The organism is Streptosporangium nanhuense (genome assembly GCF_059358815.1).
The window spans coordinates 57,077-113,694 of the sequence record NZ_JCADBG010000027.1 but is presented as its reverse complement, the minus strand read 5'-3'; the positions used below and the strand labels follow the sequence as shown (position 1 = coordinate 113,694).

Here is a 56,618-nt window from a genome sequence, read left to right as displayed (position 1 = left end):
CGTCCGCCATCCCGCGGGTTACGTGCTGAGGGCCGACACCGACGCGGCCGGTTTCCTGCGCCTGCTCGGCGAGGCGACCCTCGCCGGGGACCCGCCGGCCAGGGCGGCGCTGCTGGCGGACGCGCTGGCGTCGTGGCGCGGTCCCGCGTTCGCCGACTTCGGCGACGAGCCGTTCGCGCGCCCCGCGATCGCGCGGCTGGAGGAGCGGCGGCTGACCGCGCAGGAGGACCGCGCGGAGGTACGGCTGGAGCTGGGCGAGCACGTCCGGCTCGCGGGGGAACTCGGCGACCTGCTCGCGGCGCACCCCCTCAGGGAACGGCTGCGCGCCGCGCACATGCGTGCCCTGTACCGGTCCGGGCGGCAGAGCGAGGCGCTGGACAGCTACGAGGAACTGCGCGTCCTGCTCGCCGACGAGCTGGGCCTGGATCCGGGCACCGACCTGGTCGCCCTGCACCGGGCCGTCCTCACCCAGGATCCGGCGCTGGCCGCGCCCGGCGTTCTCCCGGACAGGCCTGCCGGAACCGGCAGGTCCGGCGGGCCCGGCGGGAACCTTCCGGCGCCCCTCACCGGCCTGATCGGCAGGGAGGAGGCCATCACCGGCATCCGCGCCCTGCTGGAGGCCGAGCGGCTGGTGACGCTCACCGGGCCCGGCGGCGTGGGCAAGACCCGCCTCGCGATCGAGGTCGCCAGGCACCTGACCGGCCCGGAGACGCCCGCCTCGGCCCCCTCCGGCGCCGCGCCCCTCCCTCCCACCGGCGGCTCCTCCGAAAGCGGCTCCCCCACCGGCGTCTCCTCCGAAGGCGTGCGTGACGGCGTCTGGCTGGTCGAGCTGGCCGCGCTCGACCGCCCCGGCGACGAGGACGCGGTCCACCGGCTGGCTGAGACGATCATGACGGTGCTGGACGTCCAGGACGCCGCGGGCGGCGCCGGGCCGGTGACCGCCGCCGACCGGCTCACCGAGGCGCTGCGCCCCCGGCGGCTGCTGCTGGTGCTGGACAACTGCGAGCACGTCGTCGAGCCGGTCGCCGAGCTGGCCGGGCTGCTGCTGCGCGCCGCCCCGGGGCTGCGGATCCTCGCGACCAGCCAGGAGCCGCTCGCCCTGCCCGGCGAGGTGGTCTGGAGCGTCCCGCCGCTGGAGGTCCCCGGCCGGGACGCCGACGACCTCCCCGCGCTGGAGCGGACGGGTTCCGTGCGGCTGTTCGTGGCACGCGCGTCCGCGGCGACCCGGGGAGCCCGGAGGGCGGGGGGATTCGTCCTTGACGCGGACACCGCTCCGGCGGTCGCGGCGCTGTGCCGCAGGCTGGACGGCATCCCGCTGGCGTTGGAACTGGCCGCGACGAGGGTGCCCGCACTCGGGGTGCACGGTCTCGTCGCCCGCCTGGACGACCGGTTCCGGCTGCTGGCCACCGGGCACCGGGGTGTCCCGCCGCGCCAGCAGACCCTGACGGCGATGATCGACTGGAGCTGGGAGCTGCTGACCGACGCCGAGCGCGCCGTCCTGCGCCGTCTCGCCGTACACGCCGACGGCTGCGCCATGGAGGCCGCCGAGGCCGTCTGCGCGGGGGACGACATCCCGGCCGAGGACGTGTTCGATCTGGTGGCGCGGCTGGTGAACCGCTCGCTGGTGGTCATGGTGGACGGTGCCGACGGGCCGAGATACCGGTTGCTGGAATCGGTGGCGGCGTACTGTGTCGAGCGCCTCCAGCGGGCCGGGGAGTACGAGCCGGTGCGGCGGCGGCACCTGCGCCACTACACCGGCCTCGCCGAGCGGGCCGCGCCGCGCCTCTACGAGGCGGACCAGCGGCTCTGGCTGCGGCGTCTCGACGCCGACGCCGCCAACCTCCGCGCCGCGCTGAACGCCGCCGTCAGGAACGGCGACGCGGACGGCGCGCTGCGCCTCGTCGGCGCGATGGCCTGGTACTGGTTCCTGCGCGGCCGGCTGACCGAGGCACACCGATCCCTGGCGGCGGCACTGGCCGTTCCCGGCGAACCTCCGGCCGCCGCCGTCCCCCGGGATGGCGAATCGGACACAGACGGCGGCTCCGGGGACGTCCCGTTCGCCGTCCTCCGGGCCAGGGCCCTCACCTGGAAGGCCGCGGTCGGGTTCCTTCGGGGTGAGGTGGCCGCCGACGACCGGGAGAAGCTCCGCCGGACGGCCCTGGAGGCGTACGAGGACGCGGGCGATCCCGGCGGGCGGGCCAGGGCGTGGTGGATCCTCGCCTACACGGGGGTCGACCTCGGCGACCTGTCCGCCGCCGGAGACCTGCTGGACCGGGCGCTCCCCTCCTTCGAGGCGCTCGGCGACCGGTGGGGGACGGCCGCGGCCCTCGCGCTCCGGGCCAAGCTCGCGCACGTACGCGGCGACGTCGACGGGCTCGAACGCGACGGCGAGCGCAGCGCGCGGATCTTCGGCGAGCTCGGGGAGCGCTGGGGACAGCTGGAGGCGAGCGGCTGGCTCGGCGCGCTGGCCGAGATGACCGGTGACCTCGACCGGGCCGAACGGCTGCAGCGCGACGGCATGCGCCTGGCCGAGGAGCTCGGGCTGTGGACGGAGTTCGCCGGGCGGCTGGGCTGGCTGGGCTGGATCGCGCTGCAGCGCGGCGACTACCCGCGGGCGGTGGAGTCGAGCGAGAGGTCGCTGCGGCTCACCGTGGAGCAGGGGCACCAGGCGGGGCAGACCTTCGCCCGGATGGGACTGGCCTTCGCCGCGCGCAGGGACGGCCGCCTCGACGTCGCGGAGGCCCACCTGCGCGACGTGCTGGACCGTACCCCGCCCGGCGCCGAGCAGCCGCCGCCGTACCTCCCGATGATCGTGACCGAGCTCGGCTTCGTCGCCGAGCAGCGCGGCGACGCGGCGGCGGCCCTCACCCTGCATCTGTCGGCCCTCGACCTGATGGCCAGGTTCGACGGGATCAGGGACATGCCGGTCGTCGTGTACGGCCTGGCCGGGGCCCTCTCCGCCGCCGGGCACCACGACCGCGCCGCCCGGCTCCTGGGCGCGAGCACCGCGGCCCGCGCGTCGAACTCCGTGCCCCTCGCCCCGATGGAGCGCGGCGACGTCGACCGGATCACCGCGCGGATCCGGGACGCGCTCGGCGAGGAGCGCTTCGCCGCCGAACACGGACGCGGCGCCGCGCTCACACCCGGGCAGATCAGGTCCCTGGCCGTCCTGCCGGACACCTCCGTGCCCGCACCGGGCTGAGCACGCGTCCCCACCGGGCCGAGCGGACGCGGCAAGCCGGCGGCCGTCGGCCCCGGGGCACGCCGCCCCGCACAGGCGGGGCCGGGCGGGGCCGGCGGGCGCCCGGAGCGTCTCCGCCAGGACGGAAAAATCAATTCCGTGATGGATTACCAGGTCCGGCGATCCTGGCAGACTGTCCGGCATGAGGAAGAGCGAGGAGAGCGAGGAGAGCGGGGAAGACGTCTCCACACCCCGGGCGCGCCGCAGGGGACGACCGCCCAGGGACCGCTCGGCGCCGCCGGCGCCGTCGACGCCCGACCGCATCCTCGCCGAGGCGACCGGCCTGTTCGCCCGGCACGGGGCCGACGGCGTCTCCATGCGCGACATCGCCGCCCGGGTCGGGATCGACGTCTCCAGCGTGCACCACCACTTCCCGTCGAAGGCGTCCCTGTACGACGCCTGCTTCGCCCGCGTCTTCGAGCTGGAGCGGGCCACGCTCACCCCGCCGGTGCGCGCCCTCCTCGCCGCCGTGCGCTCGGAGACCCCGGGCGACGTCGTGGGAGCCATGCACGCCCTGGTGGACGCGTTCGTCGACTTCCTCGACGAGCACCCCCAGACCACGTTCCTGTGGCTGCGGCGGTGGCTGGACCCCACCCTCCACCTGTCCCTGGACGAGGCGTACTCGCTGCCGATCTACGGCGAGATCGAGCGCGCCCTGCTGGAGGCCGCCACCCGCGGTCTCGTCGTCGAGCCGACGCCGCACGTCACCGTGCGCGGCCTGGTCTGGGCGGCCCACGGCCACGTGACCGCGCTGAGCGCCCTGAGGGCCCGCGGCGGGGACGCGGTGGCCGCCGACCGCGAGAGGCGCGAGTTCCGCGCCTACGCCCACCGCTTCGTCGACCGGCTCTACGCACCCCCTGGCGCGGGCGCCGCCGACGGCTAATATTCCATCAAGCGATGGAATATGGGAGGCGACGGATGGACGCGAGAGAACCGGGTCGTGGCGTGACCGCCGTCGTCGGCGGCGGTGCGGCGGGCATAGCCGCCGCCAAGGCCCTCATCGAGGCCGGCCTGCCCGTCCTCGGCGTCGAGCGCGCCGCCTCCCTCGGCGGCCTGTGGCGGCTGGACGCCGACACCGCCTCCTACGAGGGTCTCCGCCTCAACACGAGCAAGCCGCGCACGGAGTTCTCCGACTTCCCGATGCCCGCCGAGTGGCCCGACTACCCGACCCGCGCCCAGCTGCTCGACTACCTGCGCTCGTACGCCGACCGCTTCGGGGTCGGCGAGCACTTCAGGTTCGGCACGACGCTCGAGTCGGCCCGGCGGACCGAGGACGGCTGGGAGCTGGAGCTGACCGGTCCCGAGGGGCCGTACCGCGAGACGGTGGAGCACCTGGTGGTGGCCAACGGCCACAACCACGAGCCCCGCCTGCCCGAACCCCCGTACCCGGGGACGTTCACCGGCACCGAGTCGCACGCGCACGACTACGTCACCCCCGCCGAGCTGGCCGGGAGGCGCGTGCTCGTCGTGGGCACCGGCAACTCGGCGATGGACATCGCCGCCGAGCTGGCGGGCCACGCGTCCGCCGTGCTGCTGTCGGCCAGGCGCGGGGTCTGGGTGCTGCCCAAGCGGCTGCTGGGCCGCCCCTCCGACCAGCTCAACGGCGCCCTCGCGGCCCTGCTGCCCTGGCGGGTGCGGCAGGTGGTCTCCCAGGCGGTGCTCAAGGTCGCCGACCGCAAGCCCGCCGGGCCGCGCCTGCCCGCTCCCCGCGAGGGCGTGCTCCAGGACCACCCCACCCTGAGCGACTCCGTCCCCCGGCTGATCGCGGAGGGAAAGGTGCTCGCCCGCCGGGGCATCGCGCGCCTGGACGGCCCGAGGGTCCACTTCGCCGACGGTCAGGTGGACGAGGTCGACCACATCGTCTGGTGCACCGGCTACCGGGCCGTGACCCCCTTCCTGGACGCCGCCACGATGCCCGACCCGGCGAGCACGCTGCTCTACCGCCACGTCTTCCCCGTCGGCGACGACTCGATCAGCTACGTCGGGCTGATGCAGTCGACCGGCTCGGCGCTGCCCGTCGTCGAGGCGCAGGGCCGCCTCGTGGCCGCCGTACGCGCGGGGACCCACCGGCTGCCCGACCCCGAGGCCGCGCGGAGGATCGCCTCCGCCGAGCTCGACGCCGCCCGCGACCGCTGGGGGCGGCGCAGGCCCCACATGCGAATCGACGTCGACCAGTACCTCCGCGTCATGGACCGCGAGCTGCGCGCCTCCCCCTCGCGAGCGCTGGCCGGACGCAGGATCCTGGTCACCGGCGCCGCGGGCACCTTCGGCAGGGCGATGAGCGCGCGGTTCACCGCCCAGGGCGCGCACGTGGTCGGCCTGGACATCGTGGACACAGTGGACACAGCCCGCCCCGGCGACTCCGGCATCCCGATCATCGCGTGCGACATCACCTCCCAGGAGTCCGTCGACGCCGCGGTGGCCGAGGCCGCGGCCCTGCTCGGCGGCATCGACCTGCTGGTCAACAACGCGGGGCGCGGCGGGCCCGCCCCGGCCGAGCTCGCCCCCGGTGAGGAGGTCGAGGCGCAGCTGCGGCTGAACCTCCTCGGCGCCTGGCGCGTGACGGCGACGGTCATGCCCCATCTGGTGCGCTCGCGCGGGCGGGTGGTCTTCATCGCCTCGCGGATGGCGCTCCTGCCCCTGCCGCTGGCGGCGGCGTACGGCGTCTCCAAACGCGCGCTCGCGGCCTACGCCGACGCGCTCCGGCTGGAGGTCGGCACGCACGTCGGCGTGACGACGGTCTACCCGAGCATGGTCCGCAGCCCGATCCACGACAGCACGCGGCAGGCGGGGCTGTCCCTGGACGCGGTGTCCAGGCCCGAACCCGTCGAGGGCGTGGTCGACGCGATCGTCCGTGCCGTCACCGCCCGCCGCGCCCCGCGCGACGTGGCGACCACCCTCCGGGGGCGCGTCGAGATGATGGTCGGCAGGCACGCCCCCTCCCTGGCCGACCGCCTCGTACGCCGCACCGTCGCGGCCCGCGTGGCGGCCGGCGACTTCGCGAACGCCCCCCTCGCGGCGGGGATGGTGCGCAGGCACCGGGGGTAGGAGGGCCGGCGTCCGGCGGGCACGTTCGAGGGCACCCCGGTCGTCCCGCTCACGCCGCTCGTCCTGCCACCTCGCTCGCCCCGCTCGTCCCGCCGACCGTGACCGGCCGGGGCGTCAGAACCCGGTGAGCGAGGGCATCCGATCGGACGCCCCGCCGTGGAACACCCTGCCGAGAACGGTCCGCAGCCGCTCCGTCTCGACGGGGCTCAGGTCCAGGTCGACGGTGAGGACGGTCCCGGTCTCCATGTCGTCCGCCGCCTTGGGAGTGAGGTGCAGGACCAGCCGCCGTTCGTCGAGCACGCAGGCGGTGACGCCGCCCCCGGTGCCCCGCATGCCCTCGCGGGAGACCCAGTAGGGCTGCTCTCCCCCATCTCCCCTGCCCATGAAGAGGAGGTGGTCGCCGCCGCCACCGGCCTTCTCGTACAGCGAGACGACGGGTCCCTCGCGCTCCTCGACGAATCCGGAATCGCGGACGACCATGTGCTCGACCGGCGTGTAGGCCACCTCTCCGGAGATGACCGGCTCGGGACCGGGCGACTCCCGGACGCGGCGCCAGGGGCTCTCGGGCTCGCGGATCCCCACCGGGACCGCCGTAGGGAGTGCGTCCAGCAGCCAGCCGGGGACGGCGTCGCGGGGGAACACCGTCAGCTCCTCCAGCGACGCGATGCCGGGGATGTACGTGCCCTCGGGAAAGGGAAACCCGCCGGCGTCCACATGTCCCCGGTACGACCTGCTCTCCGGCGTGAAGCGCAGCTCGCAGGAGAACCACGTGCCCTCGCCGTCGCGGTAGGACAGCTCGCGGAGCCGCCGGATCCGCTCCTCCAGCCCCTGGACATCGGCCTCCACCCCGTCGCGGTCCACGACGACGCGGGTGAACCCTCCGACCTGGCCGCAACGGACCGTGGCCTCGCTCCAGCCGGGAGGCGCGGCGGCACGGACCAGGTCGCCGATCGCCAGCCGCAGGCGGCGCTCCTCGTCGTACTTCGAGCGCATGGTCATCCTTCCTTCGCCGTCAACAGCCCGTGCAGGCGGCGCGCCTCACGGAGCAGGCCGCTCGATCCCTTACGCGCCGCCAGGGCCTCGATCTCGGGGATCGCCCCGTGGGCGCGGCACCATGCCGCCGTGGTGGCGGCCAGCTCCACGAATCCGGCCAGCCCGTGGCGCGGCCGGTCACCGGCCCGGGGCAGGAGCGACGGCAACGCCGCGGCGGCCGCCGTCCACACCTCCTCGTGGGCGCCCTGGCCGGCCGCCGACTCCAGGGCCGCCGTCAGGTGGACGAGCTTGATCTGCTCGTACGCGACCAGCGCCGCCGCCCGCCTGCCGAGTTCGGCGGCCGGCAGGTCGCCGCGCCCCGCCATCGTCAGCAGGACGCCGACGGCCTCCGGCGTCTCCGGGGTTCCCAGCAGGCGGGCGAGGACGAGGGCCACGGCGGCTCCCGGCGGCCCGTCGAGCAGGGCGAGCTCGCGCAGGTGGCCCGGCCGTACCGCCAGGCGGTGCCACTGGTCGTACGAGAGCCGGCGTGACAGGTAGGCGGCGGCCACCTCGCGGTGGGAGGGGAACATCGACGGCCACCAGGACGGCTGGGCTCCGTCGCCGTACCGCGGGGAGGCGGCGAACACCTGGTCGACGAGGGGCAGTCCGGTGGCCGGCGCGCGCAGCGACGGGACGGGGCTGACCTCCTCGAAGTAGCCCCGGCCCCTGACGCCGCGCCCGTCCCCCGGGCGGGACCAGTCCATCTTCACCACCGGATCCGCGAGCCGGGGCCCGGCCAGCCATCGGGCGACCAGGCGACCGGCCGCCGAGGAGAGCCGGCCCGCGCGTTCGGCCGCCTCCCCGTCCCGCTCCCTCGGCAGCCGGAGAAGTGCCTGCTGCAGGTCCGCGGCGAGCGGCTTCGCCCCGGCGGCCTCGATGACCTCCAGCCTCGTCACCAGCTCGGCCGCCTCCACGTGCCCGGTCGTGAGGGAGGGGGTGGCCAGCAGCAGGGGCGGGAGGACGTCCTCCTCCGCGGCCATCTGGATCTCGGCGGCCCGGTGCAGCAGGAGCAGGTGCGGCGGGGAGAGGTAACCGATGTCGGGGAGCCTGCTCCTCCAGGCGCCGCGCTCCGCCGCCAGGCCGGCGAGGGAAGACGCGGCGCCGATCAGCCAGAAGTCGACCCTGTCCCAGTGGTGGACCCCGTACAGGTGCCTGTACCTGCCGAGCAGGTAGGGCTTGAACGCGGTGGCCGTGCCCTCCCGGTCCCGGTGCGCGAGGACGACGAAACCGGCCAGCAGCCGCTCCCACGCCTGCCAGTCGTCGGAGTCGTTCAGCAGGGGCACCATCTCCGCCACGGACCCGATCGGTCCGGGCATCCGCCGCGGGGCCTCGGGCCGCGGGAGCGCGGGCGGCGCGAACCCGTCCCGGGGGCCGGTCCCGGCCGGTTCCTCGCCGCCGAACACCGCGAAGGCACGTCGTCCGAGGGCGGGCGGGAGCACGTCGAGGGCGGCGAGGGCGGCGAGGGCGCTGCGGACGACGGCGCGGCCCTCGTCGTCCATCAGGCTCGCGTACTTGATCGCGAGTGTCAGCGCCCTCTCCCGCAGTTCGACGGAGTCGGCGGCGAACGCCGACGCCAGCGGTCCCGCGATCGAGGCCGCCAGGCCGGGCGAGCGCCGTACCCGCTGGTCCAGCCAGGTGAGCCCGGCGCGGACGAGCTTGCGCTCGGGCCGGAAGAGCACCGACTCCCACGCCTCCACCAGGTCGAGCGGATCGAGCCCGCCGCGACCGTCGAACCCGTCGCGGCCGGCGAGCCCGTCGAGCTCACGCAGGTGCCGCAGCGCCAGCTCGGCGACCGGCCCGGGGGCCGCGGGCAGCAGCCGCAGGTAGTCACGGGCCAGCGGCTCGATCTCGTGCGGCGCGGGATCCAGCGCCTCGTGCAGGCGGACGAAGAACCGCAGCTCCGTCACCGAGCCACCCAGCAGGAACCGCCTGACGCATCCCTGGAGCAGCTCCGACCGTCTCACCCCGTCCGCCGCGGCCAGCGTGCGCAGAGCACCCAGCAACGACCGGTTCGGATCGCCCTCCCCCTGCAGGGCCCGCCCGACCCCCTGGGCCTCGAAGAGGCGGGAAAGCATGACGTCGAAGAGCGGGTCCCTGTGCGGAGCGGGCAGACCGGCGACCGCGCTCGCCCATCCGGCGACCACCGGATCGTGGTCCGGAAGCTCGATCCCGGTCTCGCGGAGCAGGGCGAGCGCCAGCTCCATGCCGCGGTCCTCCGCCGTCCGGAGCCTCAGCACGAGCCGCCTCGCCAGGTCGGCCCGCCACTCCGCCGGACGGGTCGCGACAATCGTCATGATCCGCCTGGTGTCCCTGTACGGCGGGCTCCAGCGGGAGGTGAGATCCCGGCGGTTCAGCCAGGTCGCCACGGCGGCCGCCCCGGGAAGGACCCCGGCCCCGGCGGCGCGGAGCACCTCGGCGTGGTCGTCGAGCCCCTCCCAGGGCTCCCGCCCGCCGCGCAGCGTCCTCAGGTATCCGGGAAGGCTGCCGGCGACCTCCTTGCGCGCCTCCTCGTCGAGCCCGGTGACCCGGATCGCGACGGCATGGGCGTCCTGGCGGTCGATGAGCCCGCGGATCTCCTCCCAGGCGCTCATGCGACGACCTCCTCGCGGCGGGAGGTCCTGGGGGGTTCACCGGAGGCCGGGACCATCGTCCCGGCCGGCGGGGCGACGTGCTGGTGGGGGGTGGACATGCCGCGAACAGTAGTGATCCACTCCGACAGTTCGGCCGCGGATCCGTCACGAGGCCACGGCCCCGCGACGGATCCGACGGACGCGCGACCGGCGACCACGTCCTTCCGCTCACCCCTCGAACGCATGGTCAGCGACGGAGAACGGGCTTCTCGTCCGCCCTGGCGTGCGCGCGGCAGCACCTGGCCCCCGAGCGGCAGCAGTGGTGGCGGTGGTGGTGGCGGCGCGTACGGTCCTTGATCCTGATCACGTTGTCGTCGTGCTGGTGGTTCCTGATGCTCGTGCCGGGTTGACGGCCGGTGGATAACGTGCCGGCGGGTGACACCGGGAGGTCATCGGGCGCGACGACCAGGGCAACCGCCGCCGAGACGCTGGCGTCCAGCAGGGCGGTGCCGGGGAAGGCGGCCGTGAGCACATGGCTTCCCGGTGCGAGGACCACCGCCAGGACGGCGCGGCCGTTCGCGTCGAGCACGGCGGTCCCCAGGCTCACCCCGTCGTCGAAGAACTCGACCGGCCCCGTCGGCGCGTTCGGCCCGGGAGAGGTGACGGTCGCGGTGAGGGTGTACCCGCCCGCCACCCCGGGCGTGGGCGCCACGGCCAGCGCGGTCGCGCTCTGCCGTGACACCGGCGGGACCACCAGGGGCACCACCGGTGAGACGCTGGCGTCCAGCAGGGCGGTGCCGGGGAAGGCCGCCACGAGCTCGTGGGTTCCCGGTGCGAGGACCACCGCCAGGACGGCGCGGCCGTTCGCGTCGAGCACGGCGGTCCCCAGGCTCACCCCGTCGTCGAAGAACTCGACCGGCCCCGTCGGCGCGTTCGGCCCGGGAGAGGTGACGGTCGCGGTGAGGGTGTACCCGCCCGCCACCCCGGGCGTGGGCGCCACGGCCAGCGCGGTCGCGGTCTCCCGTGACACCGGCGCGGCGCAGAGCGAGCGCGTGACGGTGTTGGTGTCCAGGGTGACGGCGCCGTTGCGGGCCAGGAGGCGGCCGTCTATCACCGCGCCGGTGGTCGCGGTGATCGAGGTCAGCGCCAGGATGTTGCCGACGAAGCTGGAGCCGGTTCCCAGCGTGGCCGAGCTGCCGACCTGCCAGAAGACGTTGCAGGCCTGGGCGCCGTTGATGAGGTTGACCGTGCTGGCGGACGCGGTGATGAGGGTGGAGGAGGCCTGGAAGACGAAGACGGCGTTGGGGTCTCCCTGCCCGTCCAGGGTCAGCTCTCCGGTGATCTGGAAGGTGCCCAGGGCGGAGTTGTAGGTGCCCGGTGTCAGGGTCGCCCCGCCGAGCTCGGTGGCGATGGTGGCGTCGACGACCTGGCCGGCCGCGTTGTTGTAGGCGGTGGTCAGGTCGGCCTGGGCCTGGGCGGCGACGGCGTCGGCCGCGTGGACGGCACCGATCACGAGGCCGGGCGGGAAACCGGTGATCGCCGACCCCGGGCTCACGCCGAGGTCTCCGGTGAGGATGCTGGGGCCGGTGTTGGTGACGGCGGAGCCGCCCAGGACCGCGAAACTCCCGGCCGTGCCGAGCGGCACCGGCGTCGCCGCTCTCGCCGTGTGCGGGGTCGCGGTGACGCATCCCAGCGCGAGGACGGGCACCAGGGCTCCGATGAGCCACCGGCGTACGACACCTCGCCTGACACTTCGCTCGACAATTCGCGAATGACCAATACCTGTCATAATACTGACCTTTTCTTTTGGTATTACTCCGTTCAGACGCATTGCCGATGATGCGCCATTTTATCCGATCCTACTAATCGGCGAAGTCGCATTCCTTATACGACATGCGGGATATTTTATTGCATGACCATTTCCGCACATAAGATAGATAGAAGTATTTTTCTGCTTTCCGGACGGCCGTACGGCCACCTCGTCGCAGGTCAGAAAGGGTGGCCGCGTCCGCTCTCCAGGGACGCGCCGCCTGCCGCGAAAAAGGGCCCCGGTCCCGGCGGACCGGGATCAGGGCCCGTTTTCCTGTCGCCCGGCGGGACGAACCGTCAGGAGGCCACGGAAGTGGAACCGGCCTGCAGCCGGTTGCCCGTACGCCGCCAGCGGGCGAGCCCGCCGTCCAGCGGGCGCGCGTGGAAACCCCGCTCGCGCAGCAGCCGCACGGCCTCCGGGGAGACCGCGCAGTAGGGTCCGCCGCAGTAGGCCACGATCTCGGCGTCCCGGGGGAGCTCGCCGAGACGATCGCTCAGCTCGGCCAGGGGCACCGACAGCGCCCCCGGCACGTGGCCGCGGGCGTGGTCGGCCGCGGAGCGGACGTCGACGATCACGACGCCGGCGCCGGGGTCGGCGAGGCGCGCGGCGAGCTCGCCGGCGGTCACCGGCTCCAGCACCGCGGGGTCGCCGAGGTGCTCGGACACCGCCTCCCGCAGGTCGGCGAGCCTTTCCCCGGCGAAGTCCTGCAGCTCGCCCAGGAACCGGGAGACCCGCTCGTCGGCCAGCCGGTAGTAGACCCGCGTACCGTCCCTGCGGCTCGTCACCAGGTGGGCGGCGCGGAGCTGCTGCAGCTGGGCCGAGGTGTTCTTCAGCGGGACGCCGGCCGCCTCGGACAGCTCCTCGACGGTGCGTTCCCGCTGGTCGAGCACGTCGAGCAGCCTGAGCCGCACGGGGCTGGCCAGTGTCTTCCCGATCCGTGCCAGCTGCCGGTAGATCGGTTCCTCGCGAAACTCCGCCATGGCCGTCAGACCATGTACTGGTCGTGGCGAAGGTACAGGTCGGTCCACTCCGCGTCGCCGAGCTGCCGCCCCTCGGCCACGATCGCGCCGAGCTCCTCGAAGTACGCCTCGCGCGGCGCCCCGGGGGTGAAGAGCAGGAGCATCGACGCCGGTTCGCCGGACTCGTTGCGGAAGCTGTGTATCCCGCCCGCCGGCACGTGCAGGAAGTCTCCCTCCGTCGCGTCGATCCAGCCCTTCCCGTCGAACAGCCGCACCGCCCCGGACAGGACGAAGAAGGACTCGGAGATCGTCCGGTGGAAGTGGGGCTCCGGGCCGGACGGCTTCGGTCCCATCTCCCAGCGGTACAGCCCGAACTGCCCGTCCGTCGAGGCGCCGGTGCCCAGGTAGTGCACCGCCGTCCCGCCGACCATCAGATCCGGTCCCGCGCTCGCCGGCCGGAAGGTCCCGCTGCTCTCGCCCGCCTCGCCCAGGTAACGAGCCTTGGGGTACGACATCGCGCTCTCCGTCCTTAGGATCCAATATTCCAAAGAACCATAGAATACAGGGATAAAAGAGGAAAGACCCGACTCGTGCCGCATTTGTTGCTGTTTGAGATGGACGTCCGGAGTGCCGACGCACGATAGTGCAGGGAGTCTCGACTGGCCCACGGAGGTTCCCCCCGCTATGCGTATCACCAGGCCGCTCACCGCCTTGGCGGCCATCTCGACAGCCGTCTCGACAATCGTTTTGACGACCACCGTTCCCACGGCGTCCGCCGCTGCCGACGTCGGCAGCGCCACCGTGGTGCCGCTCCAGGTCACCGGAGCCCCGGACAAGCGGTTCAACCTGATCATCATGGGCGACGGCTACACCGAGGACGAGCAGGCCGCGTTCGCCGCCGACACCGACCAGCAGCTCAACGTGATGTGGTCCATCGAGCCCTACAAGTCCTACCGCAACTACTTCAACGTCTACCGGGTGGACATCGTCTCCGGCGAGTCCGGCATCAGCTGTGACCCCGACCTGACCTCCGGGAGGAAGAACACCCCGCTGAGCATGGGTTTCTGGGGCGGCTGCAACCCCGCCAGCGTCCAGCGGCTCATCACCATGAGCAACTCGGCGGCCAACTCGTACGCCAACCTGGTGACCGGGACCAGCGGCGCGAACCGGCAGATCCTCGCCCTGGCCAACAGCGGGACCTACGGCGGGGCGGGCGGCGCCTACGCCACCTCCTCGGGCCACAACTCGATGTCGGCCCTCATCGCGCCGCACGAGATCGGCCACTCGCTGGGCGGGCTGCAGGACGAGTACACCTACTACACGCGCGGCGTGGAAGGCGGCACCTACGCCGGGGGCGAGCCGGGCTCCGTGCACCACACCCTGCTGACCGAGCAGCAGATGAAGGACCAGCGCAAGAAGTGGTGGCGCTGGCTGGGCGAGCCGAGCGAGGCGGGCGGCGTCATCGGCCGTCACGAGGGCGGCCTGTACTTCGGCAAGGGAGTCTGGCGGCCCAGCGAGCACTCCATCATGAGGACGCTGGGCTACTACTACGACCAGGTCAGCCGTGAGGTGATGACCCAGAAGATCTCCGCCAAGGTCGGTCTCATCCAGGACGGCACGCCCGCCACCTCGCCCGTCGGCGCCGACCGGGTGCTCTGGGTGGAGCCGCTGCACCCCAACAGCCACTCGCTGACCACCACCTGGAGCGTCGACGGCACCGACCTCCCGGGCGACCGCACCGCGCTCGACCTCCGCACGCTGGACCTGCCGCCCGGCACGCACACGGTGAAGGCGACCGTCGTCGACCCGAGCGACTTCGTGCGCGACCCCGCCATCCGTTCCGGCGCCCTCACCGCGACCCGTACCTGGACGGTGGACACGACCGTGACCACCGTCCCCGCCCCGGTCGAGGCGGGCCTGCTCTCCTCCACGCCCACGAACCAGGCCGTCGGCCGCGACGAGGTCGTCCACGTCGAGACCACCCACCCCGACGACGACGTCCCCGCCGTCACCTGGACGCTGGACGGTACGCGACTCGGCGGCGACGACGGTGACCTGGACCTCGGAGAGCTCACCCTCTCCCCCGGCAACCACACCCTCACCGCCACCTCCGGCGGCGACACCCGGTCCTGGACCGTCGACAACACGTCGCCCACGACCGGCTACCAGCTCTCCGCGCCGCTGGTCGCCTCCGGCGACACCCACGTCTACAACGGCCCCTTCACCATGAGGCTCACCGGCGGCGACGACCAGGACGGGTACGTCGTGCACGAGTCCCGGGTGGACGGCGACGGCTGGTTCAACTACTTCGGCTGGCCGACCTCCGCCGACCTGCCGTGGACGTTCAGCGAGAGCGGCACCGTCATCGACAGCCTCACCTTCGGCAGGCTGCCCCGTGGCAGGCACACCGTCGAGTACCGCTCGATCGACCCCAGCGGCAACCACGGCGCGGCCAAGCGCTTCACGGTGACCACCCTCGCGCCGCCTCCCGCCTGCACCACCACGGTCACCGGCACGAGGAACGGGACGCTCGCGGTCCGCTCCGGCGTCACCTGCCTGAACGACGCCAGGATCAACGGCGGGGTGACCGTCGGCTCCGGCGCGTCCCTGGTGGTGAACGGCGGCAGCGTCAACGGGGCGATCACCTCCTCCGCCGCCGCCGAGATCCACCTGCTGAAGACCCAGGTCAACGGCGCGGTCGTCGTCTCCGGCACCACCCGTCAGCTGATCGTCGCGGGCTCGGAGTTCAGGGGCGCGGCGGTGCTGACCGGCAACACCACCGCCGACGCCCTCGTGGTGACGGGCAGCAGGATCCGCGGCGCGCTCTCCTGCGGCGGCAACACGCCCGCCCCGTCCGACGCCGGCGTGCCCAACCAGCTCACCGGCAGCGGCCGGTGCGCCGGCCTCGTCGACGACCCGCGCTCCAGGACCCGGGTCGAGCCCTACGAGGCCGTGGTCTCCAGCGACGTCCCCGAGAAGGGCCGGGACCAGCACCACCACTGACACACGCGGCGGCGGGACGCCTCCCAGGGAGGCGTCCCGCCGTCACGACAATCCCCCGGCCGTCCCTGAACGACGGCCGTCACGAAAATCCGCGGCCCGCCCCTCGGCAACGGCGGCCGACCACGGGCTCACGCCACCGCGGGCACCAGCGTGAGCCCGTGGTCGGCCGCACGGCGGGCGATCTCGAATCCGGCGCGGGTGTAGATGCCGAGGGCCCCGGTCGGGTTGTCCGCGTCCACCCCCAGCCCCGCCGTGTCGTACCCCTGCGCGCGGAACTCGCCCAGCGCGTGCGCGAGCAGCGCGCTCGCCACCCCGCGCCCGCGCCACTCGCGCGAGGTGCCGATGATCTGGATCCACGCCTCGCGGACCCCGGTCGCCTCGGTGTCGGCCTCGAAGTAGTGGGTGAGCAGGATGCCCACGCTCTCCCCCGACGCGTCCAGCGCGACGAAGGACCCCTCCGGCCGGAACACCCGCACCCCGACGATGTTGCTCCGCCAGGACTCCGGGGTGTGCTGGACGCTCCCCCAGTGGTCGGCGAAGGAGCGGTTGCGCACCTCCCGGACGGCGTCCTCCAGGTCGTCCCGGTAGGTGATGATCTCCACCCCCTCCGGCGGCGAGACCTTCGGCGGCTCGGCGCCCAGGTCGAGGGTCATCCCGTAGAACCACCTGGCCGGGCGCATGCCGGCCCTGGCGACCAGCGCCAGCAACCCCTCGTTGCGGCTGTCCACCTCGACGTGGAGTTCGAGCGGATGCCCGGGGAAGCGGCGCTCGTGCAGCGCCGGGGTGTTGGCGATCGCCCACTCCAGCAGGTGGCCCCCCAGCCCCCTGCGCCGGTGGTCAGGACGCACCCCGCCCCACAGGCTCATCCGGTGGACCGGCTCGGCCGCGGCCCGGCTCATCGTCATCCCGTACGCGACCAGCCGGCCGGACTCCCACGCCCCCAGCGTGCCCCCGACGGGGTCGAGCAGCGGGTTGGCGAGATCCTCGGCGAGGTCGTCGGCGGTCTGTCTCCCCCCGACCTGGTCCACCTCGTCGATCGCCGCCAGCAACTCCGCCCACGCCCCGACGTCGTCCTTGGTCAGCGGAACCCACTCGACGCTCATGGCCACCGAGCGTAGAAGCAGGCCACCCCGCGCGGCGACCGGTTTTCCGGCCCGCTCCACGACCGCCACCACCTGTCCGGCCGATCGGCGGCGGCGTTCTCAGAGGGCGCGCAGGCCTCGGTCGGTGAAGGCGATCATCCACTCGAAGCTCTCGTCGACGTCGGCGCTCCACTGAAAGCCGTTGTCCGCCTGCAACGTGGCGAAGCCGTGGCAGAGGCTGCGGAGCATGCGCAGGGCGTGGTCCACGTCGGGCTCCGCGATCTCGTAGCCACGCAGGACCGCCACGAACGCGTCCATCGCCCGCAGGCTCTCCGTGGCCAGCGGATCGTCCGGGCCGGACGGTTCGATACCGATCGTCGCGGCGTACCGGCCGGGGTGTTCCAGGACGAAGGCGCGGAAGGCTCGCACCGCGGCGGCCAGGGCGTCGCGGCCGGCGTATCCCTGGATCGCGCCGCCCATGGCGTCGGCGGCCTCGCCCATCGCCAGAGCCGCGATGCGCCGGATGAGGTCCTCCTGGCCGTGCACGTGCTTGTACAGGGACGGGGTGCGCACGCCCAGCCGCTCGGCCAGCATCCCCATCGTCAGGTTGGAGAGGCCGACCTCGTCGGCGAGGGCGGCCCCGGCCGCGACCACGGCCGCCGGGTCCAGGCCGGCCCTAGGCACGGGCGGCGTCCGGCCGGAGGAAGGCGAGCATGAGCGAGATCACCTGGTCAGGGTACTGGTCGTGCGGGTAGTGCCCGGCGCCCTCGATCATCGCGAGGCGGCCGAGGCCGGACGGCAGGGCGTCGACGATCGCCGACCCCTCGGCGTGCGGATCGGCCCAGTCGGGGTCGAGCGTGCCCATCACGACCAGGACCGGGCAGCGGACGTTGCCGAGCTGCGCGCCGGCGTCGGTCGGGGCGCTGCGGCCCATGCCCTGCATCGCCTTCATCCGGCCCGGCTCACGCATCAGGGAGTCGACGCGGCCGAGCCGCTCGGTCCAGTCGGCCGGCTTCACGCCCGGATAGGCCACGTCGAGGTAGGAGCGCCAGAGCGGCACGCTGCCGAACACGCCCGCGCCGAGCAGCCGCATCATGCCCTGCCGGAAGCGCTTCACCCGCAGGTCGCCGAGGCGGATCGACTGCTTGCGGGTGAACGGCCCCAGCTCGACGACCGCGCTGACCAGCGAGGGCTCCCGCGCCGCGGCGATGGTGGCGGCGCCGCCGGAGATCGAGTGGCCGACGAGCACGGCCGGGCCGCCCAGGTGGCGGATCACGGCGAGCAGGTCACCGGCGATGGCGGTACGGCTCCACTCCGGCCAGTCGACGCTGGACTCCCCGCAACCGCGCAGGTCGACCGCGGCGACCCGGTACCCCGCCGCCACCAGCGACGGGACCATGGCACGGTACGCGGCCCGGCTGTCGCCCATGCCGTGCGCGAGAACGACCAGCGGGCCGGAACCCGTCACCTCGTAAGCGATCGTGCCACCGTCGACGGCGAGGTACTCGGTCATGACATCCTCCAGGTTTGGCTAACTTCATTAGCTAAAAGCTAAAGCAATTAGCCAACCTTGTCAACGACGAGCCCCGGCCCGGTTGAAAGGAACGACGAAGCGCCCGAAGAAACAGGTCGAGCCTCTTCCGTCAGAATTCCGGCCGGAAAGTGACCGGAATTCTTCCTAGAGTCGATCTCGAAGGTCGTACCGACCGAAAGGACCAAGAAATGATCACCCGTGAGATCCAGCCGGCCGCGCGGGTCGCCGGCCGTCACCTCGGTCAGGGGCCGACCGCCTGCCACGGGACGCCCGCCGTGGCGGGCGTCGGTGAGGGCGACGCGGTGTTCGTCTCCGGCTCGCCGGGCGGGGTCGGCTCACCGGGCGAGGTCCGCTCACCGGGCGGAGTCCGCTCACCGGTCCGGGCAGGCGCGGCTGTCGTGACGACCCTCTCGCGCAGGACCCTGAACCGGGCCCTGCTGGACCGCCAGTTCCTGCTGGCCCGCACCGACCGCACCCCGCTGGAGGTGATCGGGCGCCTGGTCGCGCTGCAGGCGCAGGAGCCCAACTGGCCCTACGTCGGGCTGTGGAGCAGGATCCACGACTTCACCCACTCCCAGCTCACCACACCGCTGCGGGAGCGGAAGGTGGTCCGCTCCGGCCTGCTCCGCGGCACCCAGCACCTCGCCACGGCCGACGACTACCTCCGGCTGCGGCCGCCGCTGCAGCCCGTGCTCGACCGCGCCGCCCGCTCGGCGTACTTCGCCCGCAACAGCGCGGGCCTGGACACCGCCTCGCTGGTCGCCACCGGGCTTGAGCTGCTGGCGGGCGGGACGACACCGCGAAAGGAACTGGCCCGGCGGCTGGCCGAACGCCACCCGGGCCGCGACGGGCGCGTCCTCGCCGGAGAGGTCGAGCTCAGAGCCCCCCTCGTCCACGACCCGGCCACCGGCGCGTGGGGATCCTGGGGCACCCGGCCGTCCGTCTCCGTCACGCCCGCCGAGGCCTGGCTCGGCCGGCCCATGGCCCCGGCGACCGCCGAGGACCTGGTCCGCCGCTACCTGGCGGCGTTCGGCCCGGCCTCGACCATGGACGTGCAGGCCTGGTCCGGGCTGACCCGCCTCGGCGAGATCGTCTCCGGCATGCGCGCCGAGCTGCGCCACTACCGCGACCCCGACGGCAGGGAACTGGTCGACCTGGCCGACGCGGAACTGCCCGATCCCGACACGCCCGCGCCCGTACGACTGCTGCCCGCCTTCGACAACGCCCTGCTCGGCCACGCCGACCGGACGCGCGTCATCAGCGACGAGGACCGGAAGCACGTGATGCCCGGCCACGCACAGGTACGGCCCACCTTCCTCGTGGACGGCCACGTGCACGGAAGCTGGTCCCTCGAAGGCGGCACCCTGCGCCTCACCCCGTTCCGCCCGCTGTCCGCGACCGACCGGGCGGCCCTGGAACAGGAGGCGGAGCGCCTGCTGCCGTTCGTGGGAGGCGAGAACGTGTCCTGCGGCGACCCGACGTCCTGAGCCTCCCTTCTCCGGCCTTCTCCGGCATCGACCGCCGCACGGGCGCCCGCCGTGACCCGCCTTCGAGAACCGCGCCCAAGGACGGCCGTCACCGGGGCCCCGCCGCGTTCAGGCCGCCTCCGGGTTAGGGTGCCGCCGTGGATCTTGACGTCATCCGGCGCGGCATCGACGCGCTCCGCGAGTACGACACGGACCTCGACCTCTTCGGCGCCCGCGAGCACCGCTACCGGTTCGAGCCGCCGCTCGACGAGGCCACGCTGGAGGAGGTCGAGACACGGATCGGGGTGCGCCTTCCCGCCGACTACCGCACGTTCCTGACCCGGCTCGGCAACGGCGGCGCCGGCCCGTACTACGGGGTGCACGGGGTACGGCCGGACGGCTCCTGGGCGCGGTCCGGCCCGTTCCCGTTCACGGAGGAGTGGGAGCCTCCCACGGACGACGAGGGCTACGACGAGGCCATGGAGGCCGCCTTCGAAGGACTGCTGCCGGTCGCCGAGCACGGCTGCGGCTACCGCTCCCACCTGGTCGTCAACGGCCCGGCCTCGGGCCAGGTATGGGGCGACTGGACCTGCGTCGGCGAGGCGCTCGCCCCGCAGGCCGAGTCGTTCGGCGCGTGGTACCACGACTGGCTGGAGGTGTCGCTGCGCGAGGTGCTGGGCGAGCGGATCGAGGACACCGTGCGCGACGAGACCGGCTGGAGCGTCGACCGGCGGTTGCTCGGCCTCCTCCCGCCGCCGCTCGCCGACGGTGACGAGCAGCCGGCGGTGAAGGTCCTGCGGCTGGCCCGCCGGATCCACCTCGCCCTCTACGAACGCCACGACGGCGACGCCCGCGACCTCCTCGCCCAGGCCCACGCGGTCGGCGCCGACGGGGACCACGAAGCCGTGCGCCTCGCGCTCGCGGAGGCCGTGCTCCTGCGCGAGGAGGGCAGAACCGCCGACGCCCTGACCGTCGTGGAACACGCGATCCCGCGGAACGGCTGGTGGCTCGACAGGGCGTGGCTGCACCGCCTGCGCGTCGAGCTGCTTCTGGCGCGGGGGCGGCTGGACGACGCGCACACGGCGACCGAGGAGCACATCGCGCGCTGTCCCGACGACGACTTCGGCTACGTACGCCGCGCTCTCCTGCGGGTGCTGACCGGTGACCCCTCGTCCGCCGAGGAGGTCCTGCGCGCCGACGCCCCGCTCGGGAGAGGAATCCGATCGGCGGGCCACCCACGTCCCGCCGACCGCGCCCCCGTCGCGCTAGGGCTCCGCGCCCGGCGCCTGGCCTGGGAGTGCCGCCGCTGGGGACACACCACCGACGCGCCTCGCTTCGACGCGATCGCCACGGGCTGACCTGGCTGACCTGGCTCCGACGGAAAGTCCCGGCCGTGCGCTCCGCGATGTCATCCCCAGCAGGTCACCCTTCGAGGTGGAGCCGTTCGAGGAACGCCCCCCGCTCGGCCCGTTTGTCCTCCGCGACCTTCTCGATGTCCCACCACTCGTACCCGTGGACATGCGCGACGGCCCGCAGCACTTCGAGCACGTCGGCGATCTCCTCCGCCACCCCGGCCGCCGAGGCCTCACGCAACTCCGCCGACTCCTCGAACAGCTTCTCCAGCAACGCCTCCCGATAGTCGGCGTCCCCGAGAACGGTCACCACCGGCTCCCCGCCACCCTCGCGAATGATCTCCGGAATCCTGTCCCGCACGAGTTTTCCCACGTCAGGCCACTCCTTCGCGCACGCTTGGCGTCCCTTGGAAATCCCAGAGATTACCGGGCTCCCCCGCCGTACGCGCTCCCCGACACGAGCGGTGAAAATAGCCTGCATTTCGGCAAATACCCACCAAGGACGGCGGCGTATGGATTTCTCTCACCGGGGACGGAGCCCGCGGTCCTCGTGGCGCATGGCCGTACTGATAGGGGCGAACAGCCGGACCTACAAGTTCGCCCTCGGCACCGCGCTCCTGGACGCCGCCGCCGAAGACCGATCGGAGATCCTGCTCCGGGATCTGGCGGTGGAGGAAGAATCCCGGTTCAGCTCCGCTCGGTGATGACCTTCCGGTGGTAGTCCAGGTGCTCCTGACTGATCTCGTGGTTCTCGGTGACCCGGAGGCTGCCGAGCGAGACACCGGACGCCGTGTCCGTCATCGTGAGGTCGGCCTGGATGGTGATCATCCCTCGGTCGAGCAGGACGTGGTGGTTGGGGCAGAGACAGAGCAGGTTGCCGGGCTCGTCGGGGCCGTTGTGCGGCTTTCCGAGCGGGCGGATGTGGGCTCCCTCCGCGTAGAAGCCCCGGTGGAGAGCGAGACGGTCGCCGCAGATCTGGCAGTGGAAGTCGTGCGCGCGCTTGATCTGGTCGGCGAGCAGGGAGTCGCGGATGACGCGCTCCACGACGGCCTCGCGACGGCTGGTCGGGGAGGAGATCGCGTCCAGCCCGACCCTGGCGAGAAGCCTGTTGTGGTCGACGCCGTGGAAGTACGCGCTGAGCAGCCTCACGACGATCCGGGCCCGGATGTCCTCCCGGTCGGTGACGATCTCGTACGCCCACGTGTGCAGACCGCTATCCGGGTCGTGCTCCTTCATCCACTTCTGCGCGTGCCGACCGCTGGCGGCCGGTACGTCGGCGTGGCCGGGCAGGTCCCAGAGGCCGTGATGGTGAAGCCACAGCACGGGGAACTCCGGGTTGGGCCGGTCCTCTTCGAGACCGAACTCCTCGATGAGCCGCCCGAGCTCGCGGTAGGTGCTCTCCCACCGCCGCAGACGTGGCTTGCCCCGGGCCGCGCGGCCGATCGCCCAGAGCAGGGTCAACGGCTGGTGCCGTTTCTGCGCGCCGGTCGCGGGAGACACGGCGGGCTTGAGCGACTCGACCTTCCGCAGGAGCTCTTCGATAGAGGGCACTTCGGCAGTCTGCCCCGGTTTCGTCACCTCGAAGCCCAGCGCGCCGAGCATCCGGGCGACGGTGGCGTTCTCCCACTGGAGAACTCCTCGGGACGCAGGGGCCCGCCGCCGACTCCCCGGTGGGCGACCCTGGCGATCGCCTTGGAGTCGTATCGTCTGCCGTCGTGGACGAGGAAGTAACCGATGGCGGGGCGGTAGCCGTACAGCTCGAGAAAGGCGTCACGGCCCAGCTGGTCGAACTCGTCGATGGCGGCGAGCACCATCTCACGCCGAAGATCGGAAAGCGCCACCCTGCGAGCCTATATGTGGATATAGCGCAAACTGCTGCAGTTTCAGAGAGCTCGTACTTCCCTGTCTCATGGCAGCCGGCAGAGAGGAGGAAACGGAACCTTCACCGTCAACTGTCGGTGGCTCCTGGTTCTGTTGGCCGTACAGATCGCAGGGTTGGTCATGAGAGGTGGCGACGAGCATGAACCCGACGAGGGGCGAAGAAGGCTTCTGGGATTTGGTGGAGGCGGCCTGGGCACCGCTCGGGGCGGACGTCGATCAGGCACGGCAGGCGCTGACACACCGGACGCCCGACCTTGACGAGGACCTTCACGACAGGCCGCCGCTCGCCGTGGTCGAAGCCGCCCTGGAGGAGTTCTTGGGCAACCTCGGCTCCCTCGCCGAGGGGTTGTCCGCGGACGAACTGACGGATCTTGACCGGGTGGTCGAGCGCAAGCTCTACGACATCGACCGCGCGGACATCCAGGCGGTCACCGACGGCTCCGACGACGGTTTCCTCTACGCACGTGGCTTCGTCGTCGCGCTGGGCCGCGACTTCTACGCCGCGGTGGCCGCGGATCCGAGGAAGGCTGTGCCGGACGCCGAGTGCGAGGAGATGTGTTACTTCTTCGCCCACCTGCACCACGAGCGCTACGGAACCTTCCCGGACACCGGATCGAAAATCTCCCGCGAGTCGTGTTCGAACCCGGCCGGCTGGCCCGGCTGAGACCCGCCACCTGCCCTGACTTCCGCCCTCGCCCGCCGGATCAGGCGGGGCCGGATCCGGAGATCTGGTAGCGGAGCACCTCGGCGTCGCGGATCGTCGCCGTCTGGTCGTCGCTCGGCCCGGAGGCGCGGAAGGCGTCGAGACTTTCCTCGGACTCCCAGCGCTCGTAGACGTTGATCCGGCCGGCGTCGACGAGGTCGGCGCCGAGCGCGAAGTCGAGGCAGCCGGACGAGGCGCGCGCCTGCTCGACCACGCCGACGCAGCCGCGCAGATAGGCGTCGCGAGCAGCGGGATCGACACTGAGCCAGCCGGAGATGATGATCATGCCGTCACTGTACGGTCCGCCACCGACAGAATCACCACCGTGTAAAACGGAACGAGAAAAGCGCCCGCCCCGAAGGACGGGCGCTTTTCAGGTGGTTGCTACTCGTCCACCACCGGGCTGCCGGGGCGGCAGCGGGCAGGGAGGGGGTCGACGTTGCAGCCGGTGAGGATGCGGACGATCTGGGGGTCGTGGTCGCTGGCCTGGTCGGAGAACTCGGCGTTGATGTGGACGACGCCGTAGGAGTAGCCCTTGATGGCCGGGCTGACGAGGATGTGGTCGAGGACCTGGGAGTTGCCGTCGAAGATGTAGCTGTAGCGCTCGTTGACGGGAAGGGTGTCGATCAGCGTCTTGAGGAGGGTGCCGTTCTCGGTGAGGGTGTCGAGGGTGGGGCTGAACTGGTAGTCGTTGATGTCGCCCAGCACGACGACGGCGGCGCGCCCAGCGCTCTTGACGGAGAGGTCCTTGACGAAGTCGCGGACCTCGGCGGCCTGCTTGACGCGCTGGACCTCGGAGCTCCGGACGGGGGGCTGCACGGCCGCGGTCAGCGGGGCGTCGCCGCCCTTGGAGTTGAAGTGGTTGGCGACGACGAACAGCTGCTTGTCGCCGTCGTAGAGGAACTCACCGACGAGCGGCTTGCGGCTGGAGGCCCAGGCGTCACTCGTCGGGTCGATCCGGCCGGGTGAGACCGACAGGGAGACCTGGTTGCTGGTCGGCCGCTCGCGGACGACGGAGACGGCCGTGTCGGCGTCGCCGCCGGGACGGTCGACGAACGTCACGCGCGCGGGGTTGAACAGGAACACCTGGCGGATGTTGCCGCCCGGCTCGCCGCCGTCGGTGCCGTCGTTCGGGTCGACGGAGCGCCAGTCGTACGTGGGTCCGCCCGCGGCCTGGATCGCCGCGATGAACTTGGCGACGGTCTCGTCGGCCGCGACGACGCCGTTGTTGACGGCTCCGTTGTTGTCCTGGATCTCCTCCAGGGCGAGGATGTCGGGCTTGCCGAGGTTGTCGACGACCGCCTCGGCGAGCCGCGCGAACTTGGCGGCCGGGTTGGTGGCGGCGAGGTTCTCGACGTTGTACGTCGCGACGGACAGGTCGCCCTGCTTCTTCGGCGGGAGCACCTTCTGGCGCTTGAGGCCGCCCTCGGTGATCGTGCCGAGCTGGGTGGCCAGCAGGACGTAGCCGCCGAACGACTGGTAGTCGAGCGGGCCGGTGGTTCCGGCGGCCAGCGTGGAGCCGACGTTGGCGGCGGGCGCGCCGTTCAACGAGAGGATCATCAGCCGGCCGCTGTTCGGGTCGTCGTAGCCCTTGTAGACGACACCGCCGCGCGGGGTCGGGTTCTGGCCCGGCTTGAGCGTCACCCAGAGCTCGGAGAACGCCGTGTTGACCGGACTGACCAGGCGGGTGTCCTGGGCGACGGTGATCCGCATGCCCTCGTGCACCTCAAGCCAGTCCAGCACGTACGAGGACGGCTCCAGGGGCTGGGCCTCCAGGCTGCCGCTCTTGGTGTAGGCGTCGGGGAAGGCGACGGGGACGGGCGCGGGCAGCGCGTTGCCGCCGGTGAGCCTGACGGTGTTGACCGTGCCGCCGATCTCGGTGAGGGTCTGCGCGCCGGTGGCCGGGCGGTACTCGGTGACGCGGCCGGAGACCAGGACGGAGTCCCCGATGACGACCGTCGGCGACGTGGAGCCGGTGAAGACGAAGAGGCCCTCGCTGGTCAGGGGGTCGGCGTCGGCGGACGGGTCCTGGAACCAGAAGCCGCGCGAGCTGCCCGTCACCCGGACGGCGGTGACGATGCCCGGGACGTTCGTGACGTTCTGCCCGACGATCGGGGAGATCCGGCCCGAGCCCTGGATGTCGTGGATGCGGGTGTTGCCGGGGGTCGGGTCGACAGGGCCGCCCGGGTCGCCCGCGGTGACCGTGGTCCCCGCGGAGTTGGTGACCTTCGGCACGCCGGAGACGAAGTCGACGGAGTTGTTGTCGGTGTCGGTCAGCGCTCCGGTGCGGGCGTTGGCCGTGGTGTTGGTGAGCGCGGGGGCGGCGAGGGTCTCGACGTTCGCGGTCGCGCCGTAACCGACCAGGTCCTTGACGTTCGGAGCGGTCCAACACGAGGTGCCGCAGCCCACCAGCGGGATCTTGTTGGTGACCAGGGCGACGACGCCGGAGGTACCCGACATGGGGATCGTGCCGGTGTCGTCGGGGGTGGGCAGGTTGAGGGAGCCGCCGGCGCCGAAGGCCTGCTGGACGAGGTACCTGCCGTGCGCGGGGATGGTGCCGGTCAGGCTGGTGAGCTGGAAGACGGTGCCCGCGGCCGAGGCGTACTGGACGCTCCAGGACGAGAGGTCGACGGGGCTGCCGGTGAGGTTGGCCAGCTCGATGTAGTCGTTCTTGAAAACCGCTCCGGAGTTGCCGCCGCCGCCGTACACGGCGGAGATGACGACGTCGGACGAGAGGGCGTTCGCGGTGCTGGGGGGCAGTGCTGTCATGGTCGCCGCGATCACCAGCGACAGACTCGCGGCCGTGATCAGCCGACGCACGCGGGGAGGTGCCACAGGAGGTTACTCCTAGATCGATTGAGTTCTACCCAGGAGCATGATGCTACGTATGGTCAGCCAAAAGAGTCTTTATTGTCTATTTACCTATTCGACGAAAATGTTCATTGAATCTTTCCGCTAGGCGTCAACACCGCCCCGCACCGGAAGAACACCTCGCCCACCTGTCGGCAGCGCTTGAGCCCGGGTCGCTCGGCATCAAAGGACCCCGGCCTTCTTGACCGGCCGATGCCGGCGAGGGGACGGCGACTCTCCGGAACCACCGGCACGCGCCATAAGACACAGGTCAACCTGTATCTGTGACAGCTGAAGCAGAGGGTGCGGAGCACGACGAGAGACCGTGTGCCAGGTGTACGGAATCGGCGCGCATCTCCGGCGAGAACCATATGAGCCTGCCGATCGCGGCGCCACGCACGCTCGGCCCGCACCCGGGAGACCTGGCCGACATCGTCGAAGAAGGCGACCAGATCGTCATCCGGCGACATCGCGGCCGTCTCGACGGTGTGATCGGCACCATCCCGGGCTTCACCGAGGCCGTGGACGTCGAGGCGAGCCGCGCGAGCTGGGGATGACGGAGACCGGCCATGACGCTCGACACCGGGGTCATCGCCCGCCCGCTCGATCTCAACGGCGCCACACGGTCATCCCCGCGACGCCGTTCGTCCTCACACCCGGACCTCGGCCGCGGTGACCATGGGACAGGCAGCGGTGTCGACCTTCGAGATCTCCAGTCTCTCCGCCAGCGCGATCACCGAGGCATCGACCAGCCCCAGTCGCAGATCATCGTAGGTTTCGACGAGTTGCGCAGTGCGGTCTATGTCCTCAACCGTCAGATCCACCGGTTCGAGTTCGCCGCGCGCCACCGACGTCAGGAACGCGGCCTCACTCTTGGCACCGAGGTTCTTCTCCACGTGCCAGGATGTCTCGGTCAGCACGGTCACCGGGAGAAGAAGCCGATCAGGCAAAGCGGAAAGCAATCGCGCGGACACCTCATGATGGGCATCGGATCGGTCGATCGCGGCATCCAGCAAGGTGACCGTCACGAAGGACGATCTAACCCTTCGCGAAGCAGCTCGTCATGCCGTTCGGAAACATCGTTTCGTCCAGAGGCCCCCAGGCCGATGAACGACAGGTCCCTCCGCGCGGTTTCGGGATCCGAATCCTCGACGAACCTGGCGAGCTCCGGATCGGACTCCACCAGCACACGTAGACGCCGCACCCCGGCCGGAGGAAGCCGGTCGACAAGGTGGTGCATGTCCTCGTAGTCATGGGCAGCGGTCATGTCTCCGAGTGTACGTGCTGCCCGGTCACGGGACCGGATCTGCGTCGATCACTGTGATCGTGGCCCTCCGGAAGCGGGTGGGGCGGGGCCTCACCCGCTGACCTCGCATCGGGTGGCCTGGCTCGGCGGCGGGGCTCCACATCACGGCCTGCAGGAAGGTGATCATCGGAAACTCCTTCACGGAACGAGGATGATCTTCCCGCGGTTACGGCCGGCCTCGGCGTCGCGGTGCACGGAGGCCAGGTCGGCGAGCGGGCGGGACGCGGAGATGTCGAGGCGGACGGCGCCGGTGTCGACGAGCTCGACCAGGGCGGCGAGGTGGCTCGTGTCGTTGCGGACCACGAAGTGCGTCGCGGTCACCGAGGAGCCGGCCGGCGCCCTGACCGGGACGGTGATGGACACGACGACGCCGCCCGGCCGGACCAGCGGTACCAGCGTGTCGACACCGACCGCGACGATGTTGAGAACCGCGTCGACCGGCTCGTCCAGCGCCTCGGCGACCGGCGTGGTCGTGTAGTCGACGATCCGGTCGGCGCCGAACCCGCGGATCGTCCCGGTACTGCGCGCACTGGCCGTGGCGATGACGTACGCCCCGGCGTGCTTGGCGAGCTGGACGGCGAACCCGCCGACGCCGCCGCCCGCACCGTTGACGAGCACCCGCTGCCCGGACGTGACGCCCGCGTGCTCGAACACCGCCTGCCAGGCGGTGATGCCGGCGATGGGGATGGCGGCGGCGTGGGCGAGGGGGACGCCGGTGGGTGCGGCGACGAGGGTGCCGGCCGGGGCGACGACGTACTCGGCCGCGGCTCCCCCGCCGTCGAGCCGGCCGACGACCCGGTCACCGGCGGCGAGGGTGCGCACGCCGCCACCGACCTCGACGACCGTGCCGGCGACCTCCCCGCCGAGCGTGTACGGCAGGTCGCACGGGAAGACGGAGCGCAGCAGCCCGCGGCGCAGGCCGATGTCGGAGGGGTTGAACGAGGTCGCGGCGACGTCGATCAACACCTCACCCGGGCCGGGCACCGGGCGGGGGATGTCGTCGTGGCGGATGACGGACGCGTCGCCGTACCGATGGATTCGCATGGCTTTCACGGGTCGAACCTATGGGCGACGCCGGAAGATGAACCATGCTTCAGGAGCCTCGATTCATATTCGATCGTCTCCCTGCGGATACCCTGGCCGGATGGACGTACTCAGCGACGTGATCGCGTTCATGCGGACCGGGCGGCCGCGCTCGGCGCTGGTGGCCTGGCACGGCCCGTGGGCGCAGGAGTTCGCGGCCGTGCCCGGGGCCGCCGGCCTGCAGATAGTCCTGCGGGGATCGTGCTGGCTCATCCGGCCGGGTGAGGCACCGGTGCCGCTGGCCGCCGGGGACGTGGTGTTCCGGCCCTACGGGCAGGGGCACACGCTGGCCGGCAGCCCGTCGCCCCCGGCGGTCGCGCCCGCCTGCGCCCCGGACGAACTGCCGGCCGCCCCGAGGTTCCACGCCAGCGTCCCCGAGGACGCCGGTCCTCCGGCCACCGTGACGCTCTGCGGCGGGTACGAGCTCGACCGGGCCCTCGCGCATCCGCTGCTGAACGACCTGCCCGAGCTCATCCACCTTCCCGCGCACCTCGGGCGGCACCCCGAGCTGCGCTCCACCGTGGACCTGCTCGCCGCCGAGCTCGAACGTCCCCGCCTCGGCACGGACGCCATCGTCCCCGCGTTGCTCGACACGCTGTTGCTGCACATCCTGCGCGCCTGGCTCGACCGGCGGCCGGTCGCCGGGGCCAGGGGCTGGGCGGCGGCGCTCAACGACCCGGCCACCACCGCCGCGTTGCAGGCCATGCACCGCGACCCGGCGCGGCCGTGGACCGTCGCGACGCTCGCCGCCGAGGCGGGGCTGTCGCGGGCGCCGTTCGCCCGCCGCTTCACCGCCCTGCTGGGCCAGCCGCCGCTGACCTACCTGACCTGGTGGCGGATGACCACCGCCGCCCGGCTCCTCCAGGAGTCCGACGCCCCGCTGCACGCCGTCGCGGCCAGGGTCGGCTACACCTCGGAGTTCGCCTTCGCGGGCGCGTTCAAACGCCGGTACGGCATCGCCCCGGGCAGGTACCGCCGCGCCGGGTGACGCCGGTAGGCGGTGTCAGGGGCGTTGGCCCGGCCTCGTCCGCGTGCCCCGCCACCGCTGACCTGCCGGTGGGGCCGACCATGCGAAAGCGCGCCTCCACGGGCAGGTCACAGGGTGTCTTCGCCGGGCCGATGCCGGGCGGCCGGCGTTCGAGTCCGCACCGGCGGCGGCTGTCCGCCACATTCGGGTCCGAGCCGCCGCGATACTTTCCCGGCACGGTCCCGAACCGAGAGAAAAGGAACCCGCCGCCCTCCAGGCTCCTGGAAACATCGGCCCACTGAAGGAACCGCGCCACGATTCTCGGTGCCTCCGTTGTCGAACGCGGGCAGGACGCTGATCAAACCGCTTTCCGATACGGCCACGTCAGGACGAGCCCGGACCACCGAAGGTGATTTCGCCATGGATATCCCGGGCTTGGATGGAATTACCGTGGACCGTCCCGCCAATCTCGTTGTGAACGTCACCCGAGGCCTGTAAGGGCTCCGGGGTCGGCGAGGAGGCGGAAAACATTCCGTGCGCGGCCAGTCCGAGCCCGGCCAGACCGGCGAGGGCGCCGACCACACTCGCGATCTTGTCCGCCCGATCCAGGCCGACGGACACGAAGTAAACGCCGAGTCCCGCGAAAACGCCGAATGCCACGACCGCGCCGCACCAGACCTGTGCCCTTTTCGACATGTCACCATCATTGTTCAGATTCGGAACTTCCGGAAGCCGGACGGCGCGGAGCGTATCCTCGATTCATGAGCGGCCCCGGGTCCGAAGGCGTGCACAACGAGATCGACGGCCCCGTGCACGGTGGCGCCGTCCAGGCTCGCGATGTTTTCGGCAACATCATCTTTTATGCCGACGAGGCTCGGACGGCTCGGGCCCGGGAGTTCGAGGCTCAATTCCGGCGTGGCGTCCTCCACCTCCTGGACCGCATTCAACTCTGGGGCGTGGACGAGTTGCCCTGGCATCTGCGCAATTACCGGCTGAGCACCGCCTACATGAATCTTTCTCTTGAGGCGACGGGAGAAAACTCCACTCTCGACGGGAGCGGTCTGCGTGTCGAGGATGTCGTCGTCGGCAGACGCCGTCTGCTGCTTGAGGGCCACGCCGGCTCCGGGAAGACCACCGCTCTGCACCACCTGGCCATTCGTGGCCTCCGCGGAGAACTGCTCCGGGAGGGGGACGACTCCCCGGCGATGGTGCCGTTCCTCATCAAAATGCGCGGCTGTTACGACAGGGAGAAACGTCTGCGCCTGCCCCCGGTCGAAAAGTTCGTCGCGGCCGTCGCCAGCACGATCGCCGACGGCAAACCTGAGGATTGGGTCGCCCATCTCCTCAGGCGCGGCCGGGGGATGGTCTTTCTGGACGGTGTCGACGAGATATCGGACAAGGACCGTCCGGCGGTTCTCGCATGGCTGGAACAACTCCTCGCCTACTATCCGGACGCGTCCTATGTCCTGACCTCGAGACCCGCCGCCATCACCGAATCCTGGCGGCAGCGATTACGGTCCCATGGCTTCGCGACCGCGAGATTGGAGCCGATGACGCCTGCCCAGGTGAGCGGCTTCATAGATCGATGGCATCGTGCCGTGGCCGAAGGGGATCTCTATCACCCCGACCGGGTGATGGAGGCGGGGCAGGACCTGAAGAACGAACTGGCGGCACGCCGTGATCTCGCGAGGCTGGCCAGGTCACCGCTGATGTGCGCGGTCCTCAGCGCGCAGCATCTCAGGGGAGGCCGGCTGGACGGCTCACGTTCGCAGCTCTTTCGCAGGAGCACTCTCGTCGACTTCCTGATCGAGCGCCGGGACGTACAGCGGTCCATCCGGCAGAGGTCCGACTGGCACCGCCTTCTCGCGCCGCTCGCCCACTGGCTGGTCATGGCGGGCGAGGACACGCTCCCCCGGAAGACGGCGGTCATACTGATCAACCGGGTGACAGGTGGGGACCGCCACCAGGCGGAGTACACGCTCCAGCTCATGATGGAGCAGACCGGCCTCCTGGAACTCGTCGACGGGGAACGGGTCGGATTCCGCTTCCCCGGGTTCCAGGACTACCTGGCCGCACAGGAGTTCCTGGACCAGATGCACCACCGGCACCTCGTCAGCCACGCTCACCTGCCCGCCTACCAGGAGGTGATCATCATGGCGGTCGAGCAGGAGGCCGAGCGCGATTCCTGGCTGGTGTTGTCGTCGCTGGTCGATCGGGCCGGCAGAAGCCGCGATCGTCACCGCCGCCGCCTGTGGTTGCTGGCGGCCGCGTGCATCGCGGACCTTCCCACCGACAAATGTCCGGAACTCGCCGACCGGATCCGTTCCATGACCCGGGAGTTCCTTCCACCGCGCGACCTCGGCGAGGCGGACGAGATCGCCAAGGCCGGCGACTTCGTCCTCGACCTTCTCGCGGACGCGGTACGGTCGGGCTCCGTCACGAACGCCACGGCACCGGCCGTCATCCACAGCGCGACACTGATCGATGCCGACCAGGCGATCCCTCTCATCAGCCGGTTCCGTCACGCCGACGACCCCGCGATCCAACGGGAGCTGGCCGCGGGCTGGTGCCGGGTCCGCGAGTACGAGAGCTACGCCCGCGAGGTGCTGGGTGACGCGGCCCTCGGCGCCACCTGGATCGACCTTCCCCACGTCTCCGCGCTGCCCGCGCTCAGCCTGATCACCGGCCTCCGGAACCTGCGCCTGCCGCGCGAAGCCGACTCGGCCACCCTGAAGGCACTGACCGAACTCGACGGCCTCCCGGATCGGCTCGAAGCGATCAGCCTCGCCGACACGGCCGTCACCGACCTGACCCCGTTGAACAGGCTGCCGTGCCTGCGCCGACTCGACCTCTCCAACACACCGGTCACCGACCTGAGCCCTCTCGCGAGGCTTCCCGGCCTGAAAGTTCATCCGGCTCAGATCACCCGGTGACAGGGACCGCTTCCCCGGCGGAAGCGATGTGCGCGGTCCCGGGGAGAGCGCCGGCCGCCGGATCTCGAGGTGCGGTCGCCGGCGGTTCCACCACCGGTATCCGGAGGAACGACCGTGCCGGGCGGGATTCACCCGCTGTGCGCTCCGGAGCCCTCAGGTCCCGGGCAGGTCCAGCTCGCCGACGACCTCCTCGCCGCTCGTCTCCCCGGTCAGGCGGAACCCGAGCCGCAGGTAGAAGCGCTCGGGCCCGTGCTCTCCCGGGACCCAGGTCACCGTCACGCGCGACCGCCCGCGCCTCGCGATCTCCGCGCACACGGACTCCACGGCGAAGCGGCCGTATCCCCGGCCCTGCTCGCCGGCGGCGATGTTCAGCCGCCAGAGCCCCGAACGGAGCCTGTCGTCCGGGTCGCCGGGGTCGAAGCGGACATCGAAGAAGGCCATAACGAAGCCCACGAGCCGCTCGCCGTCGTAGACCAGCCGCGGCCAGGCGATCTCGGGCTGCGCGTACGCCTCGGCCAGCGACCACGCGACCGGGGCCACCAGCCCCTCCTGGCCGGGGCGCACCTGGAGCCGGCAGGCGGCTTCGACGTTGTCCGGCGTGACCTTCTCCAGGCGCGGCGATGAGGACATGCCGGACACCCTACTGATCCGCCCTTCCCGTCCGCCTTACCGTTTTCCGGCGCCGCCTCGGCCCGGCGCGCCGGGAGTCCTATGCTGTCCGACCATGCGCCTCCTCCCGCCCGGCGTCGCCTCCCGGCGCTCCGCCGCCCTCACCCGGTGGGCCCTCCTGGTGACCGTGTGCCTCGCCGTCCTGCCGTCCGGGGTCGCGCGGGCCGCCGCGCCCAAGAACCCGCTGCTGACGAGCGGGAGGCTGGCGGTCACCTCCTGCCAGGAACCACCGATCGTCGACAGGGGCGTGCCGCTGCCGCGCGAGTATCTGACGGCGGCGGTGAGGTGCCTGAACACGTCGTGGTCCGCCCACTTCGCCCGCGCGAAGCTGAGGTTCCGCAAGCCCGCGGTCCGCTTCTACGAGGAACCGGACCGGCGCGTGTGCGGGGTCCGCTGGCCCGCCGGCGCGGACGCCTTCTACTGCACCGAACGGGCCACGATGGTCTTCCCGCTCACCGGCTACTGGATCGAGGGCCGGACCGACCTGTATCCCCTGAAGGTCGCGGCCCACGAGTACGGTCACCACCTGCAGAGCCTCACCGGCGTCAGGGCCGGCTACGAGGCCCGCGCCCGCTCCGACCGCGCCCGTCAGGCCGAACTCGGCCGCCGCTACGAGCTCCAGGCCGACTGCCTGGCGGGCGTGTTCCTGGGGAGCGTACGGGCCTCGCTGCCCCGTACCGGACAGGACTGGGAGGCGCTGTCCGGCGCGCTCCGCGCCGGCGGCGACGAGGGCGGCCGCCGCAGCCACGGCACCGGCGCCAACCGGCTCCGCTGGTTCGAGCGCGGCCTCCGGGCGGTCTCCCCCGCCGCCTGCGACACGTGGACCGCCCCCGTGTCCCGGGTGTCCTGACCTGCGAGGGGAGATACGATCGCGAGCCCGCGTCTCTCCGGCGTCGCCGGCAGGAGGACCGCGAGGCCGGCCGCCGGGACCGGGCCGCCCGGCGTGCCACCGGAGAACACGTCGTCAGCCCCGAACACGAAACCGAGGAGACAGCGAGATGCGCGGGTCACCGCACCACCGGGCCCCGGCGGCCCTGCCGCTCCCGACCCCGCCGCCCCCGGGCGGCCCTCTCGGGGGTGTCTGAATGGGGGCCAGGGACCACGAGCTGCTGCAGGCCGCCAGGCGCGTCGCCTTCGCGCTGGGCCTCACCCCCGACGAGGTCATGCGGCGCTTCGTGGAACTGGGCCGCGGCGACCGCGCCGACTGGTCCAGCGGCGAGCTGCTGCTGTTCGCCCTCGCCCAGCTGGCGGCCGAGCGCCCGCTCCCTCCCGGGGCGGGCAGGCGCCCCGAGACGATCGAGGACGTCCAGGCACCGCGCCTCGGCGCCGCCCCGGGTGGCCGGCGGCGCGGTGGGACCGCCGCGCCCGAGGGCGCCCCGGGCACGGAGGACGGCTGACCCGCCGCGAACGAATCGGAGGGGCCTGTGCATGGAGGCCCGAGACCTCGGTCGAGAGCAGGGGGATGACGCCCCGAACGATCAGAGGGGCCTGTACATGATGTGCAGCCCGACGTAGCCCTCGACCGGGTGCTCGAAGCCCTCCGGCAGGGTCGCCAGCACCTCGAAGCCGAGCGAGCGCCACAGGCCCACCGCCCGGGTGTTGGTCTCCACCACGGCGTTGAACTGCATCGCCCGGTAGCCCTCGGCACGCGCCCAGTCGAGGACGTGCTCGCCCAGGGCCCGCCCGACGCCGCGCCCGGCGTGATCGGGATGGACCATGAAGCTCGCACTGGAGATGTGCGAGGCGGGCCCCATGTGGTTGGGGTTCATCTTGGCCGTGCCCAGGACGGTCGCGCCGGCGTCGACGGCGACGACCGTGCGGCCCGGGTGCTCCAGCAGCCACATCGCCCGGGCCCGCTCCTCGCTGACGTCGCGATCCCAGGTGAAGGTCTCACCGGCGGCCACGATCGGGCGGAGGAAGGCCCAGATCATCGGCCAGTCGTCGGAGGTCGCGTCCCTGATCAGCATGGCGTCCAGCATGCTGACCGGGGAGGGGTGCCGCAAACCGTTTTAGCGGGAGGGAAGACCATGAGTGGACACGGCGACCGATCGCCCGCGACCACCGGTCCCGGTCATGCCCCGGCCGGCGAGAGGTCTATCTGGTAGAGGATGAACCCCCGGTTCACGGCCACCTCGTCGTAGAGCCGCCGGGCGGCGGTGTTGGTCTCCTGGGTGGACCAGTAGACCCGGCTGCAGTCACGGGCGCGGGCCCACCTGGTCACCTCCTCGATCAGCGCCCGCCCCACCCCTTTACCCCTGGCGTGCGGCGCGGTGAACAGGTCCTGCAGGTAGCACACGTCCAGTGCCGTGGTGCTGGAGTGGATGAGGAAGTGCGCGATGCCGACCAGCTCGCCGTCGAGTTTCGCGCCGAGGGCGTGCATCCGTACGTCCTCCCGGAACTCGCTCCAGGCCCGTTCGTACAGCTGGGGGGTGAGCTCGCGCTCGTAGAAGTCGTTGTAGCCGTGGAACAGGGCTTCCCAGTGGGCGCGGTCCGCGGACCTGAGCTTGCCGATGCTGAGCATGCGATGTCCTTCGATGTCCTTCGATGTCCTTCGGGGTTCCTTCGAGGTCTTTCGAGGTCCTTGGGGCGGGAGCCGGAGGTTCAGCCCCTGTGTCCCTCGTGTGTCCCCCGTGAGAACCGTCCCGAACGCCGGCCGGCTGTCGCTTTCCGACAGCCGGCCGGAGCCTCCGGACCCCCTCGGGAACCGGTCACCGGTACGGCTGCCACCTGACCGTCTGGTCGCGGGACCTGAAACTGCGCATGCGGTGTTCCCACTGCGGCCTGATGCCCGGGTTGCTGCGCAGGACGGGCACCACGCTGGTGACCAGCTTCAGCTCGCGGAGGCGGCGCAGCACGGGGAAGCCCGGCCAGCGGGTGACGTCGAAGCCGTAGCCCTCGGCGAGCGGCGTGTGCTCGTCCCAGGGATAGTCCATCCGCAGGCGCCCGACCGCGACGGGGGCCAGGTCCCACTCGCGCGGGCCGATCGCGGCGCTGTCGAAGTCGCACAGCACCGGCCCGCCGGGACCGGCGATGACGTTGCCCATGAACACGTCCCCGTGGATGACCCCCGCCGGGAGCACGTAGTCGAGGGCGGCGAGCCGCTCCTCGATCTCGTCGCACTCGTCGAGCAGGAAGGCGTGGTCGCCCGGGGACAGGTCCTCCGGCTCGTCGAGCCGCTGGCGGACCTCGGTCATCGGGGTCCACTCCGGCAGGTCCACCGGCGGGTCCGCGAGCGTGTGGAGCCGCCTGAGCACGACGGCCAGGTCGCCGCCGCCGGGGCGCGGCCCCACCTCGGGGGTCTCCTCCCACAGGGTGACCAGGTGGCCGTCCACCTGGAGCGGCTGCTCGCAGCCGGGCAGCAGCCGTACGGCGGGGAAGTCGTGCTCGGCCAGCCAGCGGGCGACCCGCACCACCGTCGGCACGCGGGAGCGGGCGGCCGAGGATCCGGCGACCCGCACCACGACGGGCTCCCGCCGCAGGCGGAAGACGGCGTTGTTGGTGAACTTGATCAGCTCCGCGTCGTCGGACACGAGCCCCGCCCGGGCGCAGACCGACGCCAGCAGCGAGCTGAGCCGGTCGCGGGTGAGCCCGCCGGCGTGATCGGTGGTCATCGTCATGCGGCGCGCACCACCGAGATCCGCCGGGCGAGGTCCTGCGCGTCGCCGCTGTGCGCCCGCATCATCGCGACGGCCTGCAGCGGCGCGAGCCGGTCGATGATCCTCATCGAGCGGATCTCGGTCGCCAGGGTGACGGCCTCGTCGCCGTTGGCGAGCCCCGAGGTCATGTCACCCGCCCTGAGCTGCACCGTCGCGAGGGCCGTCAGCTCGAAGGCCCTGCTCCTGGCCATGCTCGGGTCGCGCTGCCCGAGCGCGTCGGTGAGGAACCGCTCGGCGATGCCGAGGTGGCTGTCGAGGTGGGTCGCGGCGAGGTCGGCGTGGACCATGCCGCTCGTGGCGTCGAGGTCGGCGGTGCCGAAGAAGCTCACCCAGGCGGGTGGCTCGTGGTCGCGGGCGCGGGCCAGCTCGTCGCTCGCCCTGTTGATCGACTTGAGGGCGAGGTCGCTGTCGCCCAGCAGCGCGTAGGCCCACGCCTCGTTGGCGAAGAGCATCGCCACGGTCCGCTCGCAGCTGGCGTCCTGCGCGCAGATCTGCCCGAGCTGGAAGAAGCGCAGCGCGTCCAGGATGCGGTCGCAGTGCAGGTGGACGCGTCCCATCCGGTACAGGACGTTCGCCGCGAGCGAGGGGTTCCTCGCGTGCTTGGCCTGCTCCAGCGCGCGGGCCAGGTGGCTTCTGGCCGCCCCGTACAGGCCGACGTCGAAGGAGGTCCAGCCCGCGAGGTTGTGCTGGTCGGCCAGTGCCTGGTGCAGCCGCAGGGTGACCGACTCCGGGCACGTGGCCCGCAGCAGCCGCTGCGACCAGTTCAGCTGCGCCACCACCGCGTCGCGGCAGACGCCGCCCCCGTGCCGGTAGTCCAGGGCGCGCAGCGTGCGGGTCACCGCCTCGATCTGCTCGACGTCGGCCATGCCGATGCGGTACGGGACGGGGGTCTCCGTGGGCGCCAGCGGCTCGGCCCAGTCCTCGGCGTTCCCGGCCGTCGCGCCGATGGTCACCTGCGCGGCGTGCGCGAGGAGGCGGCGCACCTGCTCGTCCTCGCCCGGCTCGTCGCGGTGGTCGGCCGCCGCCGTCCCGGCCGGCGCCGCGCAGGAGGCGTCGTAGGCCAGCCCCATGTAGCCGCGCGGGATCCCCAGACCGTCGGCGATCCGGCCGAGCACCTCGTACGCCATCACCTGGCGGCCCTTGAGGATCTCGGAGATCTCCGACTGGGACTGGGCCGTGAGGGCGGCGATGTGGCGCTGGGAGACCCCGATCCGCTGGAGTAACCGGTACACGGTGGCCATGTCGCGGGCGGCCAGAGCCTGGCGCATCTGCGGGCGTTCCCAGAGCGCCGGATCGATCTCCTGCGCGTTCCCACTGCTGACGTTCATGCCGACCTTCCCGGCCGAGTCCCCTTGACGGGTTCCCTTGACGGGTCCCCATGACGCCAAGGTAACCGGCGACCCGGCACCGCCGAGGCCGTATCGGTACGACCGATCATGCAAGCTGATCGGTCCCGCCTATCACCGAACCGACCTGCGGGGAGTATTGGTCCAGCGACTCTCCGTATATCGGTCTTGTCCCGCACCCTGGGTAATTCAGACCAGCGAGCGGCCGGCCGTCCCGGCGACGCCGCACCCCTGGTGTCCTACGTGTGAGGAGCGACGATGCTCACCGAGCACGCTCAGGCTCTGGACGTCGGCGTGCACGGCGGGATCCAGAGCCGCTTCCGGATGACCGCCTGGTGTCTTTCCAGGGACAACGCCGCCCGCCGGGCCCGCAGGCTGCTCCGCGACCTGTTGTCCCGGCCGCCCTTCGCCGCCCACGAGGTGGCCGAGCTGGAAGTCGTGGTCACCGAGCTGGCCACCAACGCCGGCAGCTACGCCCCGGGCCCGTACGAGCTGCGCGTCCTGCACGACCACGACCTGCCGATCAGGGCCGAGGTGGCCGACGCGGGCGGCGGGGTCCCCCTGATCGAACGCCTGCTGCACCGCCCGTTCGCCACCCCCGGCCGCGTGGACGAGCTGGAGCTCGGCGGGCGGGGCCTGCGGATCGTCCACGAGTTCACCGCGGGACGCTGCGGGGCCCGCTGGACGCGGCTGTGCGGCACCGGGCAGATCGGGACCGGCGTCTGGTTCGACCTGCCCGCCTACCGCCCCCGGGCGTAACCCCTCACGCCTTCCCGCCCCGCCCCGCCACCCCCACCGGCGATGTGGTATCAATTTAATGACCAGATAAGGACATTTGGTCAAATTTACGGGAAATGGTGGGGCTGTGAAGCCGGAGAGCAGGAAGGCGGGGCGACCGCCGCAGGACGCCTCGCACCGGCTCGCGCGGGCGCACCGCATCCTGGACACCGCCGCCGAGCTCGTCCTGCGCTGGGGATACGACAAGACCACCGTCGAGGACATCGCCCGGCGGGCCGGGGTCGCCAAGGGCACCATCTACCTGCACTGGAAGACGCGCGAGGAGTTGTTCGCCGCGCTGCTGCGCCGCGAGCGGGTCGAGATGCTCACCGAGGTGCGGCGGCGGCTCGGGGACGGCCCGGCCACCCTCCGCGACCTGCTCGGGTCGCTCGCCTCGGAGGTGCTCGGCAGGCCCCTGATGCGGGCGAGCGTCCTGGGCGACTCGGAGGTGCTGGGCAGGCTCACGCGCCGGAAGCGCGACGGCGCGGCCGGCGCCGAGCTGGGCGGTGACTTCCGGACCTACCTCGGCACGCTGCGGGAACACGGCGCGCTGCGGAGCGACCTGTCGCCCGACGAGCACGTGACCGTGCTCGTCTCCATCCTGTACGGGTTCCTGCTCGTCTCGCCGATGATGCCGTCCGGGTACCGGCCGGCCGACGAGCGGCTGGCGGAGCTGATCGCCGACGCCGGCGGCAGCGCGACGGAGGCCGCGGGCCCGGCCCCGGCCGACGTCGTCCGGGCGGTGACGGCGGCCACCCTGGAGTACGTCGACGCCGCCACCGAGGCCGCGCGGCGGAAACTGCGCGCCTCCCTCGGCATCGAGGAGTCCTCGGGGGCCGAAGGGTCCTCGGGGGCCGAAGGGTCCTCGGGGGCCGAAGGGTCCGAGAGGTCCGAGGAGCCGGAGAAGTTCAAGGAGCCCGAGAGGTTCGAGAGGTTCGAGGAGAACACGCGGTGAAGACCCTCCCCCTGGACGACGAAGCGGCCGACCTCGCGCTGGCGGGCGGCAAGGGGTCCTCGCTGGCCCGGATGGCCCGCGCGGGCCTGCCGGTGCCCGGCGGCTTCCACGTCACCACGGACGCCTACCGCGACTTCGTCTCGCGCGACGGCCTGAACGACCAGATCATGGAGGCCGTCTCCGGCATGACCGCCGAGCGGGCTTCGCGGCGGATCGCGGCGCTGTTCTCCGAGCGGGAGATCCCGGCGGAGACCGCCGCCGAGATCCGCGCGGCCCACGCGAGGCTCGGCGAGGACGTGCCGGTCGCCGTACGCTCCTCGGCCACCGCCGAGGACCTTCCCGACATGTCGTTCGCCGGACAGCAGGACACCTACCTCAACATCCGGGGCGACGGCCTGCTGGACGCGGTCCGGCGCTGCTGGGCCTCACTGTGGACCGCGCGCGCCATCGCCTACCGGGCCACCAACGGCGTACCGCAGGAGGACGTGGCGCTGGCCGTGGTGGTCCAGGAGCTGGTGCCCGCCGACGCGGCGGGCGTGCTGTTCACCGCGAACCCGGTCACCGGCGCGCGCGACCAGATCGTGATCAACGCCTCGTGGGGCCTGGGCGAGGCCGTCGTCGGCGGGCAGGTGACGCCCGACACCGTCGTCGTCTCCAGGACCGGCGGCGAAGAGAGCGGCGAGATCGGCGAGATCGTCGAGGAGCGCGTCGGCGACAAGACCGTGATGACGGTCCGCGTCCCCGGCGGCACGCGCGAGGAACCCGTGCCCGAGGACCTGCGCCACCGGCCCGTGCTCGACCCGTCCCAGGTCACCCGGCTCGCGCGGCTCGCGACGGAGATCGAGGGACTGTACGGGACGCCCATGGACGTGGAGTGGGTCAGGCGCGAGGAGACGTTCCTCGTCGTGCAGGCCCGCCCGATCACCCGGCTCAGGCAGCGGGTCGAGGAATGGAACGACAGCCTGACCGGCGACTACCTGTGGACCGGCGCCAACCTCGGCGAGGCCATCCCCGACGTGATGACGCCGTGCACGTGGTCACTCGTCCAGATCTTCATCGGGGAGGCGATGTCGACGTCGGCGTTACCGGGCTTCACCATGGTCGGCAACATCGGCGGCCGCTTCTACATGAACCTGAGCGTCGTGTTCTCGGTGGGGCACGCCCTGGGCATGCGGAAGCGGCTCGGCGCGGTCGAGCAGGTCTTCGGCAGGCTGCCGCACGGCCTGGACGTGCCGCTGCTGCCCGCCTCACGCTGGCAGATCGTCAAAAGCGTGCTGCCGCTCGCCTTCACCCTGCGCAAACGGATCGCGGCCAACGCCGCGAGGATGCCCGGCTTCCTCGCCACGGCGCGGCGGCGGTGCGAGGACCTGCGCGAGCGGATCGCCGCCACCGCGACCACGGGCGAGCTGGCCGTGCTGTGGGAGGCCGAGCTGCTCCCGTACTTCGTCGAGGCCTGCCAGACCCTGGAGGCCGCCGGGCGCCAGGGCGGCAACATCCTGGTCATGACGCGCGCCAGGCTGCGCGAGCTGGCGGGCGAGCAGGACGCCGAGGCCATGCTCACCGGCGCCAACGCCGACGGGGAGCTGGCCAGTCTCGGGACGATCGTCGGCCTGGAGAGGCTCGCCGCCAAGGAGATCGACAGGGAGACGTTCGCCCGTCTCTACGGGCACCGGGGTGCGCACGAGTTCGAGGTCTCCCTACCCCGGCCCGGCGAGGACCCGGGGTGGATCGACGCGCAGCTCGCGGCCGTTCCCGGGAGCAGCGGGCACGCCGGTACGCTGCTCGGCCACCAGCGGGAGGCGCGCGAGGCGGCCTGGAGGCGCTTCGCGGAGCGTCACCCGCGCAAGGTGGCGGAGACGCGCCTGCGGGTGGCGCGGTGGAACGCGATCGTCCGTGACCGGGAGGACGCCCGCTCGGAGGTGGTCCGCGCCTTCTGGGCGTTGCGCGCCTTCGTCCTGCGGGCCGGGGAGCTCACCGGCCACGGCGACGACCTGTTCTTCCTGTCGATCCAGGAGATCCTCGCCGTCCTGCGCGGCGACGACGCCCCGACCGGGCAGGTGGCGGTCCGGCGTGCGACGTACGAGCGGTACGCGGCCCTGCCCGCCTACCCCACGCTGATCGTCGGCCGCTTCGACCCGGAGCGCTGGGCCGCCGACCCCGACCGGCGCGGGGACATCTTCGACGCCAGGGGCGGCGGTGCCCCGGTGAGCGACACCGTGACCGGCTTCCCCGGAGCGCCGGGCGTCGTCGAGGGCGTGGTCCGCGTCATCGCCGGACCCGAGGACGGCGACAGGCTCGCCCCCGGCGAGATCCTCGTGACGACGCTGACCAACATCGGCTGGACCCCGATGTTCCCTCGCGCCGCCGCCGTGGTGACCGACATGGGCGCCCCGCTGTCACACGCCTCGATCGTCGCCCGCGAGCTCGGCATCCCGGCCGTGGTCGGTACCGGCAACGCGACCATGCGCCTGCGCGACGGCGACCGGATCAGGGTGGACGGTGAGCGCGGCACGGTCGAGCTGCTGGAGCCGTGACCCCCGGACTGCCACCTGCGCCGTGATCTCCCGGCCCGCGCGGTGTCGACCGGCGACCCGCGCGGACCTGTTCGAGCGGGTGCCCGCGACGGCGGCGCACAACGTGCGGGACACCCCGGCGTCCCCGGTGTCCCCGGTGTCCCCTCCGACGGTCGCGGGGCGGTGGGCCGACCGGCCTCGGCGTAAAAACAAGCGGTGCGAGACGGACCACTTCTGTTAGCGTCGACGGAGTTCCGCCGGGCGAGGTCCGGCGACGAGTGTGGAGGAAGCCATGGCTGCCCGGGATCTGACACCGGGCCACCGCATCGCACCGGCCGTTCCGGCACGGTGACGATCGAGGTCGATGCCTGAGACGTTCAGGACGTCTCAGACGCCCAAAGGGCGATCGTGTGGTGCCCCGGTGATGTCGCGATCATGTTTACGCACGACACCGTTGGAGCTTTCCCTTGTCACACGACATCTCATCCACCTGGTACGCGAACTTCTTCACCGAACTTCCCAACGAGTTCTGGCGGCGCGCGGCGACGCCGGAATCCACCGAGGCGGACGTCGACTTCATCGAACGCCACCTCGGCCTGCGCCCCGGCGCCCGCGTCCTCGACGCGCCCTGCGGCAGCGGCAGGCACACCCTCGCGCTCGCCGCGCGTGGTCACCGCCTGACCGGCGTGGACATCTCGGCCGAGGCCATCGGGCACGCCCGGCGGGCCGCGGCGGACGCCGGGCTCGACGTCGAGCTCGGCATCGCCGACATGCGGGACATCCCACGTGACGGCTCGTTCGACGCCGCCGTCTGCATGGGCAACAGCTTCGGCTACCTCGAACCCGAGGAGACCCGCGAGTTCGTCGCCGCGCTGGCGGACGCGGTCCGGCCGGGCGGAGGGCTGGTGGTCGACTTCAACGCGACGGCCGAGTCCGTCCTGCCCGGCTACCTGGGTGAGCCACGTCAGATGCGGACGGGCGACATCACCGTCACGGCGACGACGGGGTACGACGTCGCTCGCAGCCGCCTGATCAGCGGGTACCGCTTCGCCCGGGGCGCGGAGGAGCTTGAGGTCACCGCGATCCACCATGTCTACACCAGCGCCCATCTGGGGCAGATCCTCACCGACGGCGGGTTCACCGGCGTCGAACGGTTCGGCGGGCCCGACGGCTCGCCCTTCGAGATCGGTTCCGGACGGTTGCTGCTCACCGCACGCAGGGCGGAGGACCCGCACCCGGCGGGAACGTGAGCGTCGGCCGGGGCGGGCTCCCGGCGAGAGCCACGTCCTGAGCACCACGTCCTGACCCGAGCCTGAGCCGGCGCCCCGTCGCCCGCCTCCGGAGGACCGGAAGAACCGGTTCCCGGAGGCGGGCGGTGAGGCGATCACGGTTCAGGCTCGGGTGATGCGCCCCCGGCATCGGCCGGACCGGCTGACGGCCCCGTCCGGCGTGACAGCCCGTCCGGCGAAACGGCCTGTCACGTGGCACGGCCTGTCACGTGGCACGGAGGCGGTGGCGTCCCGAAGCGGCGAGGAACGGGATCGCGGCACGTCCGGGGCGGAAGGCGGTTAACACGTCAGGACGCGGAAAACCGGGGAAGGACCCCGTACGAGAAGACGAACCATCGAGGAAGGCCACGGCTCATGAGGATCACGCTGGTCCAGGGGGACATCACCACGCAGGACGTCGACGCCGTCGTCAACGCCGCCAACTCCTCCCTCATGGGCGGCGGCGGGGTCGACGGGGCCATCCACCGGGGCGGCGGCCCCGCCATCCTCGCCGAATGCCGGGACCTGCGCGCCTCCCACTACGGCAAGGGGCTCCCCACCGGCCAGGCCGTGGCCACCACCGCGGGAGAGCTCCCGGCTCGCTGGGTCATCCACACCGTCGGCCCCGTCCACTCTCCCACCGAGGACCGCACGCACCTCCTGGCCTCCTGCTACCGCGAATCCCTCCGCGTCGCCGACGAGCTCGGCGCCACCAGCGTCGCCTTTCCCGCCGTGTCCGCGGGCGTCTACGGCTGGCCGATTGACGACGCCGCCCGTACCGCCGTCGACACCGTGCGGGCCACCCCGACGCGGGTGACGGACCTGCGGTTCGTCCTGTTCACCCCGGAGGCCTACACCGCCTTCGAAAAGGCCCTCGACGCCACCACGTCGTGAACCGGCACCGGCACCGGCTCGCGCGGAAGCCTCCTCGGCCACCACCGTCCGGGCATCCTCCGGCCCCCTGCTGAGCGGCCCGGAAACCGGCACCGGCTCGCGCGGAAGCCTCCCCGGTCACCGCCGTCCCTCTTCGACCCCGGTGTGCACCGATGGACGACACGCCCGTCAGGCGGGCTCGTCGCCGAGCGCTCCCTCCAGACCCGGCTCTCCATCCGGGTAGGGCGTCGCGGGACGGCGTCCCGGCAGGAACCGCCGAGCGGCCCCGCGACGTGCCCGCGGGGCGAGGGTGAAGGACCCGGTGAACCAGGCGGCGAGCAGCGCGCGGTCGACCAGCGTCAGGCCGGTGCCCGCCGCGTACTCCCTGGCCGGGGCCGTGAAGGTCGCCGAGGTGACGAGAACGCCACGGTGGCCGGGGTAGGCGTGGAGCGCGCCGAGGAGGTCGCGGATCTGGGGGGAGCCCACCGAGGTGCCCCAGCGCTTGCACTGGATGACGAAGCGGTCGCCGCCGGGCGCGGTCGCGACGACGTCGACGCCGCCGTCACCGCTGCCGCCGATCCTGCGCACCCCGTGGAAGCCCTCGCGCCGCAGCAGGGCCTCGACGAGGGTCTCGAACCGGTCGCCGGTCATGTGGTCGACGCGTTCGAGACGCGCGTTGTCGCGCAGCCATTCCCGCTCCCGGGCCTCGATCACCCGGTGGCGGAGCAGGAGCACTCCGGCCAGGGCCGCGATCAGCGCGATCGTGCCGCCGATCACCAGCGGCCAGTTGGCGACGACGATGTCGACGAGCCACGTGGCGACCACGACGAAGGCCGCGGCCGCGACCGCCCACAGGAGCAGGTCAACGTCGCCCTTGCGCCGGCGCGGTCTTCGCCCGCCGGACGCCCGCCGTCGCACCGTCCTGGCGGGTGTCCGTCGCCGTGCCATCGCGCACCTCCGGGGGACGAGGTTGGAACGTTGCCGCTGACCCTGTCGACTGTGACGACGGGTACCGACAATTTCCGGGGCGACGTGCTTGGGGGCGACCGGCGAACGTGGATTCGTACCGGCCGCATCCGATCCGCCCCACCCGCGCCCGCGAACCACGCGAGCCCTGCGCGCCGCGTACGCCCTGCGCGCCCCGTGATCCCAGGCCTGGCCTGGCCCGGCCTGCGCCAGCCCGACCTCAGCCCGGCACGGTCGCCTCCAAACCGTGCGAGACCCGCCGCCGGGCGGGGTCCGTGCCCCCCGGCGGGCGGGAGGAGACGACGACCTGACCCAGCGCAAGGGCCGCCAGGCACCTCTCGAAGGCGGCCACCCCCTCCTCGGGGCTCAGCCCTCCGGTGAGGCTCTCCCCGGTGAGCTCGCGGTGACGGCGTTCCATGTCGCGGGCCATCCCCACTCCGTTCCACCGGTCCCAGTTGATCGACAGCACGGGTACGCCTCCGCCGTCGCGCCGCGCGCCGAGGGCGAACGTGTCGAGGAAGGCGTTGGCGGCCCCGTGGCAGGTGAGCCCGGGGGCTCCGGAGAACGCCGCCAGCGAGGAGAACAGCACCACGAAATCGGGGAGCGCGCCCACCTCCCGCAGCACCGAGACCAGGGTGGCGGTCCCCTCGGTCTTGGCCCTCAGGGCCGCGGCGATGTCTTCCTCGGTCAGGAACTCCGCCGCCCCGCCCCCCGGCACGCCCGCGGCGTGGATCACCCCGTGGATCTCGCCGAACAGCGACCGCGCCTCTTCGAGGACCTCCCTGAGGCGCCGGGCGTCGGCGACGTCGGCGCCGCGCACCAGCACGTCGCCTCCCCGCTCCGCGAGAAGAGCCGTCAGCGCCGCGCCCTCCCGGACCTCGTGACCGCCGAACCCTCCTGGGCCGCTCACCGCTTTCACCCCTTGGAACCGGAAACCGTCGGACCTCCCGGAGCCATCGCTCCGCCCGGCACCGTTCCGTACCTCTCCCGGAGCGCCGAACCCCCCGGAACCGTCCGTGCCCGCCGGACCTCCCTGCCTGCCGGGGCCGTACGGCGGGAGCGTCCCGGGCACCTCGCGCCCGATCAGGACGAGCCGCGCCGAGTGCGCGGCCACGAGGTGCCCGGCCAGCCGCAGCCCGATCCCGCTCGTCCCCCCGGTGATCACGTAGGTCCCGCCCCGGCGCACCGGGGGGCTCCCGTACGTGCCGGGCGCCACGTCCAGCGGTTCGAACCCGCGCAGCCAGCGATGACCCGCCCTCAGGCCGACCGGGTCCTCGTACGGCGGGCGGCAGAGCTCGGCCAGGAGCTCCGCGGCCCGGATCCCGCGGTCTCCGCCGTCGCCGGGGTCCAGGTCCACGAGCCGGACGCGCGCACCGGCCAGTTCGCGGCGGAGCGGCCCGGCGGCCCCGACCGTGAGGGCCGCCCTCGGGTCGAGCCGCTCGCCTCCGGTGACCTCCAGGGCTCCCCTGGTGACCAGGCAGAGATCGGTCTCCGGACGGCCGCTCAGGGCACGGGCCAGACCGACGACGTGACCCAGCGGCGGGCAGACCTGGACGGGCAGCGACGCTCCCCAGAGGCAGACGATCCGCGACGGCCCGTCCGCGTCGTTCTCCACCGTCTTCAGGAGCCGCTCGTAGTCCTCCCCGCATCGGGGGTCGATCGTGATCCGGTCACGGGTCGTGTGGTGGAACGCGCGCCCCGGGGTGACGACGACGGTCGTGGCCCCGTACCCCTCCAGCCTCGCGATGATCGCCTCGGCGAGGGGCGACGAGTCGGAGAGCAGGATCCAGCGGTGTTCCCGCACGGTGGGGCCGAGATCGGCCGGGGGCACCTCCACGGCCCGTTTCCAGGTGATCCCGTACAGACCGCCGGCCGGACGTTCCCGCACGGTGGCGGCGGGCCCCGTGACGCGCGGCCGGTCCGGCGGGTGAACGGCGGCCGGCGAGGTCAGCGGGGCCGGCACGGAGGGGTGGGGTACCGCGGGCGGCTTGAGGCGCCTCTCGCCCCACGCGGAGGGCAGGTCGACCTCGACGCCCGCCTCCCGCAGCCGGGCCAGCGCGCCGAGCAGGACCTCCCCGTCGGCTCGCTCCTCCGTCGGGCGGCGGGTGACGTTGACGACGACGGAGCCCGTGCCCGCTCGTGCCCGGGCCAGCGTGGTCAGGGTCGTGCCCGGCCCCACCTCGACGAGGATCTTCGGACCTCCGGCCAGGACGCGGCCGAGTCCGGCGTCGAAGCGGACCGTCGCCCGCAGCTGGGTGACCCAGTACTCGGGGTCGGCGAAGTCGGCGTCGCCGGTCCCCGTCACGCCGGACACGAGGCGCACCGAGGGGCGGCGCAGCGGGACACCGGCGAGGAACTCGCGGAACTCGCCGATCACGGGGTCGACCAGGGCCGAGTGCGCGGCGGTGCCGAGCGGCAGGAGGCGGCAGGCGACCCCGCGCCGGTCCAGGAGCTCCCTGACCTCGGCGACATGGGCGGCCGGACCGGTGAGCACGCAGGACGCCGGGCCGTCGACCGCCGACAGGCACACCCCCTCCCCGAGGAAGGGCTCGACCTCCCGCTCGGAGGCCGGAACCGCCAGCATCGCCCCGTCGCGCAGGGTGGCTAGGAGCTCGCCGCGCCTGGTCACGACGGCGAGGGCGTCGCGCAGCGACATGACGCCCGCGACGCAGGCCGCGGCGTACTCACCGAGGCCGCTCCCCATCAGCAGGGAAGGGCTCACCCGCCGCGCCATCAGGAGCCGGGCGAGCGCGATCTCCATCACGAACACGGCCGGTGGCGCCGGCGGGGGAGCAACCTTTCCGGTCTCCTCCCCCGCCGCGCGGTCCGGGAGCACACCGGGCCCGCCGGGTTGGTCCGGCCCGCCGGGTCCGGTCGAAAGGGCCGGTGCCACGTCCGCCCACAGGGTGTGCAGTCGCTCGGCCACGGAGGGGTCGGGCAGCAGGTCCAGGCACTCGTCCACGGCCGCGCGGAAGACCGGCTCGTCGCGGTAGAGCCCGCGGCCCATCCCGGGATACCGCGTCCCTCCGCCGGGGAACATGAACACCACGTCACCACCCGTACGGGCCGCGGGGACGGGCCCACCGGGAAAGCGGCGGGCGATGCCAGCGGCCGCGATGCCCGCACCCGTGGCCTCGGCACCCGGGACACCGGCACCCAGGACGCCGGCACCCGGGATACCGAGGTCCGGGGCACCGGGATCGGGAGTGCCGGGGCCCGGGATACCTGGGCCGGGAGTGCCGGGACCGGGGCCGGCGGGACCGGGGGTGCCGGGACCGGGGATTCCGGGGCCGGGGACGGCCGGGTCGGGAAGGCCGGGACCGGGTGTGCCCGGCCTCGGGAACCCGGGCCTCGCGACACCACCGGTGCCGCCGTACCCGTCGGTGCCGTCCGTGTTGTCGGGACCATCGAGAGCACCGAGGCCGTAGAGTCCCTCAGTGCCGTCAGGACCGTCAGTGCCGTCAGGACCGTCAGGACCGTCCGTGTCATCAGGGCCGTCGAGGCCGTCCGTGTGCGTCGCGTTCACCTCTGTCGTCCTTTCCAGCGACGTTCCTCCGACGACCGGCCACCGGCGAGCGGATGTCCCCGCTCACGGCGGCCGGCCCCGGCCTCTCGCGCTTCCCTCAGCGGTCGTGGAGGGCCGCTCGGCGGCTGCGGAACTGTTCGGTGAGCACCGCCACGTGCTCACGCCGGTAGCCCTGCTCCATCGCCCTCAGCACGCGCTCGCGCATCACACCGAGGTAGGACTGGTCGATCCCCGCCCGTTCCGCGATGCCCGCCAGGTTGTTGAGGACGTCCAGGTGCGAGGTGAGCGGGGCCTGCTCGAAGGTGTAGTCACGGCGCGCGATGAGGCCGAGCCCGACGCCGATCGTGTTCTGGAAACCGGGGGCGTAGAGCGGTACGGACTCCGCGAAGTCGTTGAGGGGGACGCCCATGCTCTCCGCGATGGCCGAGCATTCGAGGAAGCCGTTGACGAAGGCGTAGTAGAAGGCGCTGGAGACGACGTGGTAGGCCTTGGCGTAGCAGGGGTCGGGCCCCAGGCGCACCTGCTTGCCGGACAGCGCCTCGGTCACGCCCGCCAGCTCCTTGAAGTCCTCGGCCGCCCCGCCGTAGACGGTGAAGCAGTCTTCGGTGCCGATGGCGTCCGGGTAGTTGAGGATCGCGGCCTCCAGGTATCTGCCTCCGGCGGCCTCCACCCGTATCCGCAGGGGGACGACGTCGTCGGGGATGCCGCTGGCGTGCTGGACGACGAGCCTGCCGGAGAGACCGGCCCCGGTCTCGTCGAGGACCGCGTGGGTGATCTCGTAGTTGAGAAGGCACAGCAGCACGATCGGGGAGGCCTCGATCGCCTCGGCGGCCGTCGCGTGGAGGTAGACGTCCCGTCCCGCGAGCCTCTCCGAGCGTTCCGGCGTACGGTTCCAGACCGAGACCTCCAGGCCCGAGTCGACGCAGGCCCTCACGATCGCGGAACCGACCACCCCGGTCCCGATGACCGTCACATCCGTCATGTCATTGCTCCATCCTGGTGAAGGTCATGACCACCCCGCCGACCTCGGCGATGCCGGCCCACGCGGCGAAGACGCCGGGCGTCCGCATGGCGCCGGGCGTCTGCGCGGTGCCGGGCGTCCGGGCGGTGCCGGGCGCCCGCGCGATGTCGGGTGCCGGGCGCCCGGTGTCCGGCCGCGTCCCGTGCTCCCGTGGCCCGCGCGTGAGCGGGGAGAAGGAGTCGCGCACGTCCTCGGTGACGTCGACGAGTTCCGTGACGGCCATCCCTGCCCGCCGCGCGGCCGACAGGTGGTCCTCCGGCGTGTCGAGCGACGCGGCGTCCGGCATGGCCAGGCGGGAGCCGGCGCGCTCGCGGATCTCCTCGGTCATCGGAACCCGCGGGTAAGGCGTCTCGACCACCAGGCGGCCCCCCGGGCGCAGGACCCTGGCGACGCCCCGGTAGAGGGGCGCGATGTCGAGGTGCGGGGTGACCTCGAAGGCCAGCACCGCGTCGAACGAGGCATCGGCGAACGAGGCGTCGGCGAACGGCAGGTCCGTCGCGTCGACGCGCCGGAACCGCACCAGCTCCTCCACGCCCTGCGCCGCGGCGTGCTCGGCCCCGTCGCGCAGTGCCCGCCGGTCGATGTCGATCGCCACGACCCGCGCGCCCAGGGTCCGGGCCAGGCGCACCGCCGGACGGCCGTCGCCGCAGCCCACGTCCAGCACCCGGGAGCCCTGGCCCGCCCCCAGCCTGGCCAGCACGAAGTCGGTCATCCGCTCCGTGGCCTCCAGGAGCGGCGCGAGATCATGGGGATCCGCCCGGAGGCCGTGGTGCCGGTCGGGTCTCGCGATCTCACCCATCAGTGCCGCGAGCTCGTGGTAGGTCGACTCGATCTTCGAGGACGGCGGGGGGCCGGTCCTGACGTTTCCCGCGTCCATCCGGACCCCGGGGGCATCACCATTCGGACCAGAAATGAGAGACCCCCTTCAACCAAACATGACCAGAGAAACGCGAGTCACCCTGATATGGGTAAATCGCCGGTTGAACGAATCCGCCAGCCGAGCAAAACACTAGCAGCGGGCGCCACCTCAGTCGATGACCCCGAATATTGGTTTCTCGCCAGACAAGGTCGACGTTTCCTCCGATATCATCGTCGACGCCCTGCTCTTTCACTACAAAGCCCTCCTTGGGCAAAGGCCGCCTAAAACAAATCCCCCTTTCTTTCGCTGCCCTTTTCCCGCTACGCGGGCACTCCGACCACGGCGAACTGCAAGGACATGTCGAGCGCCTGGGCGCGACCCCACCGAGAATCCGATGTGGCCGTCCTCGCGTTCGAGCCGGTCGGCCAGGGCCGTCCCCACCCTCGGAATGCGCGGGGAAGGATGAAAACATTCGGCGGCGATGTCCATTCACTGCTCCGTTCGCGTCGCATCGGACTCCGGCAGCCGGAGCGCCCGTGGCACGGCGACGGGAAAGCGCCGGCAGCCTGAAAATACGCATCACCAGACTGTTCACGAAAAATCGTAGTTACTCGTGTTCAACCGGCAGACCGCCTCACACATCCCCGTCCCGCGCGCACCTCCCGGGCAGACGCACGCCATCGACGGACGCGAGGACTCCCCATCCCGCCACGAACCGGTACGCGACACGTCCCATGCCGGGCCGACCACCTGAACAGGGCGACAAAACCGCAGGCAGGAGGGCCGGTGGGGCGGCGGGCCGCCTCCGTACGGGTCCCGGCCGGAGACGAGGCCCCCCGAACCACCCCCGGGCAGCGGCGCGGCGCGCGTCAACGCGGCGTCAACGCCTCCGCCCTCCCCGTCTGGATCCTGTAGAGATCACACCAAAAACCACCAGAAGGGAGATAACGTCTTTTTCGTACGAGTTCTCACCAGGAGGAAGCAATGTCGGAAGTCCCGTTATACGTACCGGTCCGTGAAGGCGCCTTCAGCATGTCGCTGCGCCTGTTCAGGACCGACTCGGGCAGGAGGACGGCAGCCGCCTTCTCCTCGCCGATGCGCCTGACCAAGGTGCTCGGCGCCGGCCAGCGCTGGATCCGGCTCACCGAGCCCGCGCTCCGACGCATGATCGAAGATCTGGACGTCACCGGCATCGTGATCGACCCCACCGGGACGGCCACCCACCGGACATCCTCGCAGGCCGCGTGATGTGCGCTCTCACACAGGACCTGGAACACCAGACCTCCTCCGCGACGGAAGACGTACGGGAGCACCGGCCGGCGACCGGGACCGCCGACACACCCGCCCCTCACCAGGCACCGGAGGAACGATCCGCCCGTGCGGCGAGCCCGTCGTCCTGGCGCGGGTTCCTTCTCGCGCGTCCCTCCGGTCATCCGCGGCGGCCCCGGACCTGACGCCGCGCGGCTTCGTCCCCGACCCGCGAGACGCGATGTCAGGTGACCTGCTGGGAGGCGGCGGCCTCGGGCCGCAGGTCGGCGAGGCCCAGCCGGTGCGCGGGCTCGTCGGGAAGCACGATCCGGCGGGTGGGGACGAGGCCCGGCCCGACGTGGAGCAGCTCGCCGGGCTCCATCGGGCACCACTCGGGGTGGTCGTCCATGCGTTCGCTGGCGACCACGAACGAGGGGACCTCGGCCAGGTCGCGGGAGCGGATACGCATGCGGCCGTCGGTACCGCTCTGGTCGAGATGCCGTCCGCCGTGGCACCCACCGGCGGCGCGCTGGAGCATGTGCAGCTCGTGGGTGTCGGGGTAGCGCAGCGCCCACAGATCCTGCGAGGTGGTGAGGACGATGTTGAGGGCGTAGACGGGCAGGTTCCCCGCGATCCAGCGGGCGGCGGCCTCGATACCGGCGGCGACGTCGCCGCCGCGCGCCCTGGTCTCACGGGTGATCAGCGCGAAGAAGCGCTCGGAGTCGGTCTCCCCCTCGACCAGCCCCCGATACTCGCCCAGCTCCGCGTCGAGCTCGTCCAGGCCCTCGATCACCCCGTTGTGGGCGAAGAGCCGCCCGTCCTGCAGGAAGGGGTGGGTGTTGCGTTCGTCCAGGCCGCCGGTGGAGGCGAAGCGGACGTGGGCCAGGAAGGTGGTGGACTCGGTCTCCTTGGCCTCCTCCGCGAAGCACCGGTCCTCGAAGGCGGCGACGGGGGCCTTGTGCATCTTCGGTGTGCCGTCGGCGTCGAAGTACCCCAGACCGATCCCGTCGGGATAACGGCGGCTCTGCTCGCTGAGGCTGTCCGGCGCCTCCAGGAGCCAGAAGGTGGCGCACGTGCGCCGAGGCGCGTTGCTCATGCCAAACAAACGGCACATCCCGATGTCTCCTTCTCCTTCACCGCGCCGGTGCTCCCCCGACCCGCGCGGACGTCCTCGAACTCCGCCGTACGTACGCCCTCAGCCGTGACCGTGGCGCCGGGGGCGCTTGCTCTCGGTACCGTGCGCGAAGCCTCCGGCGTCGTCGGCGGTGCGGCGCGGCCCGCCCTGGGCCTCCAGCCGGGGCAGGATCCTGCGCAGGTCCTCCAGCAGCAGATCGGCCAGGTCGTGGCTGAAACCGTTGCGGACGACGACGCGCAGTACCGCCAGGTCCGTACGGTTCGCGGGGAAGGTGTAGGCGGGCACCAGCCAGCCGCGCTCGCGCAGCGCGGCGGAGACGTCGAAGACCGTGAAGGCGTCGACGTCCTTCCGCACCCGGAAGGCGAACACCGGGGTCTGGCCGCCGTCGGTGATCAGCTCGAACGGGCCCAGGCCGGCGATCTCCCCGGCCAGGCGGGTCGCCACCTCCCGGCACGTCCGCTGCACCCGGCGGTAGCCGTCGAAGCCCAGCCTCAGGAAGTTGTAGTACTGCGCGACCACCTGGGCACCCGGCCGGGAGAAGTTCAGCGCGAAGGTCGGCATGTCCCCGCCGAGGTAGTTGACGTGGAAGACCAGGTCCTCGGGGAGCGCCTGGGCGTCGCGCCACAGCACCCAGCCCACTCCGGGCATCACCAGGCCGTACTTGTGCCCGGAGGTGTTGATCGACGCCACCCTCGGCACCCGGAAGTCCCAGCGCAGGCCGGGGTCGAGGAAAGGGGCGATCATGGCACCGGAGGCGCCGTCCACGTGGATCGGCACGTCGAGACCGGTGCGGGCCTGAAGGTCGTCCAGGGCCTCGGCGATGCCGGCGACGGGCTCGTAGCTCCCGTCGAACGTGGAGCCGAGGACGGCGACGACGCCGATGGTGTTCTCGTCGCACGCCTCGACCGCCGTCTCGGGGGTGAGGTGGTAGCGGTCGCCCTCCATGGGCACGTACCGGGGTTCGACGTCGAAGTAGTCGGCGAACTTCTCCCAGCAGATCTGCACGTTGACGCCCATCACCAGGTTGGGCCGGTCGGCGGGGCGGCCCTTCGAGCCGAGTCGCCGCCGCCAGCGCCGCTTGAGCGCCAGGCCGCCGAGCATCGCCGCCTCGCTCGACCCGGTCGTCGAGCAGCCCGTCGCGCGGTGGGGGTCCTCGGCGTGCCAGAGCCGGGCGAGGATGTCCACGCATCGCGTCTCCAGCTCCGCGGTCTGTGGGTACTCGTCCTTGTCGATCATGTTCTTCTCGACGCACTCGGCCATCAGCCTCAGCGCCTGCGGCTCCGCCCAGGTGCTGACGAACGTCGCGAGGTTCAGCCGCGCGTTGCCGTCCAGCATCAGCTCGTCGTGCACCAGCTGGTACGCCGTGTCCGGATCCATCTCCCCGGCCGGCATGGCGTGGCGCGGGACCCGGAGGGGCTCCCGGCTGAAGATCGGGTTGATCTCCAGATCACGGCTTCCGCGCCCGGTGCGACCGGGCCGCCTCAGCGGCATCGTCCATGTCCTTCCCGGGCTGGTCAAGCACTCTGAGCTGGGGGTTTCCCCCTCAACGGGGTACCCCGCCACCGCCGCGCGACACCACCTCCCGCCGGGGCGTGCCCCGCCGGGAGCGCGTCACCGACCACACGTGCCACACGACCACGTGGCAGACCAGGACGGCGCCGCCCCCGGTGACCGCGCCCAGGACCACGCAGCGCACCAGGTCGTACAGGCTCACCGCGGCACGGTCGCCGGTCCCCAGCACGGCCGCGCCGACACCCGCGGCGCACACCCCGGCGACGAGGACCCGGCCGCGCCACCGTCCCGTCACGCCGGGCAGGCGCCCCGGCCGTACGGCGGCGCGCCGGTACCACAGGGCGAACCAGCAGGCCAGGACCACGAGCCCGCCCAGCGAGCTGACGTACATCGCCACGTTGAACACCCGGTGCGGCCCGACGACCGAGACGCGCATCGCCGGCCAGTGCGTCACGGCGAAGCCCCCGACCTGGGTGAACCCGTCCCACACCAGGTGCGTGGCGACGCCCGCCAGCAGCGCGGCAACCACCGCGACCGCGCGCACGGGGACCGCGCCCACGGACGGCGCCCGGCCGGGCAGCCGCGCGCGCAACCCGTCGGGGGCGAGCGCCGTCAGCGGCGCGCGCAGCAGCAGGTGGAAGACGACGAGCACCACCACCCCCAAGGGCAGATCCACCAGCAGCGCCTCCGGCCAGCCGTGGGTGATCCTTGAGGAGAAGGGCAGCGGCAGGTAGTACGGCAGGTCGGGCACCATCGCGCCGACCGTCAGCGCCGAAGGGGGCAGCCATCGCCGCAGCGGCAGGATCGCGACGGCGTGGCTCAGGGTGAAGGGCACGCCCCATTATCGACATGGTCAACACGAGCGATGATCATGACGGACGGCCGGCCACGGCCGAACGGTTGTCCGTGACCGTGAAAGCACATCGGCGGATCGGGTGATGAAGGGTGATCGCCGATCGCGTCCGAAGGGTTGCACATGACGGGAAGACCACCGTGACCACGATGTCCTGGACCGCTCGTCCGGCGGACGACGCCGAGACCGTCCGGCTCTCCCTTGCCGAGCCGGGCCGAACCGAGCCGGGCCGAACCGAGCCGGGCCGAACCGAGCCGGGCCGGACCGAGCCGAACCGAACTGAGCCGAACCGGGCCGGGCCGGGCCGGACCGAGCCGAGCCGAGCCGTAACCCGGTGGCCGTCCGGCGACCGCCCGTGGCACGGTGTACGGGTGTCCGATCTCATCAGAGCACCCCGTTCGGTCGCCGAGGCCGTCGCCGCCGAGCGCGACGGCGAGCGGTTGCGTTACCTGTTCTTCTGGGGCCACCGGCCGCCGCGTGACGGCGGGGTCGGCGCCGGATGCCTCAGCCAGTGGTGGGAGGTCGCCTTCACCACGGAGGGGCACGTCTTCCGGTCGGCCGAGCACTACATGATGGCGCACAAGGCGTGGCTGTTCGGCGACGACGAGACCGCCGGGCGGA

General features: G+C 72.3%; 49 protein-coding genes and 1 pseudogene (2 of these 50 running past the window's edge). 21 read left to right on the top strand and 29 right to left on the bottom strand.

Annotated features, from left to right (window positions below; translation table 11 throughout):
• From AC5L38_RS37385 to AC5L38_RS37375, 3 genes are all read left to right on the top strand, one after another.
• Window positions 1-3,202: the 3' portion of an AfsR/SARP family transcriptional regulator gene (locus AC5L38_RS37385; RefSeq protein WP_495247536.1), read on the top strand. It extends 254 nt beyond the left edge of the window; only the last 3,202 of its 3,456 coding nucleotides appear in the window; the start codon falls outside the window, past its left edge; the stop codon is at window positions 3,200-3,202.
• 181 nt (window positions 3,203-3,383) lie between these two features.
• Window positions 3,384-4,124, top strand: a complete 741-nt coding sequence (locus AC5L38_RS37380) for a TetR/AcrR family transcriptional regulator (RefSeq protein ID WP_495247535.1) — start codon at window positions 3,384-3,386, stop codon at window positions 4,122-4,124.
• A 35-nt stretch (window positions 4,125-4,159) separates the two neighbouring features.
• On the top strand, window positions 4,160-6,289 hold the full coding sequence (locus tag AC5L38_RS37375; protein WP_495247534.1) for an SDR family NAD(P)-dependent oxidoreductase: 2,130 nt from the start codon (window positions 4,160-4,162) through the stop codon (window positions 6,287-6,289).
• Window positions 6,290-6,403: 114 nt separating this feature from the next.
• Here the strand turns inward: AC5L38_RS37375 and AC5L38_RS37370 are convergent, their stop codons facing one another.
• The 5 genes from AC5L38_RS37370 to AC5L38_RS37350 all read right to left on the bottom strand — a co-directional run bounded on the left by AC5L38_RS37370 (window position 6,404) and on the right by AC5L38_RS37350 (window position 13,175).
• Window positions 6,404-7,288: an Imm10 family immunity protein gene (locus tag AC5L38_RS37370; protein ID WP_495247533.1), complete on the bottom strand. Its 885-nt coding sequence runs from the start codon at window positions 7,286-7,288 to the stop codon at window positions 6,404-6,406.
• On the bottom strand, window positions 7,285-9,912 hold the full coding sequence (locus AC5L38_RS37365) for a DUF7824 domain-containing protein (RefSeq protein WP_495247532.1): 2,628 nt from the start codon (window positions 9,910-9,912) through the stop codon (window positions 7,285-7,287). Before AC5L38_RS37365 ends, AC5L38_RS37370 begins: the two co-directional genes overlap by 4 nt.
• Before the next feature lie 226 nt (window positions 9,913-10,138).
• Complete coding sequence (locus tag AC5L38_RS37360) at window positions 10,139-11,599, bottom strand: ice-binding family protein (protein WP_495247531.1); 1,461 nt, start codon at window positions 11,597-11,599, stop codon at window positions 10,139-10,141.
• Window positions 11,600-11,997: 398 nt separating this feature from the next.
• A complete protein-coding gene (locus AC5L38_RS37355; RefSeq protein WP_495247530.1) occupies window positions 11,998-12,681 on the bottom strand; it encodes an ArsR/SmtB family transcription factor in 684 nt (227 codons plus the stop codon).
• Between the two features lie 5 nt (window positions 12,682-12,686).
• Complete coding sequence (locus AC5L38_RS37350; protein WP_495247529.1) at window positions 12,687-13,175, bottom strand: cupin domain-containing protein; 489 nt, start codon at window positions 13,173-13,175, stop codon at window positions 12,687-12,689.
• 232 nt (window positions 13,176-13,407) lie between these two features.
• Here AC5L38_RS37350 and AC5L38_RS37345 point away from each other — a divergent pair, with 232 nt between their 5' ends.
• Window positions 13,408-15,663, top strand: a complete 2,256-nt coding sequence (locus AC5L38_RS37345; RefSeq protein WP_495247528.1) for a M64 family metallopeptidase — start codon at window positions 13,408-13,410, stop codon at window positions 15,661-15,663.
• 128 nt (window positions 15,664-15,791) lie between these two features.
• On the opposite strand, the gene AC5L38_RS37340 is transcribed toward AC5L38_RS37345, so the two are convergent.
• From AC5L38_RS37340 to AC5L38_RS37330, 3 genes are all read right to left on the bottom strand, one after another.
• Window positions 15,792-16,766 (bottom strand): GNAT family N-acetyltransferase, encoded by a 975-nt coding sequence (locus AC5L38_RS37340; RefSeq protein WP_495247527.1) that lies wholly within the window; start codon window positions 16,764-16,766, stop codon window positions 15,792-15,794.
• A gap of 99 nt (window positions 16,767-16,865) precedes the next feature.
• A complete protein-coding gene (locus AC5L38_RS37335) occupies window positions 16,866-17,429 on the bottom strand; it encodes a TetR/AcrR family transcriptional regulator (RefSeq protein ID WP_495247526.1) in 564 nt (187 codons plus the stop codon).
• Complete coding sequence (locus tag AC5L38_RS37330; RefSeq protein ID WP_495247525.1) at window positions 17,422-18,258, bottom strand: alpha/beta fold hydrolase; 837 nt, start codon at window positions 18,256-18,258, stop codon at window positions 17,422-17,424. The genes AC5L38_RS37335 and AC5L38_RS37330 overlap by 8 nt, the downstream gene beginning before the upstream one ends.
• Before the next feature lie 209 nt (window positions 18,259-18,467).
• On the opposite strand from AC5L38_RS37330, the gene AC5L38_RS37325 reads away from it, so the two are divergent.
• Window positions 18,468-19,766 carry a winged helix DNA-binding domain-containing protein gene (locus AC5L38_RS37325; protein WP_495247524.1) on the top strand — a complete coding sequence of 433 codons (1,299 nt, stop codon included), beginning with the start codon at window positions 18,468-18,470 and terminating at the stop codon, window positions 19,764-19,766.
• A gap of 137 nt (window positions 19,767-19,903) precedes the next feature.
• Entirely contained in the window at window positions 19,904-21,103 is a 1,200-nt protein-coding gene (locus AC5L38_RS37320) for an SMI1/KNR4 family protein (protein ID WP_495247523.1), read from the top strand.
• Between the two features lie 64 nt (window positions 21,104-21,167).
• Here AC5L38_RS37320 and AC5L38_RS37315 read toward each other — a convergent pair whose 3' ends face one another.
• The gene (locus AC5L38_RS37315) at window positions 21,168-21,470 is read right to left on the bottom strand and encodes a nucleoside triphosphate pyrophosphohydrolase (RefSeq protein ID WP_495247522.1); all 303 of its coding nucleotides are present in this window, start codon (window positions 21,468-21,470) and stop codon (window positions 21,168-21,170) included.
• Window positions 21,471-21,654: 184 nt separating this feature from the next.
• Here AC5L38_RS37315 and AC5L38_RS37310 point away from each other — a divergent pair, with 184 nt between their 5' ends.
• Window positions 21,655-21,801, top strand: coding sequence for a hypothetical protein (locus AC5L38_RS37310; RefSeq protein ID WP_495247521.1), 147 nt, complete (start codon window positions 21,655-21,657; stop codon window positions 21,799-21,801).
• On the opposite strand, the gene AC5L38_RS37305 is transcribed toward AC5L38_RS37310, so the two are convergent.
• On the bottom strand, window positions 21,785-22,648 hold the full coding sequence (locus AC5L38_RS37305) for an HNH endonuclease (RefSeq protein ID WP_495247520.1): 864 nt from the start codon (window positions 22,646-22,648) through the stop codon (window positions 21,785-21,787). The two genes, AC5L38_RS37310 and AC5L38_RS37305, sit on opposite strands and share 17 nt — an antisense overlap.
• Before the next feature lie 23 nt (window positions 22,649-22,671).
• On the bottom strand, window positions 22,672-22,938 hold the full coding sequence (locus AC5L38_RS37300; RefSeq protein ID WP_495247519.1) for a ScoMcrA-related endonuclease: 267 nt from the start codon (window positions 22,936-22,938) through the stop codon (window positions 22,672-22,674).
• A 179-nt stretch (window positions 22,939-23,117) separates the two neighbouring features.
• Here AC5L38_RS37300 and AC5L38_RS37295 point away from each other — a divergent pair, with 179 nt between their 5' ends.
• Window positions 23,118-23,642 carry a DUF4240 domain-containing protein gene (locus AC5L38_RS37295; RefSeq protein WP_495247518.1) on the top strand — a complete coding sequence of 175 codons (525 nt, stop codon included), beginning with the start codon at window positions 23,118-23,120 and terminating at the stop codon, window positions 23,640-23,642.
• A gap of 40 nt (window positions 23,643-23,682) precedes the next feature.
• On the opposite strand, the gene AC5L38_RS37290 is transcribed toward AC5L38_RS37295, so the two are convergent.
• Entirely contained in the window at window positions 23,683-23,967 is a 285-nt protein-coding gene (locus tag AC5L38_RS37290; protein WP_495247517.1) for a putative quinol monooxygenase, read from the bottom strand.
• A 98-nt stretch (window positions 23,968-24,065) separates the two neighbouring features.
• Window positions 24,066-26,501, bottom strand: a complete 2,436-nt coding sequence (locus AC5L38_RS37285; RefSeq protein ID WP_495247516.1) for a DUF8508 domain-containing protein — start codon at window positions 26,499-26,501, stop codon at window positions 24,066-24,068.
• A 401-nt stretch (window positions 26,502-26,902) separates the two neighbouring features.
• Here AC5L38_RS37285 and AC5L38_RS37280 point away from each other — a divergent pair, with 401 nt between their 5' ends.
• The gene (locus AC5L38_RS37280; RefSeq protein ID WP_495247515.1) at window positions 26,903-27,088 is read left to right on the top strand and encodes a hypothetical protein; all 186 of its coding nucleotides are present in this window, start codon (window positions 26,903-26,905) and stop codon (window positions 27,086-27,088) included.
• Window positions 27,089-27,181: 93 nt separating this feature from the next.
• On the opposite strand, the gene AC5L38_RS37275 is transcribed toward AC5L38_RS37280, so the two are convergent.
• The 3 genes from AC5L38_RS37275 to AC5L38_RS37265 form a co-directional block, all read right to left on the bottom strand.
• Window positions 27,182-27,559 (bottom strand): type II toxin-antitoxin system VapC family toxin, encoded by a 378-nt coding sequence (locus tag AC5L38_RS37275; protein ID WP_495247514.1) that lies wholly within the window; start codon window positions 27,557-27,559, stop codon window positions 27,182-27,184.
• Window positions 27,556-27,798 (bottom strand): hypothetical protein, encoded by a 243-nt coding sequence (locus tag AC5L38_RS37270; protein ID WP_495247513.1) that lies wholly within the window; start codon window positions 27,796-27,798, stop codon window positions 27,556-27,558. The genes AC5L38_RS37275 and AC5L38_RS37270 overlap by 4 nt, the downstream gene beginning before the upstream one ends.
• Before the next feature lie 177 nt (window positions 27,799-27,975).
• The gene (locus tag AC5L38_RS37265) at window positions 27,976-28,881 is read right to left on the bottom strand and encodes an NADP-dependent oxidoreductase (protein WP_495247561.1); all 906 of its coding nucleotides are present in this window, start codon (window positions 28,879-28,881) and stop codon (window positions 27,976-27,978) included.
• 100 nt (window positions 28,882-28,981) lie between these two features.
• On the opposite strand from AC5L38_RS37265, the gene AC5L38_RS37260 reads away from it, so the two are divergent.
• Window positions 28,982-29,908: an AraC family transcriptional regulator gene (locus tag AC5L38_RS37260; protein WP_495247512.1), complete on the top strand. Its 927-nt coding sequence runs from the start codon at window positions 28,982-28,984 to the stop codon at window positions 29,906-29,908.
• Between the two features lie 363 nt (window positions 29,909-30,271).
• Here the strand turns inward: AC5L38_RS37260 and AC5L38_RS37255 are convergent, their stop codons facing one another.
• Window positions 30,272-30,583, bottom strand: a complete 312-nt coding sequence (locus AC5L38_RS37255) for a hypothetical protein (protein WP_495247562.1) — start codon at window positions 30,581-30,583, stop codon at window positions 30,272-30,274.
• Here AC5L38_RS37255 and AC5L38_RS37250 point away from each other — a divergent pair.
• Window positions 30,541-31,425, top strand: a pseudogene (locus AC5L38_RS37250) (NACHT domain-containing protein); the annotation flags it as partial. The gene AC5L38_RS37255 and the pseudogene AC5L38_RS37250 overlap by 43 nt on opposite strands.
• Before the next feature lie 60 nt (window positions 31,426-31,485).
• Complete coding sequence (locus tag AC5L38_RS37245; RefSeq protein ID WP_495247560.1) at window positions 31,486-32,820, top strand: leucine-rich repeat domain-containing protein; 1,335 nt, start codon at window positions 31,486-31,488, stop codon at window positions 32,818-32,820.
• A gap of 153 nt (window positions 32,821-32,973) precedes the next feature.
• Here the strand turns inward: AC5L38_RS37245 and AC5L38_RS37240 are convergent, their stop codons facing one another.
• Window positions 32,974-33,450 (bottom strand): GNAT family N-acetyltransferase, encoded by a 477-nt coding sequence (locus tag AC5L38_RS37240; RefSeq protein WP_495247511.1) that lies wholly within the window; start codon window positions 33,448-33,450, stop codon window positions 32,974-32,976.
• 94 nt (window positions 33,451-33,544) lie between these two features.
• Between AC5L38_RS37240 and AC5L38_RS37235 the strand changes: the two genes are divergently transcribed.
• The gene (locus AC5L38_RS37235; protein WP_495247510.1) at window positions 33,545-34,339 is read left to right on the top strand and encodes a neutral zinc metallopeptidase; all 795 of its coding nucleotides are present in this window, start codon (window positions 33,545-33,547) and stop codon (window positions 34,337-34,339) included.
• Window positions 34,340-34,574: 235 nt separating this feature from the next.
• Complete coding sequence (locus AC5L38_RS37230) at window positions 34,575-34,886, top strand: hypothetical protein (RefSeq protein ID WP_495247509.1); 312 nt, start codon at window positions 34,575-34,577, stop codon at window positions 34,884-34,886.
• A gap of 81 nt (window positions 34,887-34,967) precedes the next feature.
• Here AC5L38_RS37230 and AC5L38_RS37225 read toward each other — a convergent pair whose 3' ends face one another.
• From AC5L38_RS37225 to AC5L38_RS37210, 4 genes are all read right to left on the bottom strand, one after another.
• On the bottom strand, window positions 34,968-35,456 hold the full coding sequence (locus tag AC5L38_RS37225; protein WP_495247508.1) for a GNAT family N-acetyltransferase: 489 nt from the start codon (window positions 35,454-35,456) through the stop codon (window positions 34,968-34,970).
• A gap of 104 nt (window positions 35,457-35,560) precedes the next feature.
• Complete coding sequence (locus tag AC5L38_RS37220) at window positions 35,561-36,010, bottom strand: GNAT family N-acetyltransferase (protein ID WP_495247507.1); 450 nt, start codon at window positions 36,008-36,010, stop codon at window positions 35,561-35,563.
• Window positions 36,011-36,197: 187 nt separating this feature from the next.
• Window positions 36,198-37,106, bottom strand: a complete 909-nt coding sequence (locus AC5L38_RS37215; protein ID WP_495247506.1) for a phosphotransferase enzyme family protein — start codon at window positions 37,104-37,106, stop codon at window positions 36,198-36,200.
• Window positions 37,103-38,473, bottom strand: coding sequence for a helix-turn-helix domain-containing protein (locus tag AC5L38_RS37210; RefSeq protein WP_495247505.1), 1,371 nt, complete (start codon window positions 38,471-38,473; stop codon window positions 37,103-37,105). Before AC5L38_RS37210 ends, AC5L38_RS37215 begins: the two co-directional genes overlap by 4 nt.
• 276 nt (window positions 38,474-38,749) lie before the next feature.
• Here AC5L38_RS37210 and AC5L38_RS37205 point away from each other — a divergent pair, with 276 nt between their 5' ends.
• The 5 genes from AC5L38_RS37205 (at window position 38,750) to AC5L38_RS37185 (ending at window position 44,898) form a co-directional block, all read left to right on the top strand.
• Window positions 38,750-39,250: an ATP-binding protein gene (locus AC5L38_RS37205; protein WP_495247504.1), complete on the top strand. Its 501-nt coding sequence runs from the start codon at window positions 38,750-38,752 to the stop codon at window positions 39,248-39,250.
• Between the two features lie 106 nt (window positions 39,251-39,356).
• The gene (locus AC5L38_RS37200) at window positions 39,357-40,223 is read left to right on the top strand and encodes a TetR/AcrR family transcriptional regulator (RefSeq protein WP_495247503.1); all 867 of its coding nucleotides are present in this window, start codon (window positions 39,357-39,359) and stop codon (window positions 40,221-40,223) included.
• Window positions 40,220-42,757: a PEP/pyruvate-binding domain-containing protein gene (locus tag AC5L38_RS37195; protein ID WP_495247502.1), complete on the top strand. Its 2,538-nt coding sequence runs from the start codon at window positions 40,220-40,222 to the stop codon at window positions 42,755-42,757. Before AC5L38_RS37200 ends, AC5L38_RS37195 begins: the two co-directional genes overlap by 4 nt.
• A gap of 446 nt (window positions 42,758-43,203) precedes the next feature.
• The gene (locus AC5L38_RS37190; protein ID WP_495247501.1) at window positions 43,204-43,986 is read left to right on the top strand and encodes an SAM-dependent methyltransferase; all 783 of its coding nucleotides are present in this window, start codon (window positions 43,204-43,206) and stop codon (window positions 43,984-43,986) included.
• Window positions 43,987-44,379: 393 nt separating this feature from the next.
• Window positions 44,380-44,898 carry an O-acetyl-ADP-ribose deacetylase gene (locus AC5L38_RS37185; protein ID WP_495247500.1) on the top strand — a complete coding sequence of 173 codons (519 nt, stop codon included), beginning with the start codon at window positions 44,380-44,382 and terminating at the stop codon, window positions 44,896-44,898.
• Between the two features lie 168 nt (window positions 44,899-45,066).
• Here the strand turns inward: AC5L38_RS37185 and AC5L38_RS37180 are convergent, their stop codons facing one another.
• The 4 genes from AC5L38_RS37180 to AC5L38_RS37165 form a co-directional block, all read right to left on the bottom strand.
• On the bottom strand, window positions 45,067-45,825 hold the full coding sequence (locus AC5L38_RS37180) for a restriction endonuclease (protein WP_495247499.1): 759 nt from the start codon (window positions 45,823-45,825) through the stop codon (window positions 45,067-45,069).
• A 238-nt stretch (window positions 45,826-46,063) separates the two neighbouring features.
• Window positions 46,064-48,883: an SDR family NAD(P)-dependent oxidoreductase gene (locus AC5L38_RS37175; protein ID WP_495247559.1), complete on the bottom strand. Its 2,820-nt coding sequence runs from the start codon at window positions 48,881-48,883 to the stop codon at window positions 46,064-46,066.
• 583 nt (window positions 48,884-49,466) lie between these two features.
• A complete protein-coding gene (locus AC5L38_RS37170) occupies window positions 49,467-50,351 on the bottom strand; it encodes an NAD(P)-dependent oxidoreductase (protein WP_495247498.1) in 885 nt (294 codons plus the stop codon).
• A gap of 1 nt (window position 50,352) precedes the next feature.
• The gene (locus AC5L38_RS37165) at window positions 50,353-51,267 is read right to left on the bottom strand and encodes an SAM-dependent methyltransferase (RefSeq protein WP_495247497.1); all 915 of its coding nucleotides are present in this window, start codon (window positions 51,265-51,267) and stop codon (window positions 50,353-50,355) included.
• A 966-nt stretch (window positions 51,268-52,233) separates the two neighbouring features.
• Here AC5L38_RS37165 and AC5L38_RS37160 point away from each other — a divergent pair.
• A complete protein-coding gene (locus tag AC5L38_RS37160; RefSeq protein WP_495247496.1) occupies window positions 52,234-52,497 on the top strand; it encodes an SAV_915 family protein in 264 nt (87 codons plus the stop codon).
• 244 nt (window positions 52,498-52,741) lie between these two features.
• Here the strand turns inward: AC5L38_RS37160 and AC5L38_RS37155 are convergent, their stop codons facing one another.
• The 3 genes from AC5L38_RS37155 to AC5L38_RS37145 form a co-directional block, all read right to left on the bottom strand.
• Window positions 52,742-53,611: a class II glutamine amidotransferase gene (locus tag AC5L38_RS37155; RefSeq protein WP_495247495.1), complete on the bottom strand. Its 870-nt coding sequence runs from the start codon at window positions 53,609-53,611 to the stop codon at window positions 52,742-52,744.
• Window positions 53,612-53,692: 81 nt separating this feature from the next.
• Window positions 53,693-55,123 carry a glutamate decarboxylase gene (gad, locus tag AC5L38_RS37150; RefSeq protein WP_495247494.1) on the bottom strand — a complete coding sequence of 477 codons (1,431 nt, stop codon included), beginning with the start codon at window positions 55,121-55,123 and terminating at the stop codon, window positions 53,693-53,695.
• A 52-nt stretch (window positions 55,124-55,175) separates the two neighbouring features.
• Complete coding sequence (locus tag AC5L38_RS37145) at window positions 55,176-55,979, bottom strand: DUF4184 family protein (RefSeq protein ID WP_495247493.1); 804 nt, start codon at window positions 55,977-55,979, stop codon at window positions 55,176-55,178.
• Window positions 55,980-56,368: 389 nt separating this feature from the next.
• Between AC5L38_RS37145 and ybiA the strand changes: the two genes are divergently transcribed.
• A protein-coding gene (ybiA, locus tag AC5L38_RS37140) for a riboflavin biosynthesis intermediates N-glycosidase (RefSeq protein ID WP_495247492.1) crosses the window boundary here: on the top strand, window positions 56,369-56,618 show its start. It continues 323 nt past the right edge of the window; only the first 250 of its 573 coding nucleotides appear in the window; its start codon is at window positions 56,369-56,371; its stop codon lies off the right edge, out of view.

Coding starts and splice junctions, on each gene's coding strand:
- AC5L38_RS37310 (WP_495247521.1), top strand. CDS start 21,655: ATGGCCGTACTGATAGGGGCGAACAGCCGGACCTACAAGTTCGCCCTC.
- AC5L38_RS37215 (WP_495247506.1), bottom strand. CDS start 37,106: ATGACGATGACCACCGATCACGCCGGCGGGCTCACCCGCGACCGGCTC.
- AC5L38_RS37225 (WP_495247508.1), bottom strand. CDS start 35,456: ATGCTGATCAGGGACGCGACCTCCGACGACTGGCCGATGATCTGGGCC.
- AC5L38_RS37155 (WP_495247495.1), bottom strand. CDS start 53,611: ATGTGCCGTTTGTTTGGCATGAGCAACGCGCCTCGGCGCACGTGCGCC.
- AC5L38_RS37235 (WP_495247510.1), top strand. CDS start 33,545: ATGCGCCTCCTCCCGCCCGGCGTCGCCTCCCGGCGCTCCGCCGCCCTC.
- AC5L38_RS37180 (WP_495247499.1), bottom strand. CDS start 45,825: ATGGCACGGCGACGGACACCCGCCAGGACGGTGCGACGGCGGGCGTCC.
- AC5L38_RS37365 (WP_495247532.1), bottom strand. CDS start 9,912: ATGAGCGCCTGGGAGGAGATCCGCGGGCTCATCGACCGCCAGGACGCC.
- AC5L38_RS37325 (WP_495247524.1), top strand. CDS start 18,468: ATGATCACCCGTGAGATCCAGCCGGCCGCGCGGGTCGCCGGCCGTCAC.
- AC5L38_RS37370 (WP_495247533.1), bottom strand. CDS start 7,288: ATGACCATGCGCTCGAAGTACGACGAGGAGCGCCGCCTGCGGCTGGCG.
- AC5L38_RS37175 (WP_495247559.1), bottom strand. CDS start 48,883: ATGTTCCCCGGCGGAGGGACGCGGTATCCCGGGATGGGCCGCGGGCTC.
- AC5L38_RS37265 (WP_495247561.1), bottom strand. CDS start 28,881: ATGCGAATCCATCGGTACGGCGACGCGTCCGTCATCCGCCACGACGAC.
- AC5L38_RS37290 (WP_495247517.1), bottom strand. CDS start 23,967: ATGATCATCATCTCCGGCTGGCTCAGTGTCGATCCCGCTGCTCGCGAC.
- AC5L38_RS37170 (WP_495247498.1), bottom strand. CDS start 50,351: ATGACGGATGTGACGGTCATCGGGACCGGGGTGGTCGGTTCCGCGATC.
- AC5L38_RS37340 (WP_495247527.1), bottom strand. CDS start 16,766: ATGAGCGTCGAGTGGGTTCCGCTGACCAAGGACGACGTCGGGGCGTGG.
- AC5L38_RS37270 (WP_495247513.1), bottom strand. CDS start 27,798: ATGACCGCTGCCCATGACTACGAGGACATGCACCACCTTGTCGACCGG.
- AC5L38_RS37350 (WP_495247529.1), bottom strand. CDS start 13,175: ATGTCGTACCCCAAGGCTCGTTACCTGGGCGAGGCGGGCGAGAGCAGC.
- AC5L38_RS37380 (WP_495247535.1), top strand. CDS start 3,384: ATGAGGAAGAGCGAGGAGAGCGAGGAGAGCGGGGAAGACGTCTCCACA.
- AC5L38_RS37255 (WP_495247562.1), bottom strand. CDS start 30,583: ATGTCGAAAAGGGCACAGGTCTGGTGCGGCGCGGTCGTGGCATTCGGC.
- AC5L38_RS37295 (WP_495247518.1), top strand. CDS start 23,118: ATGAACCCGACGAGGGGCGAAGAAGGCTTCTGGGATTTGGTGGAGGCG.
- AC5L38_RS37230 (WP_495247509.1), top strand. CDS start 34,575: ATGGGGGCCAGGGACCACGAGCTGCTGCAGGCCGCCAGGCGCGTCGCC.
- AC5L38_RS37280 (WP_495247515.1), top strand. CDS start 26,903: ATGAGCCTGCCGATCGCGGCGCCACGCACGCTCGGCCCGCACCCGGGA.
- AC5L38_RS37220 (WP_495247507.1), bottom strand. CDS start 36,010: ATGCTCAGCATCGGCAAGCTCAGGTCCGCGGACCGCGCCCACTGGGAA.
- AC5L38_RS37205 (WP_495247504.1), top strand. CDS start 38,750: ATGCTCACCGAGCACGCTCAGGCTCTGGACGTCGGCGTGCACGGCGGG.
- AC5L38_RS37165 (WP_495247497.1), bottom strand. CDS start 51,267: ATGGACGCGGGAAACGTCAGGACCGGCCCCCCGCCGTCCTCGAAGATC.
- gad (WP_495247494.1), bottom strand. CDS start 55,123: ATGCCGCTGAGGCGGCCCGGTCGCACCGGGCGCGGAAGCCGTGATCTG.
- AC5L38_RS37375 (WP_495247534.1), top strand. CDS start 4,160: ATGGACGCGAGAGAACCGGGTCGTGGCGTGACCGCCGTCGTCGGCGGC.
- AC5L38_RS37185 (WP_495247500.1), top strand. CDS start 44,380: ATGAGGATCACGCTGGTCCAGGGGGACATCACCACGCAGGACGTCGAC.
- AC5L38_RS37260 (WP_495247512.1), top strand. CDS start 28,982: ATGGACGTACTCAGCGACGTGATCGCGTTCATGCGGACCGGGCGGCCG.
- AC5L38_RS37160 (WP_495247496.1), top strand. CDS start 52,234: ATGTCGGAAGTCCCGTTATACGTACCGGTCCGTGAAGGCGCCTTCAGC.
- AC5L38_RS37240 (WP_495247511.1), bottom strand. CDS start 33,450: ATGTCCTCATCGCCGCGCCTGGAGAAGGTCACGCCGGACAACGTCGAA.
- AC5L38_RS37355 (WP_495247530.1), bottom strand. CDS start 12,681: ATGGCGGAGTTTCGCGAGGAACCGATCTACCGGCAGCTGGCACGGATC.
- AC5L38_RS37210 (WP_495247505.1), bottom strand. CDS start 38,473: ATGAACGTCAGCAGTGGGAACGCGCAGGAGATCGATCCGGCGCTCTGG.
- AC5L38_RS37330 (WP_495247525.1), bottom strand. CDS start 18,258: ATGACCGAGTACCTCGCCGTCGACGGTGGCACGATCGCTTACGAGGTG.